Source organism: Aeromonas aquatilis, assembly GCF_054052405.1.
Window position 1 is genome coordinate 1 of the sequence record NZ_JBSTYP010000010.1, and the last position, 57,671, is coordinate 57,671.

General features: G+C 55.1%; 47 protein-coding genes, 1 tRNA gene and 1 riboswitch (1 of these 49 running past the window's edge). Of the genes, 21 read left to right on the top strand and 27 right to left on the bottom strand.

What is annotated here, in order from left to right; translation table 11 throughout:
* Nucleotides 1–321: 321 nt before the first annotated feature.
* The 5 genes from yjeM to ACW5W8_RS05265 all read left to right on the top strand — a co-directional run bounded on the left by yjeM (nucleotide 322) and on the right by ACW5W8_RS05265 (nucleotide 7,244).
* The gene (gene yjeM / locus ACW5W8_RS05245; protein ID WP_498626767.1) at nucleotides 322–1,788 is read left to right on the top strand and encodes a glutamate/gamma-aminobutyrate family transporter YjeM; all 1,467 of its coding nucleotides are present in this window, start codon (nucleotides 322–324) and stop codon (nucleotides 1,786–1,788) included.
* 259 nt (nucleotides 1,789–2,047) lie between these two features.
* On the top strand, nucleotides 2,048–2,959 hold the full coding sequence (locus tag ACW5W8_RS05250) for a serine hydrolase (RefSeq protein ID WP_498626768.1): 912 nt from the start codon (nucleotides 2,048–2,050) through the stop codon (nucleotides 2,957–2,959).
* A gap of 223 nt (nucleotides 2,960–3,182) precedes the next feature.
* Nucleotides 3,183–4,220, top strand: a complete 1,038-nt coding sequence (locus tag ACW5W8_RS05255; protein ID WP_498626770.1) for an acyltransferase — start codon at nucleotides 3,183–3,185, stop codon at nucleotides 4,218–4,220.
* 293 nt (nucleotides 4,221–4,513) lie between these two features.
* Entirely contained in the window at nucleotides 4,514–6,556 is a 2,043-nt protein-coding gene (locus tag ACW5W8_RS05260) for a TonB-dependent receptor (RefSeq protein ID WP_498626771.1), read from the top strand.
* Between the two features lie 64 nt (nucleotides 6,557–6,620).
* Entirely contained in the window at nucleotides 6,621–7,244 is a 624-nt protein-coding gene (locus ACW5W8_RS05265) for a PepSY-associated TM helix domain-containing protein (protein ID WP_498626772.1), read from the top strand.
* Nucleotides 7,245–8,364: 1,120 nt separating this feature from the next.
* Here the strand turns inward: ACW5W8_RS05265 and ACW5W8_RS05270 are convergent.
* From ACW5W8_RS05270 to ACW5W8_RS05300, 7 genes are all read right to left on the bottom strand, one after another.
* A complete protein-coding gene (locus ACW5W8_RS05270; RefSeq protein ID WP_498626774.1) occupies nucleotides 8,365–8,988 on the bottom strand; it encodes a PM0109 family protein in 624 nt (207 codons plus the stop codon).
* 20 nt (nucleotides 8,989–9,008) lie between these two features.
* Nucleotides 9,009–9,791 (bottom strand): hypothetical protein, encoded by a 783-nt coding sequence (locus ACW5W8_RS05275; RefSeq protein WP_498626775.1) that lies wholly within the window; start codon nucleotides 9,789–9,791, stop codon nucleotides 9,009–9,011.
* A 217-nt stretch (nucleotides 9,792–10,008) separates the two neighbouring features.
* Nucleotides 10,009–10,977: an Abi family protein gene (locus tag ACW5W8_RS05280; RefSeq protein ID WP_498626776.1), complete on the bottom strand. Its 969-nt coding sequence runs from the start codon at nucleotides 10,975–10,977 to the stop codon at nucleotides 10,009–10,011.
* Complete coding sequence (locus tag ACW5W8_RS05285) at nucleotides 10,977–12,749, bottom strand: restriction endonuclease subunit S (protein WP_498626777.1); 1,773 nt, start codon at nucleotides 12,747–12,749, stop codon at nucleotides 10,977–10,979. Before ACW5W8_RS05285 ends, ACW5W8_RS05280 begins: the two co-directional genes overlap by 1 nt.
* Nucleotides 12,749–14,236, bottom strand: coding sequence for an N-6 DNA methylase (locus ACW5W8_RS05290; RefSeq protein WP_498626778.1), 1,488 nt, complete (start codon nucleotides 14,234–14,236; stop codon nucleotides 12,749–12,751). Before ACW5W8_RS05290 ends, ACW5W8_RS05285 begins: the two co-directional genes overlap by 1 nt.
* Nucleotides 14,237–14,356: 120 nt before the next feature.
* The gene (gene hsdR / locus ACW5W8_RS05295; protein ID WP_498626780.1) at nucleotides 14,357–16,822 is read right to left on the bottom strand and encodes an EcoAI/FtnUII family type I restriction enzme subunit R; all 2,466 of its coding nucleotides are present in this window, start codon (nucleotides 16,820–16,822) and stop codon (nucleotides 14,357–14,359) included.
* Between the two features lie 140 nt (nucleotides 16,823–16,962).
* A complete protein-coding gene (locus tag ACW5W8_RS05300) occupies nucleotides 16,963–17,235 on the bottom strand; it encodes a recombinase family protein (RefSeq protein WP_498626782.1) in 273 nt (90 codons plus the stop codon).
* Between the two features lie 216 nt (nucleotides 17,236–17,451).
* On the opposite strand from ACW5W8_RS05300, the gene ACW5W8_RS05305 reads away from it, so the two are divergent.
* A complete protein-coding gene (locus ACW5W8_RS05305) occupies nucleotides 17,452–19,278 on the top strand; it encodes a hypothetical protein (protein ID WP_498626783.1) in 1,827 nt (608 codons plus the stop codon).
* A 1,103-nt stretch (nucleotides 19,279–20,381) separates the two neighbouring features.
* Here ACW5W8_RS05305 and ACW5W8_RS05310 read toward each other — a convergent pair.
* The 5 genes from ACW5W8_RS05310 to ACW5W8_RS05330 form a co-directional block, all read right to left on the bottom strand.
* Complete coding sequence (locus ACW5W8_RS05310) at nucleotides 20,382–20,876, bottom strand: hypothetical protein (protein WP_498626785.1); 495 nt, start codon at nucleotides 20,874–20,876, stop codon at nucleotides 20,382–20,384.
* Between the two features lie 339 nt (nucleotides 20,877–21,215).
* A complete protein-coding gene (locus tag ACW5W8_RS05315; protein ID WP_498626786.1) occupies nucleotides 21,216–22,727 on the bottom strand; it encodes a helicase RepA family protein in 1,512 nt (503 codons plus the stop codon).
* Nucleotides 22,728–23,231: 504 nt separating this feature from the next.
* Entirely contained in the window at nucleotides 23,232–23,477 is a 246-nt protein-coding gene (locus ACW5W8_RS05320; protein WP_047438419.1) for a hypothetical protein, read from the bottom strand.
* 119 nt (nucleotides 23,478–23,596) lie between these two features.
* Nucleotides 23,597–24,604: a hypothetical protein gene (locus ACW5W8_RS05325; protein ID WP_498626787.1), complete on the bottom strand. Its 1,008-nt coding sequence runs from the start codon at nucleotides 24,602–24,604 to the stop codon at nucleotides 23,597–23,599.
* Nucleotides 24,605–24,702: 98 nt separating this feature from the next.
* Entirely contained in the window at nucleotides 24,703–25,722 is a 1,020-nt protein-coding gene (locus ACW5W8_RS05330) for a tyrosine-type recombinase/integrase (RefSeq protein WP_042081247.1), read from the bottom strand.
* A 342-nt stretch (nucleotides 25,723–26,064) separates the two neighbouring features.
* Between ACW5W8_RS05330 and ACW5W8_RS05335 the strand changes: the two genes are divergently transcribed.
* The gene (locus tag ACW5W8_RS05335; protein WP_498626789.1) at nucleotides 26,065–27,420 is read left to right on the top strand and encodes a competence protein CoiA family protein; all 1,356 of its coding nucleotides are present in this window, start codon (nucleotides 26,065–26,067) and stop codon (nucleotides 27,418–27,420) included.
* A 213-nt stretch (nucleotides 27,421–27,633) separates the two neighbouring features.
* Here ACW5W8_RS05335 and ACW5W8_RS05340 read toward each other — a convergent pair whose 3' ends face one another.
* The 6 genes from ACW5W8_RS05340 to ACW5W8_RS05365 all read right to left on the bottom strand — a co-directional run bounded on the left by ACW5W8_RS05340 (nucleotide 27,634) and on the right by ACW5W8_RS05365 (nucleotide 31,631).
* Nucleotides 27,634–28,161 (bottom strand): hypothetical protein, encoded by a 528-nt coding sequence (locus tag ACW5W8_RS05340; protein WP_439989201.1) that lies wholly within the window; start codon nucleotides 28,159–28,161, stop codon nucleotides 27,634–27,636.
* 202 nt (nucleotides 28,162–28,363) lie between these two features.
* Nucleotides 28,364–28,564 (bottom strand): helix-turn-helix transcriptional regulator, encoded by a 201-nt coding sequence (locus ACW5W8_RS05345; RefSeq protein ID WP_082182200.1) that lies wholly within the window; start codon nucleotides 28,562–28,564, stop codon nucleotides 28,364–28,366.
* 121 nt (nucleotides 28,565–28,685) lie between these two features.
* Entirely contained in the window at nucleotides 28,686–28,910 is a 225-nt protein-coding gene (locus ACW5W8_RS05350; RefSeq protein ID WP_174531735.1) for a helix-turn-helix transcriptional regulator, read from the bottom strand.
* A gap of 251 nt (nucleotides 28,911–29,161) precedes the next feature.
* Complete coding sequence (locus ACW5W8_RS05355) at nucleotides 29,162–30,046, bottom strand: hypothetical protein (RefSeq protein WP_498626791.1); 885 nt, start codon at nucleotides 30,044–30,046, stop codon at nucleotides 29,162–29,164.
* Nucleotides 30,047–30,066: 20 nt separating this feature from the next.
* On the bottom strand, nucleotides 30,067–31,281 hold the full coding sequence (locus ACW5W8_RS05360) for a tyrosine-type recombinase/integrase (protein WP_439997800.1): 1,215 nt from the start codon (nucleotides 31,279–31,281) through the stop codon (nucleotides 30,067–30,069).
* A 264-nt stretch (nucleotides 31,282–31,545) separates the two neighbouring features.
* A tRNA-Leu gene (locus ACW5W8_RS05365) sits at nucleotides 31,546–31,631 on the bottom strand.
* A 143-nt stretch (nucleotides 31,632–31,774) separates the two neighbouring features.
* Between ACW5W8_RS05365 and ACW5W8_RS05370 the strand changes: the two genes are divergently transcribed.
* Nucleotides 31,775–32,308 carry an RDD family protein gene (locus tag ACW5W8_RS05370; protein WP_498626792.1) on the top strand — a complete coding sequence of 178 codons (534 nt, stop codon included), beginning with the start codon at nucleotides 31,775–31,777 and terminating at the stop codon, nucleotides 32,306–32,308.
* A gap of 74 nt (nucleotides 32,309–32,382) precedes the next feature.
* Here the strand turns inward: ACW5W8_RS05370 and lptG are convergent, their stop codons facing one another.
* Together lptG and lptF are read right to left on the bottom strand one after the other, a co-directional pair.
* Nucleotides 32,383–33,453 (bottom strand): LPS export ABC transporter permease LptG, encoded by a 1,071-nt coding sequence (gene lptG, locus ACW5W8_RS05375; protein ID WP_005355217.1) that lies wholly within the window; start codon nucleotides 33,451–33,453, stop codon nucleotides 32,383–32,385.
* A 25-nt stretch (nucleotides 33,454–33,478) separates the two neighbouring features.
* Nucleotides 33,479–34,591, bottom strand: a complete 1,113-nt coding sequence (lptF, locus tag ACW5W8_RS05380; RefSeq protein WP_043821844.1) for an LPS export ABC transporter permease LptF — start codon at nucleotides 34,589–34,591, stop codon at nucleotides 33,479–33,481.
* A gap of 172 nt (nucleotides 34,592–34,763) precedes the next feature.
* On the opposite strand from lptF, the gene pepA reads away from it, so the two are divergent.
* From pepA to ACW5W8_RS05400, 4 genes are all read left to right on the top strand, one after another.
* Nucleotides 34,764–36,272 (top strand): leucyl aminopeptidase, encoded by a 1,509-nt coding sequence (gene pepA, locus ACW5W8_RS05385; protein WP_498626793.1) that lies wholly within the window; start codon nucleotides 34,764–34,766, stop codon nucleotides 36,270–36,272.
* 174 nt (nucleotides 36,273–36,446) lie between these two features.
* Complete coding sequence (locus ACW5W8_RS05390; protein WP_498626794.1) at nucleotides 36,447–36,902, top strand: DNA polymerase III subunit chi; 456 nt, start codon at nucleotides 36,447–36,449, stop codon at nucleotides 36,900–36,902.
* Between the two features lie 64 nt (nucleotides 36,903–36,966).
* The gene (locus tag ACW5W8_RS05395) at nucleotides 36,967–39,831 is read left to right on the top strand and encodes a valine--tRNA ligase (RefSeq protein WP_498626795.1); all 2,865 of its coding nucleotides are present in this window, start codon (nucleotides 36,967–36,969) and stop codon (nucleotides 39,829–39,831) included.
* Nucleotides 39,832–39,952: 121 nt separating this feature from the next.
* Nucleotides 39,953–40,951 (top strand): LacI family DNA-binding transcriptional regulator, encoded by a 999-nt coding sequence (locus ACW5W8_RS05400; RefSeq protein WP_498626796.1) that lies wholly within the window; start codon nucleotides 39,953–39,955, stop codon nucleotides 40,949–40,951.
* Nucleotides 40,952–40,977: 26 nt separating this feature from the next.
* Here the strand turns inward: ACW5W8_RS05400 and ACW5W8_RS05405 are convergent, their stop codons facing one another.
* On the bottom strand, nucleotides 40,978–42,528 hold the full coding sequence (locus tag ACW5W8_RS05405) for a sodium:solute symporter family transporter (RefSeq protein WP_498626797.1): 1,551 nt from the start codon (nucleotides 42,526–42,528) through the stop codon (nucleotides 40,978–40,980).
* Nucleotides 42,529–42,861: 333 nt separating this feature from the next.
* On the opposite strand from ACW5W8_RS05405, the gene ACW5W8_RS05410 reads away from it, so the two are divergent.
* Complete coding sequence (locus tag ACW5W8_RS05410; protein ID WP_498626798.1) at nucleotides 42,862–44,142, top strand: MFS transporter; 1,281 nt, start codon at nucleotides 42,862–42,864, stop codon at nucleotides 44,140–44,142.
* Between the two features lie 40 nt (nucleotides 44,143–44,182).
* Entirely contained in the window at nucleotides 44,183–45,196 is a 1,014-nt protein-coding gene (locus ACW5W8_RS05415) for a hypothetical protein (RefSeq protein ID WP_498626801.1), read from the top strand.
* Between the two features lie 121 nt (nucleotides 45,197–45,317).
* Here ACW5W8_RS05415 and ACW5W8_RS05420 read toward each other — a convergent pair whose 3' ends face one another.
* Nucleotides 45,318–46,304 carry a sodium:calcium antiporter gene (locus ACW5W8_RS05420; protein ID WP_498626803.1) on the bottom strand — a complete coding sequence of 329 codons (987 nt, stop codon included), beginning with the start codon at nucleotides 46,302–46,304 and terminating at the stop codon, nucleotides 45,318–45,320.
* Between the two features lie 87 nt (nucleotides 46,305–46,391).
* Nucleotides 46,392–46,499: riboswitch (yybP-ykoY riboswitch) on the bottom strand.
* A gap of 172 nt (nucleotides 46,500–46,671) precedes the next feature.
* Between ACW5W8_RS05420 and ACW5W8_RS05425 the strand changes: the two genes are divergently transcribed.
* Nucleotides 46,672–47,259: a superinfection exclusion B family protein gene (locus ACW5W8_RS05425; RefSeq protein WP_005336432.1), complete on the top strand. Its 588-nt coding sequence runs from the start codon at nucleotides 46,672–46,674 to the stop codon at nucleotides 47,257–47,259.
* A gap of 96 nt (nucleotides 47,260–47,355) precedes the next feature.
* On the opposite strand, the gene ACW5W8_RS05430 is transcribed toward ACW5W8_RS05425, so the two are convergent.
* Both ACW5W8_RS05430 and ACW5W8_RS05435 read right to left on the bottom strand, forming a co-directional pair.
* Complete coding sequence (locus tag ACW5W8_RS05430; RefSeq protein WP_498626805.1) at nucleotides 47,356–48,210, bottom strand: AraC family transcriptional regulator; 855 nt, start codon at nucleotides 48,208–48,210, stop codon at nucleotides 47,356–47,358.
* Nucleotides 48,211–48,214: 4 nt separating this feature from the next.
* Nucleotides 48,215–48,712, bottom strand: a complete 498-nt coding sequence (locus ACW5W8_RS05435) for a GNAT family N-acetyltransferase (RefSeq protein WP_498626807.1) — start codon at nucleotides 48,710–48,712, stop codon at nucleotides 48,215–48,217.
* A 161-nt stretch (nucleotides 48,713–48,873) separates the two neighbouring features.
* Here ACW5W8_RS05435 and ACW5W8_RS05440 point away from each other — a divergent pair, with 161 nt between their 5' ends.
* On the top strand, nucleotides 48,874–50,322 hold the full coding sequence (locus tag ACW5W8_RS05440) for a catalase (protein ID WP_498626809.1): 1,449 nt from the start codon (nucleotides 48,874–48,876) through the stop codon (nucleotides 50,320–50,322).
* Between the two features lie 75 nt (nucleotides 50,323–50,397).
* Here ACW5W8_RS05440 and ACW5W8_RS05445 read toward each other — a convergent pair whose 3' ends face one another.
* Nucleotides 50,398–50,922, bottom strand: coding sequence for a GrpB family protein (locus tag ACW5W8_RS05445; protein WP_164535864.1), 525 nt, complete (start codon nucleotides 50,920–50,922; stop codon nucleotides 50,398–50,400).
* A 321-nt stretch (nucleotides 50,923–51,243) separates the two neighbouring features.
* The gene (locus ACW5W8_RS05450; RefSeq protein ID WP_021231798.1) at nucleotides 51,244–51,561 is read right to left on the bottom strand and encodes a YnjH family protein; all 318 of its coding nucleotides are present in this window, start codon (nucleotides 51,559–51,561) and stop codon (nucleotides 51,244–51,246) included.
* Between the two features lie 223 nt (nucleotides 51,562–51,784).
* Between ACW5W8_RS05450 and ACW5W8_RS05455 the strand changes: the two genes are divergently transcribed.
* Together ACW5W8_RS05455 and ACW5W8_RS05460 are read left to right on the top strand one after the other, a co-directional pair.
* The gene (locus ACW5W8_RS05455; protein WP_498626812.1) at nucleotides 51,785–53,017 is read left to right on the top strand and encodes a hypothetical protein; all 1,233 of its coding nucleotides are present in this window, start codon (nucleotides 51,785–51,787) and stop codon (nucleotides 53,015–53,017) included.
* Between the two features lie 109 nt (nucleotides 53,018–53,126).
* Nucleotides 53,127–53,903: a substrate-binding periplasmic protein gene (locus ACW5W8_RS05460; protein ID WP_498626814.1), complete on the top strand. Its 777-nt coding sequence runs from the start codon at nucleotides 53,127–53,129 to the stop codon at nucleotides 53,901–53,903.
* A gap of 12 nt (nucleotides 53,904–53,915) precedes the next feature.
* On the opposite strand, the gene ACW5W8_RS05465 is transcribed toward ACW5W8_RS05460, so the two are convergent.
* Nucleotides 53,916–54,764, bottom strand: coding sequence for a helix-turn-helix transcriptional regulator (locus ACW5W8_RS05465; RefSeq protein ID WP_498626815.1), 849 nt, complete (start codon nucleotides 54,762–54,764; stop codon nucleotides 53,916–53,918).
* A gap of 145 nt (nucleotides 54,765–54,909) precedes the next feature.
* Between ACW5W8_RS05465 and tyrS the strand changes: the two genes are divergently transcribed.
* The 3 genes from tyrS to ACW5W8_RS05480 form a co-directional block, all read left to right on the top strand.
* Nucleotides 54,910–56,175 (top strand): tyrosine--tRNA ligase, encoded by a 1,266-nt coding sequence (gene tyrS / locus ACW5W8_RS05470; RefSeq protein ID WP_498626817.1) that lies wholly within the window; start codon nucleotides 54,910–54,912, stop codon nucleotides 56,173–56,175.
* 168 nt (nucleotides 56,176–56,343) lie between these two features.
* Nucleotides 56,344–57,255 (top strand): lipase family alpha/beta hydrolase, encoded by a 912-nt coding sequence (locus tag ACW5W8_RS05475; RefSeq protein ID WP_323927833.1) that lies wholly within the window; start codon nucleotides 56,344–56,346, stop codon nucleotides 57,253–57,255.
* On the top strand, nucleotides 57,252–57,671 hold the 5' portion of the coding sequence (locus ACW5W8_RS05480; RefSeq protein ID WP_498626819.1) for a lipase secretion chaperone. Its footprint extends 330 nt past the window's final position; 420 of the gene's 750 nt are visible here — the first part of the coding sequence; its start codon is at nucleotides 57,252–57,254; the stop codon falls past the right edge of the window. The genes ACW5W8_RS05475 and ACW5W8_RS05480 overlap by 4 nt, the downstream gene beginning before the upstream one ends.

A 57,671-nucleotide genomic window follows, 5' to 3' on the forward strand; every position in this document is an offset into this window, starting at 1 on the left:
AAATGTCTCGGATTCAGGCAGCCTGTCAAGGTATTCGAAGAGTACCGTCAGGCGGCATAGGCGAGTGTCGCACTTCGAAGTTGAATTCGCGGTTCACAGTTAATTTTCGGCAACGCTGACCAATATCGCGCATGGCACAGACCATGCGGCTCCGCCCATACATTCATTGACCGCCTGACGGGTAAGCCAGCCCGGTCAGAGATGACCCGATCGCGCCCGCCATAGCAGGATGGCATGGCGCTACCGCGTTATTAATGGGTCCGGTTTCGTTTGTTTAATTTTTGATTATTTTAAATCCAGCACCATCAGGGAGTTTTAAATATGTCAGCAAAAAAGCTGAAGTTGGGTGCCTTTATATTGATGATATTAACATCGGTATTTGGCGTCACTAATATCGGGATCGGCTTCTATCGAATGGGATATGCCGCCATTCCGATGTTCGTGATCGGCGGTCTGTTCTTCTTCATTCCGTTCATCCTCATGATGATCGAGTTTGGCACCGGCTTTCGCAAAGAGGCGGGCGGTATCTTTACCTGGATGCGCCACTCGGTCTCGACCCGATTCGCCTTTATCGGTCTGACCATGTGGTTCGCCTCCTACGTCATCTGGATGTTTGGCAAGGCGCTCTCTATGTGGGTGCCCCTCTCCTTCATGCTGTTTGGCCGCGACATCACCGTCATCCCGGTCACCCTGGGCAGCGGTATCGACTTCGGCCCCTTTATTCTGGGTGTGGTCGCCATCACGCTGGTTGCCACCGTCACCAAGCTCATCACCCTGGGTAGCGCCCGCTTCGCCAAGGTGGCGGCCATCGGCGGCCTCTCCGTAGTGGCGCTCAACGTGTTGCTGCTGGTCGGCGGCGTCTTCACCTTCGCGGTGAGTGGCATGACTCTGCAGGAGCCCTTCACCCAGGCATCGCTGACGGCCTCTCCCAATGCCGCTTTCAACGACATCATCCCCTTCCTCGGCTTTATGGTGTTCGCCATCTTCGCCTACGGCGGGGTCGAGGCGATGGCCGGCGTGGCTGACGAGCTGGAAGACCCCGAGCGCGATCTCAAGCGTGGCATCTTCCTCTCCGGCGCCTTCATCGTGCTCTGCTACATCATCGGCTTTCTGGCGGTCGGCTCCATCATGCGCTGGAGCGATTTCCCGGCCGAGGGGATCACTTCCCTCTCAGCCCTCTTCATCATCATGCTGGAGCTGGGGCGCCATCTCGGTGGCGAGTGGCTGGGGCAGGTGTTCATGCGCTTTGCCGGATTGGGCATGTTCCTGAGCTATCTAGGTGCCTTTATCGCCCTATCCTATGCGCCGCTGCGCCAGTTCATCACCGGCACCCCGAGCTACTTCTGGCCGGAGCGTTTCCAGCGCGAGAACGAGAATGGCGTGCGCATTGAAGCCCTCAAGGTGCAAGCCTGGGTGGTCTGTCTGTTCATTGCCGCTAAATCCATCTTTACCCTGATCAACCCGGAAGGGGCCGCTGCCCTCTATGAGCTGATCATCACCATGACCAACGTCGGCATGACCCTGCCCTACATGTTCCTCATCTACGCCTGGTATCGCTATCGCAACAACCCGGCGCTGGGCAAGGACCTGATCTTCTTCAAGAGCGCGGGCTCCGTGCTGCTGGCAACCATCATCAGCATGATCCTGGTCGCCTTCGGCAACGTCTTTACCGTGGTGGCCCCCTTTATCTCCGGGGATATCTCCACCGGCGTCTGGACCATCATTGGCCCGCTGCTGTTCGTGGTGATCGCCATGCGCTTCAAGATCAAGCAGGAAGATGCCCACTAAACGGTAAGCAATGCTCCATGCCAATCGGGACCGTTCTGGTCCCGATTTTTTTAGCGCCGACTTCTGCTCACCATCACGTCCAGCCCATAGTTTCAATGCAGGTGGGGACTCCATGGAGGCCCGTTTTACACTCTCCTCGCCGTCAGAGCGCGCTCAACGCCGTAAATTATCAATATCAAGGTGAGAATGATTGTGAAGCGCCAGTTCACGACATATAACTTAGCGAGATATCCCTGTATTTCGTCCGGTAGAGCTGATCATGATGATGCGTTCCCTCCTTCCCCTGTTACTTGGCGCAGTCATACTGCCGGCCACGATGGACAGTGCCCATGCCAACCCCTTTTCCGCCAGCAGCAAGAACAACAGCGGCTTTCTCGAGCGGCGAGAGATCCCCAATCTGAATTCTGCCGCCTTCGTCGTGGCCAATCACAGGACTGGGGAGGTGATCTCCGAACACAACGGCAACCGGGTAATGCCCATCGCCTCTCTCACCAAGCTGATGACGGCGCTGGTGGTGCTGGATGCCAACCTGCGTCTCAACGAGACCCTGACGGTGACCAATGCCGATATCGACCGAATTAAGGGCACCGGCTCACGACTGGCTATCGGTTCCAGGCTCAGCCGCGCCGAGATGCTCCATATCGCCCTGATGTCATCTGAAAACCGCGCGGCCTCGGCGCTGGGACGCAACTACCCTGGCGGCCAGCGCGCCTTCGTCGAAGCGATGAATGCCAAGGCCCGCATGCTGGGGATGTGGAGCACTCACTATGCTGACAGCACCGGTCTCAACCCGCGTAATGTCTCCACCGCACAGGATCTGGCCAAGCTGGCCGTCGCCGCTGCCGCGTATCCGCTGATCCGTCAATACTCCACCGACGATCAGAGCTATGTGCGCACCAACAAGAACCAGATCCACTATCGCAACTCTAACCGCCTTGTGCGCGAAGGGCAGTGGGAGTTCACCCTCTCCAAGACCGGCTATATCCGCGAGGCGGGCCGCTGTCTGGTGCTGGGCACCAAGGTCAATCACGAACCGGTGATCATGGTGCTGCTCAATGCCGAGACCACCAACGATCGGGTCGCCGACGCCAAGCGGATCAAAACCTGGCTGGAGAGCTCGGGCAGAACCACCCTGGCAGCCAACCAGAGCAGCATGCTGACTCACCAGTAAGCTCGAGATCCCCAACCAAGCGAGGCGCCAGCCTCGCTTTTTTTATCTGCATGAGCGCGCCCAAAAAATGGGAGCCAGCGCCCGCTACAGGTAACACCTTCCGCCATCCAGTTACAAAACGTAACTACTCAACAGCGTGATTCACACTAATAGAATCAATTGGTTGTAACCTAGCAGCAAGAATTTTAGCGTGCCATCACAACCCCTGTAACGACGAGCCACCATGCGTATTTCCAGTATCGAGTGCGGGCGGGTACTGGCCATTCTGGCCGTGATGACCATTCACGTATCCCCCTTCGCCAATCCGTTCAATCCCGCCCTGTGGGGAAGTGGATCCTGGCTCTGGCTGAGCGGCACCATCAACCAGTTATGCCGCTTTGCCGTGCCGCTGTTTTTCCTCTGTGCCGGTTACTTTCTGCAGCCGAGACTGAGCCGCGAAGCGCCGCTGACCGTGGCCTGGCGCTACTGCCGCCCCTTGCTGCTGCTCTGGCTGGTGTGGAGTCTGATCTACCTGCTGGTGCCCTTCAATCCGCTGGATGCAGTGCAACAGAGTTATCTGGCCTCCCTGCACGGGCAGTGGCAATTCCAGCTCGGCGACCCCCTCAACGGCTGGCTGGTGGGCGGTATGATCCACCTCTGGTTTCTGCCAGCCCTGGTCATGGCGGTGGCCCTGCTGGCACTCTGCTACCGGCTTGGCAGACCATCGCTCGCCCTCTGGCTGGGTCTTGGCCTCTACCTGCTGGCGCTGCTGGGGGGCTCCTATGCCAAGCCGCTGCTGGGCGCCGAGTGGCCACTGCTCACCCGTAACGGCCCCTTCTTCTCCCTGCTGTTTGTGGCGCTTGGCGCCCTGCTGCGCCAGCGTCAGTGGCAACCGGATACCCGCACCGGCTGGCAACTGCTGCTGGTGGGCGTGGCGATCTATGGCTGTGAAGCCTGGGCGCTGCTGCACTTCGCCGGGGTGCCACTCACCCGCCATGACTTCCTGCTCGGCTCCCTTCCCTGGGCTATCGGCCTGTTTGGCCTGCTGCTGGCCAACCCCGAGTGGGGCAAGGGCAGCTGGCTTGAGCGCCAGGCCCCCAAAGTGCTCGGGATCTACTGCCTGCACATGATGCTGGTGGTCTGGCTCTTCGTGTTTGGCCCGCAGGGCGCATCCATCCTGTGGGAGATTGCCAAGGTGCCGCTGCTGCTGGGATCGTCTCTGCTGGCCTATCGCCTGCTGGCGGCCCTGCCCCTCACCCGCCGACTGCTGCGCACCCACTGAGTCCGATATCCGGCCCGACACATCGGGCCGGATATCGCTTCACATTTCGTCCCTTTCTCTTCCGCTACGCCCTTTTTGCTCTCGCTTCGTTCTCGCCGCTTGCTGCAATGGCTTTGCTTTTCAGCCGAGCGCCCCCGACCGCAGACCCCGTCCCCAATCCCCCCTCCATTTTCACCTTGCCAGACAAATGAAAATCAATATCATTGGCATCCCGCTTTGGCGGGTCAGGCTAATTATAATTAAATCAATATGTTCGAGCCGTCAGGTCGACATCCAAAGAGTCAATATTGAATATGCAGCACCCTCACTTTCGCAGAACGCTGGTCTCGCTGACCCTGCTGGGCACCGGCTTCACTGCCCAGGCCGCCGATGAAACCATGACTGTGGTTGGCAAACGATCCCAGCATCAGGAAGTTGCCACCGCTACCCGGACCAATACGCCAGCCAAGCTGGTGCCCCAGACCATCGACAGCGTCAAGGTCAGCGAGCTGACCGCCTTCGGCCAACCGACGCTGAGTGAAGCCCTGAGCGGCATCCCCGGGGTCAACGCCAGCGGTGATACCCGCTTCGACGGGGTCAATATCCGCGGCTTCAGCGCCAGCAACGACTTCTATCTCGACGGGTTCCGCGACGACATGCAGTACACCCGGGATCTCGGCAACATCGAGCGGGTGGAAGTGCTCAAGGGCCCGGCAGCCGTGCTCTACGGCCGCGGCAGCACGGGGGGCATCGTCAACCGGGTCAGCAAGAAGCCGCAAAAAGGGCAGGAGTCCAGCGTCACCGCCCGGGTCGGCAGCTTTGACAGCCAGCGACTGGCCGCCGACCTCAATGGCGAGGCGAGTGAGCAGGTGCAACTGCGCCTCAACATGGCGCAGGAGGACAAAGATAGCTTCCGCAACGGCGTGAAGAGCAAGCGCACTCTGCTGGCCCCTTCCGCCAACTGGGAGATCAGCGACAACCTAAACTGGCTGGTACAGTACGAGCGCAACGAACATGATCGCACCCCGGATCGCGGCATTCCCGGGGTCAATGGCCGTCCGGCCGATGTGCCGCGAGAGTATGTCTACAGCGATACCAGCCGCGACTTCATCGATGACGTGGCACAATCCACCCGTTCACGCCTCTCCTGGGATATCAACGATCAGTGGCAGTTGCGCCAGCAGCTCGGTTACTCCACCCTCGACAGCCAGTTTGACAACACCTATGTCACCAGCGTCAAAGGGGATCAGGTGACCCGCGCCCGCTGGCAGCAGGATCTCAAAGCGAAGAACCTGATCAGCAACACCGAGGCCGAAGGTCTGTTCCAGACCGGCCCGGTGGAACATCGCCTGCTGGCCGGCTTCGAGCAGAACTGGCAGGAGCGCACACCCAAGCTCTACCAGAACGCCACCGCCATCCCGTCTGGCAACCTCTACGACCCGGGCTCACTGCCTACCTACAATGGCGCCATGAAGCTCTCCAGCGACGCCAAACACAAGGTGCGCGGCAATGGCCTCTATCTGCAGGATCAGCTCAGCCTGGGTGACTGGCATCTGGTGGGCGGACTGCGCCGTGACGACTTCACCGTCACCAGTCGCCGCTACGACCTCAACAAGGAGGAGAGCGTCTCGGTCAACAGCCTGAGCCCGCGCCTCGGCCTGGTGTGGAATCCCCTCGAGGATCACGCCTTCTACACCTCCTACAGCAAGACCTTCACTCCGGTGGGCGGCGAGCTGATCGGCATCACCCCGGGTGACAAGAATAACGGGCTGGAACCCCAGCACACCCGCCTCTACGAAGGAGGTGTGAAGAGTGACTGGCTGAACGGCAAGCTGGCGACCACCCTCTCCCTCTATCGACTGGAGATGTACAACAAGCGCACCAAGGATCCGCTGGATCCCACCAAGGTTATCCGCACCGGCCTGCAACGTACCGAGGGAGTCGAGCTGAGCGCCCGCGCCGAGCTGACCGACGAGATCTACCTGCGTGGCGGCTTCGCCATTCAGGATGCGGAGCAGGTCAAGGCGGATGCGGATCTGCAGGGCAAGCGCCCGATGAACGTCTCCCGTCAGAATGGCCAGTTCTATCTCGGCTACAAGAGTGGCGAGCAGGGCTGGTTCGGTGAAACCGGCGTGACGGCGGTGGGCGATCGCTTCGCCGACAACGCCAACACAACCACACTGCCCGGTTACGCCCGCTTCGATGCGCGCGCCGGTTATCGTTGGCAGCAGTGGCAAGCCGAGCTGAGCGCCGAAAACCTGACCGACCACGAGTACTTTGTCAGCGCCACCAGTGCCAACCAGATCATGCCGGGTACGCCCCGTCAGCTGAGCCTGACCGGAACCTACCGCTTCTGATCTCTGTGACAACCACCCCGACTGGCCAGCCCTTGCTGGCCAGTTTTTTTATGAAGCAACCACGATGAAACGCAGAAGAGTTCCCCTTCACAACAACAAATGGGTACGCCGCCTCCATGCCTGGGCAGGCTTTTTTACCCTCGCCCTGATGCTGATGTACGGCATCACCGGCCTCTGGCTGCAACACCGTGCCGTGTTGCCCATTCCCGGCCCCCACACCGACAAATCGAGTGAAGAGATAGTGCTCAAGGCGCCGCTCGCCAGCCCGGAGCAGTTGAAAAGCCTGTTGCAACAGCGCTATCCCGAAACTTTTGCCGATGGGCGAACCATGCTCACCCCGGCCCAGACCTTGCCCACCCCGAACGGTTCGCTCACCCTGCCCGCCAAGTGGGAGATGCGTGGCGTCACCCTCAGCCAGAGCGTGGCCGCCAGCTATGTTGAGGGTACCCTGCTGGTACGTACCGACCTGCAACTGGCCAACTTTGCCGCCAGCCTCAACCGGCTACACCGCGGCATGGGCACTGGCCTCGGCTGGCAGCTGTTTGGCGATATCGCCGCCCTGGCCCTGCTGCTGCTGGCCCTCACCAGCCTGTTTATGTGGACCAAGCTGCACGGTACACCCAGAGCCATCATCGTGCTGACGCTCGCTGGCACCCTCGGTACCCTGCTGTTTGCCCTGCTGGGATAGCGCAGCAACCTCGCACCTGCATACTCCAGCATTGCCAATGCATGAAAAAAACGTAATAGAAACAGGCCGCTGGCGGTGATGCCGTCAGCGGCCACATCAAAAAACTGAAATAACGGAGAGCGGGAAAAGAGAAGGGATGCCAAGTGGTAACGGGAAGTACTGCCAGCTCAACAGTAACGCCCCAACGCGCAGAAACGCCAAAGAAACAAAAGGCCATCATTGCTGATGGCCTTTTGTCATGAATTTGATGGTCGGGGTCTCTATCGAATCGTGAATTTATTAATATGATTTTAAAGGAAAATTCTAGATGTGAATTTTTCTTATACCCCCCAAAATACCCCCACAATGCTCTCGCTGGGAGTGTATTCGATAGATGATCAGCAAGCCTACTTCCGCTGGAACTACGGAGTAAACGTCGAAATATCTCGGGAACTTACTTGCTGCCTCGAGCATAAGCATCAAGTTGTTGTCCGTTTTACAAAGCCTTGCCGCTCGGAGTTGTTGTCTGTTTTTCACTGCCAGGCACCAGCTCCGCAGTTTTCCCAATGCCAAATCCCCCTGCAGCACTTTGTATCTCAGATGCGGCCAATATTGGACCATCCTTTGTTTTTCGTTTCTGCGCAGTCAGCCCGTGCGCAGTTTTGAGGGAAGTGCGCAGAAAAGTACGCAGTTATCGGGGTAAATTGCGCAGTTTCCCAAAGGTACAATTCCTCTCCATACCTTGCGGTATAAGGCTCTAACGCAAATTGCGCACTCCATTCTTGCTCACACCGTTGTATTTCGTTTTTGCGAACTCAGCAACTGCGCAGTTTGGGGAGAAGTGCGCAGTTCCATCTCGACTCTTCCTACCAGGCAGAATCCCCTCTAGCCCTTGTCACACAGGACTTGAGCCCAATATCACGCTGACGCCTCGGACATTTCTGCGTAGTCCCCTATGCGCAAATAAGTGCGCAGTTTGCGGCCAGTGGTGACGGGGGTATCGACAAGTTTGCGAGGGGTTATTGTCATGGTTACTCGGACACTATCGGGGAAGCCATAACACAAGGGGCGTCAATAATAACTTCGGGCAGTGGATCGTTGACCAGCCTACCCCGTCGAAATGACGGGGTAGCGCCTTATGTCATTCTTGGTGTATTGGTTTTTGGGAGGTAAACATTTGTTTGATCCACTCGCTGGTCTTATCTGGATCAGCAAGCAGTAGAGCGAGCGGCACGTGGTTAGAGCAAAACGCGATCTGGCTGCTCTCCTTGCTCTGCTGCCATTCTGGTTGAGGGAGGGGCCAGGGCACAAAGCGCCATAGCTCATCGAAATGCTTGTCACTATTTTCCAGACAACGGAACAGAGTCACTTCCACAATGGCCTGGCCATTAAGTTGCAAAGGATCTGGCTGGCCTTTTACTCCGGCACGCAACGAGGAGGTGCGGCGAAAATCGTGATCGAGATAGAGCCGGAAGACCAGCGTCTTATCACCTTGCTGTGCGGTATCGCCGTCCCAGTCACGGTAGGCGTGATTCGATGCAAACAGTGGCAGATAGTCCCATGCCCAACTGCTGGAAGGGCGGGTTCCCGAGCGGCAGGGGCGGCTCGTTTCGCTGGGATCCCAGTACCAGAACTCGGCGTCCAGCGCCTGACTGGCGATCTGATCGAATAGCGGGAGGATACGCTGGTAGAAACCGGCTGCGAGTCGGTGGGCTTGTTGAAGTTGGGTAACCAGCTGGGTGGTCTGTTCAAGATCGTGTTGCATGGCGGCATCCTTAGCCAAAGTCAGTTATTCAAAAAAGAGAAATCGGGGCGAGAGAGGTGCAATGTCCCGGCATAGTCGAGCAGAGCAGCCCAACCAGTAGGTTCAACCGGTGGGGGAGTTTCCCGCTCAGACATCACCTTGTAATCCAGGTCCAGCGGCCCTGCGTAGGCAAACAACGGCGCCCATTCAGGCACCACCGGGGCCATGCCAAACAGCTCAAACGCCTGCAGCCACTCATCGCGAATGGCGCGATCCTGACGGCAGGATTCAAACTCGGAGGCAGTTTGCAGATAGCGGCGCAGTGGCTCCCATTCACGCAAGGTCATCTGGACAAAGCGTTCGGGCAGCTCTGGGCGAATCAGCGGGGCGACAGGGATATTGCCGAGCGCAACGTAATAGAGCCGGTCTTCATAGTCATCAAACTCGGCTTCGCTGACCACAGCATTGACCTGTGCCAGCCACTGCTCCCGATACTGGTCACCACCGAACGGGGGCTTCACCTCGATAACCACCAGAGCGTCGTCAAAGTGGAGCAGCACATCGGGCTCGACATAACGGCGATCCTGCAGCGATGCCAGTTTTGGCCACAGCTCCAGCCGTTGAAAGGTGGCCGGGTCTAGCGGATTGTCACCGAGTAGAAAGTGCAGCACGGCACGCAGAGCACCGTCAGAGAGGTGGGGCAGACGGCCGAAGAAGGTGGCGGTCAGCAGATCTTCGCTGCCTTTAAACAGGTCGCGCCAGCGCAGGGATTCCCCTTCCCGCTCGATACGCCCAGCCTTGCCATGCAGGATTGCATGTAGCATCGCAACTCCTTGTAATATTGATATTTCAAGCAGGCTCTCACGTAGCTGAAGAGCCTTTGAGATTCTGCTTTAATACCCATTCAACTACCACTCTATCCGTCACAAAATGGGGTAAAAAAGTTTGACTGAATGGAGGTTCCCCCCTATTCTTCTTCGCAACACGACCCCGGCCTCTTGGTTGCTTCGCAACTTACGCTGGGGTTCTTATTTGGTGGATTTACCACCACTCCTGCCAGTTCTCTATGTACCCCATGTTTGCCAACCCCAGCTTACGCACCGACTTTTGTGTGGGGAACGTCAGCAGATGATCCCGCAGGCGCAGATGCCACTGGGTATTCGGGCAAATAACCTTGAGTAGATGCCGTGTGATGGCCAGCAGCACGAATGGCTTGGCCAGCCGCTCATCATCTTTTGCCAGGAAATCGCACCATTGCACCTCTCTTGGCTTTGGCAACCTCACCTGCGTCGTCACGTTGCGGTTCCAGAGGCGGCTATGATGGGCGCAGATATTGCGCAGGTAACTGAGGCCGTAGATCCAGCTGGCAAACACCTGCCAGTCCAGACCGTATTTGCTGGCGATATGCTGCTGATCCGACACCTTCATCATGCCGATCAACTGCGAGATAGCGCCAAAATCAAATACCTCTACTGCTACCCAGATCGGCAGTTCCTCACCATGGCGCTGATGGTAGTGGCGCACAAAGTCCTCTTTGGAACGCTTTACCAACCCCCGGTATTTCTCCATCCACGCCTCAAAGCGGGTCTGGTGACTCCCCCTGAATGCGGGCTGCCGGATAAAACTGGGGTGGAAGTAGCTGCGATCGAGGTGAGCAAAGGTATTTCGCTTGCCAAGGAGATAGGCAAGATCGACCCGCAAGGCCACCTCGATCCGCTCCAGCGCATCCACTACCAACAGGCGCAGCTTCTTGTCGAATAGATAGAGCTCCACCGCATCCAGCAGATGGGTATCGGGGCAAAACTGGTCCGTCGCCCGGGTCTCCCGCTTGCTTTCACCCTCAGCCGCGGGTTCAAAGCGGCGAAATGGGTACCAGTAGCCGCTTAAACGGTAATAGCCAATCCGCTCCAGATAGCTCAGTGCGGCATCCCGGTCGGTAACAGTGATGCCGCGCTCAATCAGCTGATCCAGTTGCTGTTGATAGCTAAGCCAGGGGCGAGCGTAGGGCATCAGGCAAGGGCTCCTTCCACCAGCGACTCGGCCAAGGCAAGTTGGGTCTGCTGGTTGGTTTGCAAGCGGACTTTCAATTGATCACAGAGGGCTATTAATTGCTCTATTCTGGAAATAATACGTTTCATTTCCTCTATAGGAGGTAAAGCTATAGGAAATTCATTCATAGCTTTCAAACCTAAATTTTTAATAGTACTACCAGTAGCTTTCGAAAATGCATAATCAGTAAAGTACGACGACTCAATCACCCTTTTGAAGTAAACCTTAGATAATAACCCACATAGATTGAAATAACATGCGCTTTTACCTAGAACTATTTTTTCACCAGCGTAAAATCCCACTTTACCCAAGGAGCCATTTATAGACACCAATATCGTTCTATCGGTCAGATTTTTTTTGTATTTTTCAAACTCAAGTTTGTTAACACGCTTTGTATCCGGCTTTATTGTTATTCTACCATTATCCAAATTATTGCCATTTACAAAGAAATAGTCACCATTTTCATCATAACTAGGAGTGCCATGAAGCCCATCTCCTAAAAGTGTTACTAGTTGCTGTAACCTTACCCATTTCCATCCATTCGGTAGTTCAAACGCCTTTTCTTCCTCAGTGAGGACGGACTGCGGCTTCTGCTTTTTGATTTTTCCCTCTTTGACCAGCTGGGCCTTTTCGGCAGCTATGCGCTCCAGTAGGACGGAGGCGGGTTCATCACTCGGGTCTTGCGGCACCAGCTTGCCCATCACCGCCAGTTGCAGGATGGTCTGTTTCAGGGCGTCGATGCTGGCCTCAGTGGTAAAGAGGGTATCGAAATGAGTGCTTAGCCGCGCCCAGCTTTGCACCAACTCGTCGGCATCGGCACAGTCTGTCAGCGTAGCGAGCAAGGTCTCCACCAGCGTCTGATGGGCAGCCAACTGTGAGTCGCTGCGCTGCTCCAACTTGTCGCAGAGAGCCATAAGCTCATCCACTTTGGCAACGATGTGGTGTTGCTCTGACAATGGAGGTATAGGAATAACAAGTGTAGATACAGCACTTGTACTTAATTCAACTTGCTTAGTTGAGCCGGAGACAAGGGATTTCTCATGGCCTGGTTCAATTCGATTTTGGACGCCCGGCGCTGCGATATAGCACCATAAGAAATTGCAATCAATTTCGAGCGTTCTAATCACGGTCACATGAGAATCTGCAACTATTTTTTCATCAGGAAGATTATCTAAAATATTTACACGACCCACGGTACCTGTACCGGTGGAATTCCAAAGCAAGTCGTTTAGTTGTAAGAAACGCTCATTTTGGTAACCATTAACTGATGAGTCAGAAATGAACCGCGCTTGAGAGGCATCAAAGCCAGACCACTGAATACACTTCTGGGAAATGACTTTAACAGTACCAACGTCAGCATAATCAGGCCCTTTTCCTCGCTGGATATATGATGTCAGATCTTGTAGCCGAGACCACTCCCACCCTTCGGGAAGTTCGAATGGCTTCTCTTCCTCACCAATTTCCGACAAGGCTTTGGGCTTTTTAATTTTGCCCTCTTTCACCAACCGCGCCTTTTCGGCGGCAATGCGCTCAAGCAGCACGGAGGCCGGTTCATCGCTGGGGTCTTGCGGAACCAGTTTGCCGCGCACGGCCAGCTCCAGGATCAGCTCACGCAGCTTTTTGATACCAGTAAGTTCCAGCTTGCTGTTGCTGCCGCGCCCTGCACTGCTTTTGGAGCGTACAGCCGCAGTCCAGAGATCCAGATGGTCGGTAATCAGATTCTCGATCGCCACTATGCCTGCCCCCCTTGCTTGGCCGCACCTTTGCCCAAAGCATCGCCCAGAATGGCTTTTAGCTGGTCACGCAGGGTCTGGATCTCGGCATGTTCTGTGGCATAGCGCGCCAGCAGCTCGTCGGGGTCATGGCTTATCTGCTCGCCGACATGGGGGTTTTTAATATCGAGGTTGAAGTTGCGCTCGATAATGGTGTCGATACCGACCTTCCAGGCTTGCTCGTTCTCAACCCGGGCAGCAAAGCCGTCCGCCTCATCGCCCCACCAGGCAATCTCGGCTTCAAACTCCTCAAACTTCATCGGCTTGGTTTTGCTGTAGCTCTTCACCCCAGCCGGATAGGGGTGCTCGTAGAACCAGACATCCTGGGTGGGCTGACCCTTGGTGAAGAAGAGGATATTGGTCTTGATGCCGGTATAGGGGGCAAACACGCCGTTGGGCAGCCGCACTATGGTGTGCAGGTTGCACTCGCTGGTGAGCAGTTGCTTGATCTTGGTTTTGACCCCTTCGCCAAACAGGGTGCCATCGGGCAGCACCACGGCGGCACGACCGCCCTTTTTCAGAACTTCGATGATCAGTTGCAGGAACAGGTCGGCAGTTTCGCGGGTACGGAGATCGGCAGGGAAGTTCTGCTCGATGCCATCCTCTTCGGTACCGCCAAAGGGCGGGTTGGTGAGGATCACATCGATATCGCTATCCCAGCTCGACAGCGGTTTGTCGAGGGTGTTGCCGTGGCGGATCTGCACCGGCACCTCGATACCGTGGAGCAGCATATTGGTAGTGCAAAGGAGGTGCGGCAGCTGCTTCTTCTCGACCCCCAGGATCTGCTGCTGCAGGGTCTGATGGTCGGCTGAGGTCTCGACATAGTGTTCTTTGACATGATCGAAGGCGCAGGCGAGAAAACCGCCGGTGCCGCAGGCCGGGTCCATGATCCGCTCGCCGAGTTTGGGGTCGATACGGTTGACCATAAAACGGGTGACGGCACGGGGGGTGTAGAACTCGCCAGAATTACCGGCACTTTGCAGGTCGCGCAGGATCTGTTCGTAGATATCACCAAACAGGTGGCGCTCGCTGCTGTCGGTAAAGTCGATCTCGTTGAGCTTGTTGATCACCTGCTTGAGCAGGGTGCCATTTTTCATGTAGTTGAAGGCATCGCTGAACGCCTCTTTCACCACATAACCACGGGGGTTGAGATCGATATTGGCTGGCTGGTTTTTCAGGCTATCGAACAGATCGTTGTTGACGAAATCGAGCAAGGCATCGCCGGTCAGCCCTTCGCTATCGGCCGCCCAGTTGCGCCACAGGAAGCGCTCGGGGATGGGGTAGCGGTAGTTATCCTGCTCAAACTCCAGTTCCTCTTCCTGGGCGTCGAACACTTTCAAAAACAGCAGCCAGGAGAGCTGGCCGAGGCGTTGGGCATCACCGTCAATACCGGCGTCCTTGCGCATGATGTCCTGAATGGATTTGATAACTGAGCTGATGGATGACATGGGGTTCTCTGCTTTTTACAAAAATGGTGACGAATACAGGGGCGAATGCGTCAGGAGTATCGATAAAACAAGCGGCCATCATTGGAATGGCCGCATGGTAGTTCAGAAGCAGTCAGGTCGTCAGGCGCTCTGCTGCTCACGGTAAATTTCTTGTTCCAGTTCGGTGATGGCTTGCTCGAACTGTTTGGGGCCACCAAAACCCTTCTTGGCCAACTCCAGCGGGCGCCCCAACTCGGTAAAGGGGGCGACTTTTAGCGCATCCTTGGTCTCAATCTCGGTCACCCCCTGATCGGCATACTTGTCGAGCAGGCTGATAAGCACCTGCTGGGCGGTATCGTTGTACTTGGTGAAGTAGTTGCGCTTTTTGACGTTGTTGGCCCGCTCGCGGCGGGTCAATGGCGGCTGATCGTATACCACATGGCAGATAAGGTCGAACGGGTCGAGCTCCTTGCCCACTTCCTGCTCCAACACCTCCCACAGCACGCCCGCCTGAGCCAATTCATCCATGATGGCTTGCTTGCGTTCTGCTGCTTGCCAGCGTTTGGTGAAGGCATTGAGGGTGGCAAACTCTTTGAGCAGGGTCTTTTTGGTGTAGTCCTTAAAGGATTCGGTCACCAACTTGCCATCGGCATCGTAATACTGCACCCGCTCGGCGATGACGCTGACCGCCACGCCGTTGACATAATACTTGCTGACCCCGGGCTCGGGGCCACCCAGCGGGCCTGCGCCCTGGCCCCCAGCGCCACTCTGGCCACCATCACTACCGGTTGTGTAACTGCCGGGTTGCTCATCAACCCCGGGAGCAAGTGGATCGCCATTATCGCCGGGTTCATCGGTTGGCAGCGGATCGGCATCGCCGATGATATCGCCCAAGCCATCATCTGGATTGTTGATGTCTGCCGGCTTGACCACCATGACGCGCTCCGGCTCGCCGTCGAAACGGGGATCGGCAAACAGCTCGGTGGCCTTCTTGAAGTCGAGAATGGTAAACCAGAGCTTGCCGTACTTGTCATCGATGCGGGTACCACGGCCGATGATCTGCTTGAACTTGGTCATGGACTGGATGTTTTGATCCAGCACCACCAGCTTGCAGGTTTTGGCATCGACGCCGGTGGTCATCAACTCGGAAGTAGTGGCAATGACCGGATAGGGCTTTTTCGGGTTGATGAAGTTGTCGAGCTGGGCCTTGCCAAGGTCATCATCGCCGGTGATTTTCATCACATAGCGCTCATCCTTGGCCATCTGTTCCGGGTTGAGATTGACCAGCGCCCGTCGCATCCGATCGGCATGATCGATGTCGTTGCAGAACACAATGGTCTTGGCCATCGGGTCGGTTTTCTTGAGGTAGTTGGTGATGGTCTCAGCCACCAGCTGGGTACGCTCGTCAATCACCAGAGTGCGGTCAAAATCCTTCTGGTTATAGATACGGTCTTCAATCAGGTTGCCCTGTTTGTCCAGTTGCCCTTTGGTGGGACGCCACCCCTGCAGATCCACATCGATATCGACCCGTACCACCTTGTAGGGGGCGAGGAAGCCATCTTCAATGCCTTCTTTGAGCGAGTAGCTGTAGACGGGATCGCCGAAGTAGTCTGTGTTGGAGACGGTCTCGGTCTCTTTGGGCGTTGCGGTGAGGCCAATCTGGGTGGCCGATGAGAAGTATTCGAGGATCTCGCGCCAGGCACTGTCTTCGGCGGCGCTGCCCCGATGGCACTCATCCACCACGATCAGGTCGAAGAAGTTGGGAGAAACCTGCTTGAAGGCTTTCTGCGACTCTTCCGGCCCAGTGAGCGCCTGATAGAGGGCAAGGTGGATCTCATAGGCAGGATCGATAGTGCGCCCGGTGACCTTGGTCATGGCCGGGCCAAATGGCTGAAAGTCATTGCTCTTGGTCTGATCCACCAGAATGTTGCGATCGGCAAGAAACAGGATGCGCTTCTTGGCGCCCGCTTTCCACAAACGCCAGATGATTTGAAACGCTGTGTATGTCTTGCCAGTACCGGTAGCCATCACGAGTAATACTTTTGGTTTACCTGCAGCGATGGCTTCGACAGTCTTGTTGATGGCTTGCAGCTGGTAGTAGCGGGGGGATTTGCCACTGCCATCCGAGTAATAGTCCTGACTGATGACAGGCAACTGAGCCTGGGAGTAGCTCTTCCAGGTGCAGAGTTTGTCCCAAAGCTGGCCGGGGCTGGGGAAGTCCTCCAGCGCGATCTCGGATTCCAGCTTGGCAGGATTGGTCTTGTCATGAAAAACGAAGCCATCGCCGTTACTTGCAAATACGAACGGCACATCCAGCAGACGGGCATAATCGAGCCCCTGCTGCATCCCCTTGCCAATCTCATACTTGTTGGCTTTGGCTTCGATCACCGCCAGTGGCAAGCCCATCTTGTAATAAAGCACGATATCGGCCGATTTGACCGTTTTGCGCATAGCTACCGGGCCACGCACAATCACCTTCCCATCCTGTAGTCTTACTTCTTGGCGGATCTGGGTCAGATCATCCCACCCCGCCGCCTTGATAGCAGGCAGCAGGTATTTCGAGATGATGTCAGCTTCGGTGAGGGTTGCTTTGTTGATGGGCGACACAGCGCACTCCGGTTTGAAAGAGGACTGGTGCTGATGTTCTCATGAATACGGGGATGTATGGGAGAGTTATGAGTCCAAAACTTGAGCAGGAACATACCTGAAGCGTTATCAAAGGAATAAACACCTGCCCAGATGGCTAATTACGCAGACCGACATGCTCGTTTCACACTGGCGGGCGAGATCCCGAAGTGTTCAGCCGTCAGCTTGATGCTAGCTGAATTCTCTTTGCGCCAGATGGCAACGGCAGCATCGTTAATTGTCTTCTCGCGCCCCAGCGCCTTACCTTCTGCCTTCGCCTTGGCGATCCCTGCCATCTGCCGGAGCTTGATGTTTGAACGTTCCAATTCTGCAACAGCGGCCAACATGGTCAGCATGGCTTTGCCAATCGGTGTGGAGAGGTCGACCCAGATCAACTTCGCCTCGTTGACTCTCGTTAGTCTATTAGTTTAACCTTCATCTCAAGGGCTCGGAGACGCCCTGCCGGGTCGTCGGCGCCGCCAACGCCGAAAGCAAGTTCTCCTCGTCTAGAAAATCAGAACGACAAGTTATCAACACACTAACAACTCAACTTAATCACGATCCCATACTGGCGGCCTTGGGGTAGGGGATGATTTTGTTAGGAGAATATAGTGTCTGATAACCACAAATTTGCTGAGCGTCGCCTCGGCTACCTCCCTTTGCGCGATGGCCACGCCATTCCTCTGCGCGGAATATCACCAGCGGACATTAAAGAAGGCGCGAAATCACGCGTGCTTCATCCCGATGCTGACCCCTTGAAACATAGACAGACGCTCAACGCTATTGTCGATCGCTTGGGCTTCGCCGGAGACTTCGGGACTTATCAAAATAAAGGCTGGCCCGAGTTTCAAGCCTTCCTCAAAAAGCACCGTTGTACCAAGCAGGTTGGCACCTTTCCGGTAGATCATGGCGGCTGCATAGATCTTTATTTTTCAGAACATGGCGGCCCCACCCCTCGTGAGTTGGCTGACCGCATCTTCTTCGGCCCCCAAGAGCAGCGGCCTCGTCGGGTATTTCTTGGATACGGCGTGGACTGGTCCGCTTGGGATAACGGGAATGGCCATCAAGTCCCAGCCGCTGCAATCAAGTCCATCAATGCGTTGCCGGAAGTGGCAGCCCAGCTTGGCAAAGACCTGTTTGCACGACGGATCGACCTGGTGGGCCAGTGGGGCTTTCTGGATAACAAGTTGGTTGATGGCCCGCTTAGCACCATAGTCGACAAACACTACTGGGAACTAGAGTGCGGCCCCGAGGAGCGGACGGCACAACATGCAAAGACTTTTGCCGCAGTCCGTGCGTTCCGCGCCGTTTTTGACGCTCAGCCCGAAGGATGGGTTGACGTACTTCCTTACAACAACCGACTCACCGTCCTACGCGCTCATGACGGTTGCTGGGACCTGTTGTGGCGTGATTACAGGGAACATGAACCGCCCAAGCCGGACAATTTGGCCGATTCATACAAATTGGCGATTGCAGATTTGCCATCAAAGTTGATGAGTGAAAGCGACTTGCGTCGAGCCATTCATTTCCGCCAAGAGTTCTGGGACGAAGACGAAGCCCACAAAGCGGAACAAGCCTTCTATGACCGAGGCGGAAGCATGATGGAGCGGCGACTCACAACGTCCGTCGATGTGCGCCGCACATGGCTGACAGAGCAAGGCATTTGGCCATCACCAGAGCGAGCAAAATGGGCTGGGCCGCTACCAAACGGCTTCCATCTCGTCGAGATTGGAGGCCGCAAGCTGGCTATCAGCGATCTGATAGACCTCGCTTCATTCCGGCAGATGCTGGAGGAAACAGGCTTCCATGAACGACAGGGCGAGCGTCGCGAGCCTTGGGATCGCGCCAATGAAGGCGCCTCTGATGATGCTCCTGTCGGCGCATCGTGGGTTGATGCTCAAGCCTATTGCGCATGGCGTGAGCGGCAACTTGGTGTCAGCCTCAGGCTACTCACCCAGAAAGAGCTTCGCGCTATTCGACCGGCTTACTCCAAGCACTACGAGTCGATGGCGTTTGGTGATTTTCCGTGGGAAAACTGGCCACCTCGTCCACTGGTAGAAGCAAGCGAACAGGCTATCCGCCAAGCTGTGCCTTCGGCCGTCAAGTGGTCTGAGCCAAGGTTTCTGGAGCCCAATCCTGACGTCGCTGAATTCCCGCGTCCCACCGGGATTGATGTCAGCAGCTCTAAAGCCATCAATGGTGGAGTTCGCAAAATCTGGATCAAGGACTTTCCTCCACATGCGGCATGGAAAGAACAGATCCCATGGACAGAACATCAGGGCCTCGAGTTCATTGATGCGTGGGACGCCTACGAATGGTGCCAAGAAAAGGGCCACATTAGCGGCCGTTTTTGGGAGGGCGACATAGGATCAACGTCCTGGGGTGCCTACAAAAATATCAAGGTCTCTTTTCGAGTAGTCATGGACATCGAGGGCTGAAGCGATGTTCAAAAACTCAATCTGTCTCAGCGCCAAAGGAAAACCTCGTCGCGCCTACCCAAATCAGCAATGTGCCGAAGAAGGCGCGCGATATGCTCTCGTATCATATGGCAACCGCATGATGCCCTACCATTGCGGCCGATGCTGCTCCTGGCACTTGTGTCCGGCAGATCGGCACACGCCAGGGCATCACTGCTGTGACTGTTTGAAGCAGGCGTATGCCTCAGAAAGTGCAGCGGTGCGACGTGCACTCATTCTGGAACGAGAACAGGGGGTATTACTTCGAGTGTATGAATGTCCCCATGGCGAGGGATGGCACCTGACGAGTAAACTTTAAACAGCGTGTAGCGGGGCGGGGCTTACGAGCCCCCCCCCAAACTTTGCTTAGCGCGAACCTTCACCCTCGCTTTTCCATCGCAGGTAGACCGCATCACCTCACTCTTCTTGCAGCCCTGTGGCGGCCGCGCACCTTCCAGAGTAGGCCAAGGCAAAATGTGACTTTAATGGCCCCCTTTTGCAACCACTTCACAGACCGCTAGTAATTCGCAGGCGATTGCGGGGCTCAGATCATCACCACCTCCTCAGTTAGCTCGATTTACCTAAACGCGGCCCGATAACAACCCGGAGGCCATCCACTACCACGTCTCGATACAGCGAAGTTCAAGGGCACTCTGCAAATGATCACTCGTAACAGGACAAAGGGTTTTTCATTTTTCGGGGGCGGTCAAAGAGGCGTGTGCGCTAGCCCCTACCAGTAATCCCTTGTCAGGACTGGGCTTGCGGTGAATCAGGGGACTGGTGACCACAAAAACGATCCTGGCTAGCCAGAAAAGGGATCGCCGATAGTAGCGAAAATGGATCGTTATGCAAAACGATCGCTTTTAATAAAAAGCCTTATTTTACTGTGAGTTACTGCGATATTTACCGACAGTAATCGATCCTGTTTTTGCACTTGAGCCGTACAGTCAAAAGCGATCGTTTTACCACATTTGGGAATGTAAGCAGGGCTGTAGCCCGCATTCTTATTGAGTTATGCCAACCCGATGCCCACACAGGGCAATAATGATCGCCTGTAACACAAAAAGTGAGCATTTTAGGGGTGATCACCTAAGGATTTTCTCCAACTCCCAACCCCATGGTTCATTTGGTGCGCCTCTGGGGTATGAGGCGAAACGCCAACCCAACTGCTTCAACACTGTGTTCAAGCGACGAAACACCATCCTGTGATTTGAATGACTCAGGTTGTAGAAGTCGGTCAACTCCTCACAAGTCACACCGGGGTCTGTTGCGACGACCAGAATGTAGGCATGGTGCGGGTGCCACGCCATTGCAACGACAAGAGCAGCCAAGTGATTAATCGGCCCCAGCTTGGATATGGCATGGTCTCGCTCTGCTCGTTCCATCAATCGACGGTTAGACTGCCCGACATTTCGAGCCCAGGCATTACGATACCGAAAAATGTCTTCGACTCCTGGTGCTGGCTTGCACAATCGTTCTAGCTGCTTGCGCTGGCGCTCTGCTCGTTTTTGCTCCTTTAGCCGCTGCTTTTCCTCTTCCGCTATCTCTTTGGCGAACATTTTGTTTATCTCCGCGAACACTCGCCTTTCCTCCAAGTTGTGACGTGCAGGGCGAGAACATGCGTCCTCGTCACTCAGATGACTCGCCTAATCACAATGCTGAAATGCCTCATGGTCGGCTGCGGCATTCGGTACCATTTTGCTTTGGTTTCACCTCATCCCCCTCAATCAATCCTCACTTACTGGCACACCTCACCAGTAGGTGTTAACGTTACCCAATGAGGATGCAGCAAAGCCTGTATTGACGCGGACATGCAGGCGAACATGGACGTATATCGTCACTTGTTCTGTCTATAGAAAAAAAGTGAGGACAAAGAGCCCCCGCCTCACGCTCCTCACCCAGTCTTCACTTTTTACTGGTTAGTCACCTGATTTTACTAGCCAGATAACATCGCCATCCCGTTCAATTAGGCGTTCTGAAATCAACTTGTTTCGATGGCGAGTACGGTTCTTGCTGTCATCCATCTTTGCTGCCTTCATGTGGTCGATCACCTGCTGCCAAGTTGTCTTACCACCATTGGCATTACAAAGCTGACGAATAGCTCCAAACATTGCTTTGTGGTTCGCAGTCACGTTGGATATGTTACCCAGTTCATCAGATTCTATGGGCTCTCGGCTTGTATCCACCAGCACCATACTGGTGACATCATCACCGTCTGCATCTGAGCCAATAACCCGTTGTTTAAGATCATGAGCCCGTAGATCGGGTTCTTCATCATCCTTCATCTTGGTACATGTCAGAATGATGGATGCGTCCTCCTTGTTTTCACGTTTCAGCAGATACTCGGCATCTAATGCCGCTCTGAATGCGCTACTCCCCCTGGCACCATTTTCTTCGTTCTTGCCGGTGTGGTGTATCAGCAAAATAGTGGCCCCAGTTTCAGCCTTAATACGATCACAACCGGCAATAAACGCCCCCATATCAGCAGCACGATTTTCATCGCCACCACCAAAGCAGCGAGCCACTGTATCGACCACAATCAGCCTGACAGGCAACCCTGTATCCGCTTTGATCTGGATGGCTGCTAACCGCAACTCATTGACTTGAGCATCATCTGCCATAAACACGGGCTGGTTAACACGATATAAATTGGGAACGTCTTGCTGCTCGTGATACTCATCAGCCCACGCCTTAATACGACGCGGTACACCGACCCCACCTTCACCCACAATGTAAAGCACTGCACCTTGTTGGACTGGCCTACCATCCCAAGCCAGACCGGTACTTATATGGCAAGCAATTGAAACAGCAGTAAAGCTCTTAAAGCTACCGCTGGGACCATAGATGCTGCACATGCTAGACGCGGGCAACAACCCTTTGATTAGGTAGCTTTGTTGGTGGTCATAGCCGCTGAAGCCAATCGAAAGAGAAAGATTGGTTTGCAATCTCTTCTGGTACTCGAATTGCTGGTGGATATTCACAAGCGCCCATGGTTCAGCATTCCGATCAGGATGACCAAGATAGAGCTCTGCACTAGGAGCTTGTTTCAATAGCTCATCTATTAGCCGGTGCTGTTTGTTTACATGAAGCTGACCGCAGATATGCACAATCACCTTTTCCGTCGCATCTCGGTCAACCATCCGATATAGCTTCCCACCCTCATCAAGCTGGGTGGGTGATACATAAAGACTCACCACCGGTTGTTCATCAGGATCTACGGGATTATCAGCGGCAATCGCATGATTGAGGGCTCGCTGTAAAACCTCCCTCTGCCCCCCATCAGACGGCGCATGAGATCCCGTATAAATCACAATCGTCCTTTGATCTGGGAGATCTCTAAATTTCACCAAACCATGTACTGGTGAGCTGGCAGCCTGAACGTTCGCAGCCATATGGGGAATTCGCGCTATTTGGTGGGGCTGTGCGTTCATCGCTCCCCCCTAACCAGAGCGGTTACCAACTCATTGAATGCCCGTTCATCTAAGCCTGCCTTCATTTGGCGAGCATAAGGACGAGTTACAACCGCAGCGGCTCCTTTGCATTGCGCTATAAAGGCGGCTCTCGCTTTTCGGCTGGTGAAGGCACCCAATACTCCGACACGGGAGCGTTTACCGGTTCTGGGATTGGGTGGTCCATAGAAGGTTTCAGCCTGGCTATCAGCGGCCCATGCAAAATAGATCATCGCTTGCCCTCCGAATCAGAAGACGAAGCATGGATCTCGGCCAGCAAGCCTTGATGGCCTTTATGGATTAATAAGTGAACTTTCATGCTAAAATTACCTCACACTCACTGGCTCCTTGGTCTGCAAACTGTCAGAGCCAGCGAGTAATCCGAAATGCCCTTACTGTCGCAGGTAAGGGCTTTTTTTCATGTTTTCCCCATGGGTTTGCACACCATGTTTGCCTATATCCGATAACAGATGGATTCCCTGCGGTTTAATCATCCGTCGGGTGTTGTTCAGGCAGTCCACCAGCCATCCACAAGCCGAAGAGTTTGGTGTTCACAAACATCCGCTTGCCGACAATTCGGCAGCAACGTTCCAAGCCGGGCTTCTCGGCTCGCTTCCAGAACATGGCCTTCAGTGTGGGATAGTTAAATTGGGGGTAGTGCTTGGGGATTTCGGTCACAGGCAGCCAGTTGTTTAGATCTTGGCTGATTGCGATGAGATTGAGGTCTTGCATACTGCTTATACTCCCTTTCCTGTTGCTCATAACGTTCTGCGGTTTGGTCGGGGAGTATTTAACGCGATGTGATAGGTTTTTTTTTAGAACAGAAGTCCGCGAACTTCTGTGTTTGACTTTTATTCGTCTATTTGCTTAGCAGCACTGACGACGTTTGAGGGAGTAACTCCCCAGGCTTTGGCAATAAATTGAGTCCATTCCTGCTCAATAGTCTTTGTCTCACATTCTATTCCTAAGGCTATTAACTTAGTCTTCGCTGCGTTTACTGCATCAGGCTGTGACATTCGATTAATTGCTTCAATCTGGATATCACGCCGAATTGACGCTATTGAAACCTCTAAGCTCGAGATCTCATCTCCATACCATTCATCATTGAAGTCATTACATTCTTTCTGGCAAAACAAGTCTGTTAGCCTGTCTTCCAGGGACTCCAACGTCATTTCCAGAGCAGTCTTCGGACGCTCGCTAGAACGTTGCCCCTGCCGGGTGTACTGCCTACCCCAAGGCCTACCCAGACACGGATTGATCAGCGCTATATAGATGGCCAATCTCATCACTGTATCTGCAAGCTCCCCCGCATTTATCTTTTTAAGCGATACTTTAAAGCCCTTTCTTGGACCGAAACCTTGGTAATGCTCATAGGCTTCCATTGCTAGCAAGGGGATATCATCTTGCTGAGGAGAAATTCTATTTCGAGTACAGATCGCAGCCACCGACTGACCGGCGCTACAATCGTCAATCACACTTTGAGCAAGGCAGCTCAATTCCAACTTAAGGCGCTCATCAGTCCATCCGATTTGCCTTAGCTTTGCGCTATACCAAATCGCCTTCTTTACCGCCTTCCGGGTGACAACCAGACGAGGAGTTTTATTTTCCCACCACCCAATATGACACTGGTCATTTTGGTGCTCGACCTCATCATCGGACGTTACTTTTTTGGCTGTGATGTCGATTGATACGCAGCCTATTAATTGACCATCTTTTGTAATCGCCAACCTCGGGCGGCCATTTAGGGAGAAGTACGGAATTCCTTCCTCTCCATCAAAAATGATGGGGTTATCATCTGGTGATTTTTGCCATACGACTAAACCCTCCAGAAAATCGCTGTTTATATATTGATCACTCATCTACTACATCCCCAGACAAACAAAAGCCCCCCGCATCCATAGATGCGAGGGGCTCAGGCTAACATGTTCAATACATCTAAGCTGCACAGCCTAATTGATTAACCTCCCATGAGATTACCAAATACCCGATCAGTGAGTTTGGCTTTGTGGGCATTGCACAAATGAGAATATCGTTGGGTCATGGTGATCGACTTATGGCCTAACACCTCTGCGATCTCCAGAATGCTGGCACCGTTCATCGCCAACAAGCTGGCACAGCTGTGCCGAAGGTCATGAAAATGGAAATCAGAGAGCAACGCGGCTTTCTTCGCGGCCTGCCAATGGTAATCAAACTCGGTAAACGGTCGATTGAGGCCAGAGGGATGAGGGAACACAAAGCTGGCACCAATCTCGCGAAACTTGGAGAGCTCAGTAAGCAAGTCAGCAGTCAGAGACAGAACCCTCTGACTACCATTCTTGGTCACCGCCAAGTGAGCTGTGCGCGTGTTGAAATTAATGTCTGACCATTTGAGGCCAATCAACTCGCCCCTCCGTGCACCAGTGGTCAACGCCATATGAACCAGCATATGAAGTCGCTCCCACTTGCTCGACTTGGTGGCCTTCATCAATCGAGCAAGTTCATCTGTCGACAAAAAGCGTGTGCGAGCATTGTCTTCCCTCTTCTGTTTCACTTCCAGGCAAGGGTTCACTTTGAGGTCATAGCGATCACACATGTAGGCAAAGACTGCTGACAACGCTGCTTTGTAGCGGTTCAGGGTCGCAGGAGCTTTCCCCTCTGCCTCCAAAATCGAGATGGCGTTTTTGATCCGCTGGCGATTTACCTTGTTCAACGTCTTGTCGCCGAGATGTTCAGCCCACCAGCCCAGACGCTGTGGTACAGATTTGTCCCGTCCCTTGTGCTGTTCAAGGTACTCATGGATAGCTTGTTGAATGGTGGTACTGGTGAGGGTGACGTTGGTTAAGGCATCCGCCAGCTCGTCAGATACAGTAATCTGAGCCAGGAACTGCTCTGCGTCTTTTTTGCGGGTAAAAACTTTGGATACACGGTTGCCGTTACGCATGAACTGAACGCGATAGGACTTGCCGGTTTTTCGAGTGAGAACTTGGATGCTTGCCATTGGTTGAAGCCTCTTGCACATATTTGCACATGAATGAGAGTTATCAACCGCAGAAACTTTGAGCAGGAGCGCTCTTGAGCGCTGTAACCTGTTGACCAAACAGGGAAAAGAATGGTGCCGGGGTCTCTCTCGAATTTGATGCATAAGATTATGATTTTAATCACTTTAATGTTTATGTAATAGTGTTTGAGCCCCCATAAAGGCCCCCAAATCACTTGTACTGGGATGAAACGTTATGACACAAACCACGTATCCAACACCCGAATACATTGCAGTTGGATCTGGCCCTGCAATAAGACTCACGGGATAATTGAGACATCTTTCACAAGAAGGTCAGTGCCAATGCCAGTCAAAATGAGCCGCGCTTTTGATGCTTCAAAAGGAATTGTGTCGATTGAGGATGTACCTAGCGGTAAGGCGTGTGGGTGTACTTGCATAGACTGCAATGAACCGCTTGTTGCAAAGAAAGGTGAAGTCAATCGGCATCATTTTGCTCACGAACCCACCCCCCTGTCGGATGTACCGTATGCCAATGTCCGGGAATGCCATTGGATGCCTGAGACGGATCTCCACATTATGGCGAAGGAAGTTTTGGCCGAGGATATGCAGTTGAGTTTGCCAATCGGCTTCACCAGCCCAAGGCAGGAGCTTTTGGCGTTCGATACTGTGAAGTTGGAGTTCCCGGAAGGCAGCCGGATCCCCGATGTGATCGGCTATGTGAAAGGTGAAAAAATCCTGATTGAAATCGCGGTCACCCACTTCTGTGACGAAGCGAAAGTGAAGTATCTGCGACGCATCAATGCGACCTGTATTGAGCTTGATTTCAGTAAGTTTTCGTTAGATGTCGAGGTGCTTTCAAAGGACTCCGTGCGTGCCTACCTTGCCCATTGCCCGAAGAAGTTGCTTACAGCTGCGCCAGTAGGGCCAATCGCTGAGGCCTTCCAACAGCAAGAACGTCGGACTATCCGCAGTTTGATTGAACAAAGCAGGAAACTGAAAGATCAAGTACAGGAGCTAGTACAACAAGTTAAGCGCTACGAAGCTCAGGTCGCTGGTTATCAGCCAGAGCTCACGCAGATGGATGCTGTGATTGCTAACAAAAGAACGCTGATGGCTGGCCTAGAGCGACGTATCGAAGAGGCGGAAGATCGCCTGTTTGAGGTAGAGAAGGAAACGCAATCGCAAAAGGAACTGCTTGCGCTCAATGCCTCCCGTCTTCAACTGCTAGATCAGCTATCCATTCGGGAAGCGGCTTTGAAAAAAGCGGAGAGGGCCGTAGAGAAGCGAATGGCAGAGTTGGATAAGGAAGTACAGTTGCGGTTAAAAGGTTTAAGTGCTGATCTGGATAATCGTGAGCATGAACTTAAAATGCGTGACGTGAAGTTAAATGGCTCACACTCCTTACTGCTCTTGAAGACTGCTGACCTCCGAGCTAAGGAAGAGAAATTAAAACAAGACGAAACTGACTTTATGAAACGGGTCAACAGTGAAGCGGCACGTCTAGGTAGAGCTCAGTGTGAAATGTACAAGAAGCAAAATATTGCTGTGATTCGGGCTTGGGAAAACTATTACGATTCAATGATCAAGAAGATAGAGAAAGTCCGTCGGGAGTTCTGTTCACGTGTGACATTCCCAGAGACGCCGCCCGCACTGGAAAAATTCGACGTAAATCAGAGTACACTTCATTTTAGTGACTGAAGGGTGCTTGACGTAATCATGATTGGTTCACACACGATAACCTCTATATCTAATATTTTGCAAGTTAACCAAACCAGTGAGGTAAGAGGAAGCACTACTTTCGCCCCCCCCCCCTTACCTCTCACCCTTCACTGTAGTGTTATTACCTTAACTCAGTAGACAGTAGTGCATACACATAATATACATGCTTAAACCACATCAGATAGCCATTCCTTACTTTCCCCTTCTGACACCATGCTCAACTAGCAAGGTCTCAATACGCAATGAATCAAGGTAAGTTAATGCTGCACAATAGACTTCAAGCGTCCCCCTTCGCTTATCCCCGCTTATGGGTGGAGTTGATTGCCACATGAACTTGTACACATAACTTACCTGCCTGATAGCATCTCGGATGGGGTCTTCTTTCACGGGCCTAGGTGTCTTACCATTCCATAAATCAATATTATGCCGACGTTTAAGCTTTGCCTTCAGCGACTTCATCTTGTCCTCATCTGCTTCAACAAGAAGATGAAAGTGTGGTAGCCATACTTGTTCTCCTTCATTAAAGTCGACTTCCAATGCTCCATATACTGGACTTGTGATTCCTACTTTCTTGAGATCCCGATAGAGTTGCTCTTTCAACTTCTGCGGTTTTAGCGCATGTAACTCACTCTTCGCCAATACATCATGATAAAGGATCACAGTGACAAACCGATAGTTATTACCAATAACCTTAGGTAATACTGACTCGATGACTTTCATTCTCTTAGTTCTAGTGCACTGCTTGCATGCTAGAGAGTTACAATCATGATCGTCCTCTTCTAAGCAAGACCATAACTTCCAAGCTATTTGTTGATGCTTTTCATTACCAGTTTTAAGAAGAAGTGTAATCCGTTTCTCAGTCTCAATTATTGTATCATCAGGCGATTCCATGAGATTACAAAGATCTCTGCGGATAGATAGTCTATTCATATCTAGCCTCAGCTTCAGAACCAACTGTTGATACCAAATGGTCGACATCTGATCTTCGCCATCCAACAGAGCTTCTTCCAGTCAACTTGATTGACTTCGGGAACAGCCCATTGTTCATTAGTCGATATATGGTTATTTTGGATAACACACATCCTTCTACAACATCGTTGATTCGATAGACCTTCATTGCCATGATATTTCTCCTTTTCTAATGCCATGGCTTCTTTACAGTTTCAACTTATAGCCTTGCTTTCAGCACCTCATTAAAAAGAGACCATGCAGCCCGGCAGATTGAACACTCAAAGTCTCTGCCCCTATGTTGCTTGTCCATTATTACGAGTATTCATCCAGTTGCGCACATCTTCCATCCACCATGCGGTCACTCGCTCACTTAGCTTCACAGGCTTAGGGATCTTGCCAGAGGCAGACCAGCGCCACAGGGTCACAACGGAGATCCCCAGCAGAGGAGCTAATGCTTTAGCTCTGATATAACCTCCCATTGGTAATATATGCTGGTTAGTTGCATGGGCTTCGTTCATCGACATATCTTGAATACTCCCTTATTGTTTTAACGTGTTAAGGGTATTCAAACACAAGTTGAGGTCGTATCGATGATAGGTTGGCCATACCTTACATCAGGTAAGCATTAATCGGCCTACCTGATGTAAGGTAAGTGTCAATAAATCGACCTAACATTAGGTAAACATCATTCAACTTACCTAACATCAGGTAAACATCACCCCCCTTACATTAAACAACGTATAATCGAGCCAACATGAAATTCGTATAATCATTTGCTCTTGTGAGGGCGACCAGAATTCATAGCAGCGCCTAATATCCGCTCTATCTGCTGGTCTGCCAATATGGCTTTACCACTATTTGTTTCACTGAACAATACATGCTCATGATTTAATATTGTGGCCGCCCACTCTTTCGCTGTGGTACCACATTCGTCAGGCCAAGTTCTCTTTGCATAGATCGCAGCAGCTAATATAATCTCACGATTTACTGCATGGCGTTCTGCAACACCATTAGGTTTAATTTCTTTCGGAGGTCTAGATTGTGCCTCTTGCTCGTTAGCTGACTTACTAATCCTTAGCAAAGGTTTAGTGTTACCGTTATTGGTAAAGCATTCATCTATCCGAATTAGATCGACATTCTTAAGATAACAGTCATGAACTGTGGGGCGGAACCCCCACTCTTTCAAGTCAGCATATGCAAAATCACCATCACTGGTTACAGCCGACACTCGTATAAGAAGGTTTTCCATATCCGGAAGCATGTCATTTTCAATGTCAGTCACTATATAAGGTGGTAACTGCCAAAGTCCATAAAGCTCGGCTTTGAACTCAGATTCAGATTCAAAACCAATAATATTCCCATCATCATCACTTTCTATTATTCCAAAGCCAAAAGGGCGCATGGATGTATTAAGGTCAAATGTAAATATTCCTTTCTCACATAAGTCTTGATGCTGAGGAAAAGAATCTGTTATTTTTGGAAAATAAACCAAAGCTGTAGGGTTGTCTTTTAAATATAAATATATTGCTACTCTCTCAGTAGCCCCAAAGTGGATGAGATCTGAAACATCGCAACCTAGCAACTCTGCAGCCCTATCTAATCTACAGTATTCAAGTTGTTTCAGAATGTTCCGCTTATTCTGAGTTGTTGTCATCGAGCCACCTTTCAATGTTGTTAGTCCACTGATGTAAGATTCACTGGGCGCACGTTGCCACCCTGCTGGGATTCATAAAAATCTGCCAGCCACTGCAGCAACTTGCGGCGGTCGTCCAGGTACTCGGCACGATGGTAGGCCGCCCGCACCTTATTGCGTTCTGCATGTGCGAGCTGACGCTCTATCACATCAGGATCAAACCCTTCCTCGTTCAAGGTGGTGGAGGCCAGCGCCCTGAACCCGTGCGGCGTAGCAATGCCTGCATAGCCCATACGCCCCATGGCATAGCTCAGGGTGTTCTCGCTAATAGGCTTGGTCAGGCTGCGCTCGCTCGGGAATAGCAGTTCACAATGTCCTGTAAGTTGGCGCAGCTCATCAAGCACGGCTAGCGCTTGGCGAGAGAGAGGAACGATATGGGGGGCTCGCATCTTCATCCGCTCAGCAGGGATCCGCCACTCCGCCCGATCCAGGTCAAACTCTGCCCAGCGGGCAAAGCGCACCTCACCGGGGCGGGTCATGGTCAGCATCAGCAAATGGAAGGCAAGGCGGGTCGCAGGGTTCAGTGGTTCAACTGCTAGGCGGCGGTAAAACTCAGGCAGCTCCACTCGGGGTAAGGCCGGTCTGTGCTCCTGCTTGGTGGCTTTTAGGGCCCCTTTAAGATCTTGGGCCGGATTGTACTTGGCTCGCCCAGTCTGGATGGCATAACGCATGATGGCACTAAACCGCTGTAATATCCTTCCTGCTGTCTCCGTTGCCCCCCTCTTTTCCACCTTACGCAAGGTATCCAGCATCATAGGGGCCGTCAGTTCTGTGACAGGGACTAATCCCAGCTCAGGAAAAGCATCCGCCTCCAACGACTCTATTACTCGGGTGGCGTGGCCAGAGCTCCAAATGGCAAGTTGGCTATGGTGCCATTCCCGAGCCAGAGCCTCAAAGCTGTTCTCACTGGCAAGCCTATTGGCGATCTTCTCTTGCTTACGGACAAGACTGGGGTCATACCCTTCGGCGATCAGGCGGCGGGCATCATCCCGCTTAGCTCGCGCTTCTTTCAGGGACACATCGGGATAGACACCTAGGGCGAGCTTCTTCTCTTTTCCCGCATGACGATACTTGAGTTTCCAATACTTGCCGGACTTGTTAACCAGCAGGAACATGCCCTTTTCATCCGTTAGCTTGTCGCCGCTCGGCTTGCCACTCCATATAGCCTGCTTGACTGTTATGTTATCTAAAGGCATCTGGGGGCCTCCATATCAAATGATGGGGGCCTAAGTTACTGCAGATTGTGGCGGAAGCATCGAGCTAGCAGCCTTGCAGGTTAACAGTTGGCCCACAGTTGGGGGCCTAAATTTTGGTGGCTTAACATTGAGCCCCCAGAAAGGCCCCCAGTATTTGGGGTATGCTATGAGACCAAATGATACGACAAGACATAACAAAAAACCCGCAGAGCCTTAAGCTATGCGGGTTTCAGGTCTGCCGTGATACGGCATGAAATTGTAATATGGTGCCCGGGGTCGGACTCGAACCGACACGGTTATTCACCGGCGGATTTTGAATCCGCTGCGTCTACCGATTTCGCCACCCGGGCAACTGCGAGGGATTATACGAATGGCGCGATGCCATGCAAGGTGTTTTTCGATTGAACACTCCCGTTTGTTCATTTATTCAACGCCTTGCCGATGCGGGGCCAGTTACATAGAATGCCGCCATCATCTTAATGGAATAAAAACGATGGCCAAGCCTAAAAAAGTCCAACAAAAATCCACTTCTACCGCCACTCAGCCATACCCGTCAGCGGGTCTGATGCGTCGCCTCGGCGCCCTCATCTATGATGCGCTGGTGGTGACTTCGCTGCTGATCATCGCCGGCTTTATCGGCATGGGTGTCGCCAAGCTGTTGCTGGTCACCGGCATGGCCAGCGTACCGGCGGGTGAAGATACCGTCTGGTTGCTGACCCGCCACCACCTGAGCCTGATCTACACCCTGTGGCTCGCCTTCGTCATCTGTGGTTTCTACACCTGGTTCTGGACCCGTGCTGGCCAGACCGTCGGCATGCGCGCCTGGCGGCTGCGCATTCAGAACGAAGATGGTAGCCATATCCGTATTACCCAGGCGCTGATCCGTCTCGCCACCGCCGCCTTTGGTCTGGGCAACCTGATGTGCCTGTTCAACCGCAAGCGCCCACGGGCGTTTCAGGATATCTGGGCCGAGTGCGAAGTGATCGTGCTGAGCAAGCAGGAAAATCTGGAATTGCTTAACAAGTAATACCGAAGCAATGCAGCAACGAAAGAGGGCACCAACAGGTGCCCTCTTTGCATTTCCTCATAACCTCGTGCGGGTTACTGCTTGCGGCTGAGGATGTAGAAGGAGATGCCACCAAACAGCAAGCTGGGGGCGATAGCCGCCAGAATCGGCGGTACCGCATAGACCAGACTGATGGGGCCAAACACCCGATCACTCACATAGACGGCAAAGCCGGTCATGATCCCCATCAGCATCCGTGCCCCCATGCTCACCGAGCGTAGCGGGCCAAAGATGAAGGAGGAGGCCAGCAGGATCATCGCCACCACCGAGAGCGGTGACAGCAATTTGCGCCACATCTCCAACTTGTAGCGACCGGCATCCTGCTTGTTGGCATCGAGATAGCCGATGTAGTCGAGCAGACCGGAGACCGAGAGGTTCTCGGGGTCGATACTCACCACCCCCAGCTGCTTGGGCGTCAACTCCGAGCTCCACTCCATCTTGTCATGCTGTTCGCTGCGGATCTGCGCCGGGTCGTCGAAGCGGGTAACCTGAGTCTGCTTGAGCAGCCAGTGGTGGCGCTCGAACACCCCCTCCTGCGCCTGCACCACGTCGATCAGCTTGCGCTCGGGGGTGAAGCGATAGAGGGTGATGCCGGTGAGGGCGCCATCATTACGCACCCCGTTGATATTGACGAAGTTGTTGCCATCGCGAGCCCACACCCCGTAGGCGGAAACCGTCAGACGACCTTCGGACAGCGCGCCCGCCTTGATGTCATCTGCCATCCGCTTGGCGATGGGGGCCACATATTCCCCCATCAACCCCACCATGATCATCAGCGGGATCGCCGTCTTGAGCGCCGCCATCACGATACTGATCTTGGAGCGACCCGCCGCCTGCATCACCACCAGCTCGGAGCTGGTCGCCAGCTGACCCAGACCAATCAGGCCACCCAGCAGCGCCGCCAGCGGGAAGAACAGCACCGCCTCCTTGGGCATGGAGAGCAGCACATAGTAGAGGGCGTTGATCATGTCGTAGTTGCCGTCACCGACCGACTTGAGCTGCTCCACATACTTGATGAGCCCCGCCAGACCAACGAGCGTGATTTCACACAGCAGGATCGACATGAAAATGACCCGACCGATATACCTATCGAGAATGCCAAACATCAGCAGAAGTTCCTATGTTGCAGCATCATGCTGATTTTCTGTTGAAATAGCGCCCTTTCACCCCGTTCCACCAGCTGGTGCCCTGCAGATTGAGGGGCAGGCCGATAAACAGCAGGTAACCGAGCGGTACCAGGAACATCCCCGGCCAGTAGGGCAGCCGACCGCTGTCAATGGCCGAACGGGCGGCGCTGAGCAGCAGGAAGTAGGAGAGATAGAGCATGATGGCCGGCAGCAGCTTGGCGTAGCGCCCCTGACGGGGGTTGACCCGCGCCAGCGGTACCACCAGCAGGGTGAGCACCGGAATGGAGAGGGGCAGCGAGATACGCCACTGCAATTCCGCCATCATGGCGTTGTCCTGGGTACCGAACAGTTCCATGGTCGGCTTGGCCGCCGCCTTGCGGTTGGAACGCTCCATCTCCTGCTGACGGATCACCAGACCATATTCGCGAAAATCGGAGATCTGGAACTGCTTGCCGGAGAAGTTCCCCTCGTAGCGGGAGCCATCCATCAGGGTCAGCCACTGCAGGCCGTTCTCATCGACCGTCACCACCCCTTCGGTCGCCACCACCACCGAGGGAGGATTGTTCCCCTCCGCCCGCTGCAGCACGAAGATCTTTTGCAGTTTTGAGCCGTTGTCGTTCAAATCCTGGATATAGGCAACCAGGCGCCCTTTGTCGAGCTCCATAAAGCGGCCCGCCTGCAGGAAGGAGATACCCGGGTCCGCCTTGAACTCGTCGATCACCTGATACTCGCGCTCCTTGGCCTGCGGGGCGATCCAGCCAGTGTTGAACGCCGCGACCACCGCCGTCAGCAAGGCCAGCAACATAGCGCTGCGCATCACAAAACGGTGGCTGAAGCCGACCGCATGCATCACCGTCATCTCGCTTTCGGCGTAGAGGCGACCATGGGCAAACAAAATGGCTAAAAAGAGACTGATAGGCAGCATCAACAGCGCCATATTGGGCAAGTTGAGCAGCAGCAGGGTGGAGACCAGACGTGTCGGCACCTCGCCATCGGCGGCGTCACCGATGATCTTGATAAATTGTTGGCTGACAAAGATAAGCAGCAATACGAATAACACTGCCAGCTGGGTTTTCAGGGTTTCCCTGAACAAATATCGGAAAACGATCACAGTCATTCCCAAGTAAACTTGTGTTTTTAGTCGAATGCCTGAAAAATAGGGCCGTATATTGGATTTTTACCAGTTTGAACTGCGGAGCCTGTGGCTGTTCGCTCCGCCTCTGATACCCCAACAAGCACCGCATTATTCAATAAAAGGTGCCTTTTGTCTTTAGGATGTAGGAGATTCCATGGAGTTCAGTGTAAAGAGTGGCAGTCCAGAGAAGCAACGGAGCGCCTGCGTCGTAGTCGGCGTATTTGAGCCTCGTCGCCTCTCTCCGGTTGCCGAACAACTGGACAAGATCAGCGATGGCTATATCAGTTCGCTGCTGCGCCGTGGCGACCTGGAAGGGAAACCAGGCCAGATGCTGCTGCTGCATCAAGTACCGGGCGTGCTCAGCGAGCGCGTACTGCTGGTCGGATGCGGCAAGGAGCGGGAACTCGACGAACGCCAGTACAAGCAGATCATCAACAAGACCATCACCACCCTGAACGAAACCGGCTCCATGGAAGCGGTCTGCTTCCTCACCGAGCTGCACGTCAAGGGTCGGGATACCTATTGGAAGGTGCGCCAGGCGGTAGAAACCACCAAAGCGGGCCTCTACAGCTTCGATCAGTTCAAGACCAACAAGGCCGAGCCACGTCGCCCGCTGCGCAAGCTGGTATTCAACGTGCCGACGCGTCGGGAACTGACCATTGGTGAAAAAGCCATCGCTCACGGTCTGGCCGTGGCCAAGGGTGTGCGGGTCTGCCGCGACGTGGCGAACATGCCGCCCAACGTCTGCAACCCTGCCTATCTCGCCTCCCAGGCCCGTCGTCTGGCTGATGCCTTCGACAACATCACCACCAAGGTGGTGGGCGAGCAGGAGATGGCCGAACTCGGCATGAACTCCTATCTGGCGGTGGCTCGCGGCTCCGACAACGAAGCCATGATGGCCATCATCGAATACAAGGGTCATCCGGATGCCAAGCCCATCGTGCTGGTCGGCAAGGGTCTGACCTTCGACTCCGGCGGCATCTCCATCAAACCGGCCGACGGCATGGACGAGATGAAGTACGACATGGGTGGCGCTGCCTCCGTGCTCGGTACCATGCATGCGCTGGCCCAGCTGCAACTGCCGATCAACGTCATCGGCGTGCTGGCAGGCTGCGAGAACATGCCAGGTGGCAACGCCTATCGTCCGGGTGACATCCTCACCTCCATGTCCGGCCAGACCATCGAAGTGCTCAACACCGATGCGGAAGGTCGTCTGGTGCTGTGTGATGCGCTGACCTATGTGGACCGCTTCGATCCGGAAACCGTGATTGACGTGGCGACCCTGACTGGTGCCTGCGTCATCGCGCTGGGCCACCACACCTCGGGTCTGCTGGCCAACCACAACCCGCTGGCCCACGAGCTGCTCAACGCCTCCGAGCAGGCAGGTGATCGCGCCTGGCGTCTGCCGCTGTTTGACGAGTATCAGGAGCAGATCGACAGCCCGTTCGCCGACATGGCCAACATCGGCGGTCGTCCGGCCGGCCCCATCACCGCCGCCGCCTTCCTGTCACGCTTCACCAAGAAGTACAACTGGGCCCACCTGGATATCGCCGGGACCGCCTGGAAGAGTGGCAAGGATAAAGGCTCTACCGGTCGTCCGGTGCCCCTGCTGACCCAGTTCCTGCTGAACCGGGCTGGTGTGGATATCGAAGAGAAAGAGTAACTCTCCGGCCCCTGCCGATGGCTGCATCGGAAGGGTTGGCGTTACCCTGAACCACAAGGAAGAGGCCCGCCTCTTCCTTGTTTCATTCTTGAATCAGTGAGCTGCGGACGGGAAACGCCCCGTCAGCCTCATGAGGCGGTCAACAATCCGTCACCGCAAAACGGGATCAACCTGATGAGCCAAGTGACCTTTTACCTGATGAGCGAACAGGATGACGCGCAGGCCTCTGCGGTCGAGCGACTGGCCTGCACTCTCGCGGCCGAGTCGTGGGGCGCGGGCCATATCTACCTGTTCTGCAACGACGAGGCCCAGGCCCTGCGTCTGGACGAGCTGTTGTGGCAGCTGCCACCGGAGCGCTTTGTGCCGCACCAGCTGCAGGGCGAAAGCGGCATGGCTCCGGTGGAGATCGGCTATCAACCACCGAAACGACGCAACGCCCGCCTCATCAATCTGGCCACTGCGACACCTTTGTTTGCAGGACACTTCGCTCAAGTGGTAGATTTTGTCCCCACTGATGAAACACAAAAGCAGCAAGCCCGCGAGCGCTACAAGCACTATCGCCAGGCAGGCCATACCCTCGAAATGAGGGATCAGCCCGTCCTTGCCGCACCGGATCCGGCGCAGCCCTGACTGCAACCAATTGATCCATAAAGAATCAACACCAGACTCCATCCATCCAGATTACGGCGAGACCATGGAAAAGACTTTTAATCACAACGCCATCGAACAGGCGCTCTATCAGCACTGGGAAGCCCAGGGTTACTTCAAGCCCCACGGCGACACCAGCAAAGACTCCTTCTGCATCATGATCCCGCCGCCGAACGTCACCGGTAGCCTGCACATGGGTCACGCCTTCCAGCAAACCCTGATGGATACTCTGATCCGCTACAACCGCATGCAGGGCAAAAACACCCTGTGGCAGGCAGGTACCGACCACGCCGGTATCGCCACCCAGATGGTGGTTGAGCGCAAGATCGCCGCAGAAGAGGGCAAGACTCGCCACGATTACGGCCGTGATGCCTTCATCGACAAGATTTGGCAGTGGAAGGAAGAGTCCGGCGGCACCATCACCCGCCAGATGCGCCGTCTGGGCGACTCCGTGGATTGGGAGCGCGAGCGCTTCACCATGGATGAGGGTCTCTCCGCCGCCGTGCAGGAAGTGTTTGTTCGTCTTTACGAAGATGGCCTGATGTACCGCGGCAAGCGTCTGGTGAACTGGGATCCGAAACTCAACACCGCCATCTCCGATCTGGAAGTGGAAAACCGCGAGATCAAGGGCCACATGTGGCACCTGCGCTATCCGCTGGCCAACGGCGCCAAGACCGCCGAAGGCAAGGATTACCTGATCGTCGCCACCACCCGTCCGGAGACCATGCTGGGCGATACCGCCGTGGCCGTGAACCCGGAAGATCCGCGCTACAAGGCACTGATCGGCCAGCATATCCTGCTGCCGCTGGTGAACCGTCTGATCCCCATCGTCGCCGACGAACACGCCGACATGGAGAAGGGCACCGGTTGCGTGAAGATCACCCCGGCCCACGACTTCAACGATAACGAAGTGGGCAAGCGCCACAGCCTGCCGATGATCAACATCTTCACCTTGGACGCCCACGTGCGTGCCGAGGCAGAAGTGGTCGATACCAACGGCAACCCCTGCACCGCCTATGATGCGGCCCTGCCGGTCGAGTTCGCCGGTCTGGAGCGCTTCGCCGCCCGTAAGGCGATTCTGGCCAAGCTGGAAGAGCTGGGTCTGCTGGACGAGATCAAGGATCACGTGCTGCAACAGCCTTACGGCGATCGCGGTGGCGTGCCCATCGAGCCGATGCTGACCGATCAGTGGTACGTGCGCGTGGCACCGATGGCCAAGACCGCCATCGAAGCGGTGGAAGATGGCCGCATCCAGTTCGTGCCCAAGCAGTACGAAAACATGTACTTCTCCTGGATGCGCGACATTCAGGACTGGTGCGTCTCCCGTCAACTGTGGTGGGGTCACCGCATCCCGGCATGGTATGACGATGCTGGCAACGTCTACGTGGGCCGTGACGAGGCGGAAGTGCGTGCCAAGCACAGCATCCCGTCCGTGACCACCCTGCGTCAGGACGAAGACGTGCTCGACACCTGGTTCAGCTCCGCCCTGTGGACCTTCTCCACCCTGGGCTGGCCGAACAACACCGAGGCACTCAAAACCTTCCACCCGACCGACGTGCTGATGAGCGGCTTCGATATCATCTTCTTCTGGATTGCCCGGATGATCATGATGACCATGCACTTCATCAAGGACGAAAACGGCCAGCCGCAAGTCCCGTTCAAGACCGTTTACATCACAGGCCTCATTCGTGACGAAGAAGGCCAGAAGATGTCCAAGTCCAAGGGCAACGTGCTGGATCCGCTCGACATGATCGACGGCATCTCCTTGGAAGACCTGCTGGAGAAACGCACCGGCAACATGATGCAGCCGCAGATGGCCGAGAAGATCGGTAAGCGTACCGCCAAGCAGTTCCCGGAAGGGATCGATGCCCACGGTACCGACGCCCTGCGCTTCACTCTGGCAGCGCTGGCCTCTACCGGTCGTGACATCAACTGGGACATGAAGCGCCTGGACGGCTACAACAACTTCTGCAACAAGTTGTGGAACGCCTCCCGCTATGTGCTGATGAACACCGAAGATCAGGATTGCGGTTTCTCTTCGCAAGGCAAGGGCGGCGAGATGCAGTTCAGTCTGGCGGACCGCTGGATCCAGTCCCAGCTGCAAGTGGCCATCCGTGACTTCCGCACCGCCCTCGATACCTATCGCTTCGATATCGCCGCGGGCGTGCTGTACGAATTTATCTGGAACCAGTTCTGTGACTGGTATCTGGAGCTGACCAAGCCGGTGCTGACCAAGGGCTCCGAGGCCGAGCAGCGCGCTGCACGCCACACCCTCGTCAGCGTCCTCGAGACCCTGCTGCGTCTGGCGCATCCGATCATCCCGTTCATCACCGAGACCATCTGGAAATCGGTCGCCCCGCTGGCTGGCGTACACGCCGACACCATCATGATTCAGGCCTTCCCGGAGTTCAACGCCGCCAAGGTGGACGAAGCCGCGATGGCGGATCAGGAGTGGGTGAAGGAGTTCATCGTCAGCATCCGCAACATCCGCGCCGAGATGAACGTGGCACCGAGCGTGCCCCTCAACGTGCTGCTCCAGTGCGATGCCAAAGATGCCCAGCGCGCCGCTGACAACGAGGCCTTCCTCAAGTCGCTGGCCCGTCTGGAGTCCATCCGCGTACTGGCGGATGGTGAAACCGCCCCGCTGTCAGTGAAGAAGCTGATCGGCGCCACCGAGCTGATGATCCCGATGGCCGGTCTCATCGACAAGGATGCCGAACTGGCCCGTCTGGCCAAAGAGGTTGCCCGTCTGGTGGGTGAGTGCGGCCGCATCGAAGGCAAACTCGGCAACGAAGCCTTTGTCGCCAAGGCGCCGGAAGCGGTCATCGCCAAAGAGCGCGAGAAGCTGGAAGATTACCGTCTCCAGCTGACCAAGCTGGAAGCCCAGCAGGCCGAAATCGCCGCGCTGTAATCCTCGTTGCCAGTATCACCGCATACTGGCAACGATTTTTTATACCGCGATGAAATTCCGTCGCGGTATAAAAATTCGGTATACTACCGCCACCCTGCCAAGATATATCAGCTATTCCGTTATGAAATCACCAACCAGACCCGTTACTTCAATCGATGTTGCTCTGCATGCAGGGGTATCGCAATCAACGGTATCCAGAGTCTTTATCGAGGGCAGCTCGGTTGCAGAGAAAACCAAACAAAAAGTATTTGCGGCGGCCCGCGAACTGAATTACAGACCCAATGCGTTTGCCCGTAGCTTGACCAAAAATGAATCAAAGCTGATTGGTCTAGTCTTTCCTGATACCGATTACCCCATTCACATGCAAACCCTGCAGTATATCAGTCATGAGCTACAACGCTTTGGTTATGCAGCCGTATTGATGCCATGGTGTGTCGACGAGAGCAATCATCACTCTATTCCAAATATTTTCCAGTACCGCGTTGATGGCGTTATTGCTGCATCCGCAACACTCAATAACCAGCTGTACCAAGAATGTGAAGAGTTCAACATTCCAATTGTGCAGTATGCCAGAGTCGCCGATCACACCAACAGCAGCTATGTGGTCAGTGATAACTATGCTGCTGGCAAACAAGCAGCCATGCTATTCAAGAAATCTGGTGTTCAAAAAGCGGTATATCTTACTGGTGATATTCCTACCCAAACCAACACGGCTCGCCAACTTGGTTTTAGCCAAGGGTGGGAAAAGCTGTTTGGTGCCATACCAAAAGTGATTGAGACCAGCTATGACTATCATCAATCGCAAACTGATATTCGTACAATGCTGCGAACAGATAGGCCTGATGCTGTTTTTTGTGCCACCGACAGCCTTGCCATGTCCCTCATGGATGTAGCCAAGAACGAATTTTCAATAATTATTCCACAAGAATTGAAGGTTGTTGGTTTTGATGATATTCCTCAAGCAAGCTGGTTAAATTATCAACTCACTACATTCAAACAAGACTTTCAACGCTTGGCTAATGAAGCTGTTGCTATTTTGATGGAGTTGATTAAAGATGGCAATGCAAAAAAAATAGAGTTGATTATCCCTGCCGAACTAATTGAACGCGCTAGCACCTAAGCATATCAACATACTGTAACGGTTGATCACTGGGTTGCTATGGCACGATAAATAACCGGTATGAAATAAGATAGCGCTTGGGTGAACACAAAGAACACCAATAACCCATAGTGCTTTTTTTGCGGTTTTTTCAACAAGCCTTTCTGTTTATGAAAAAATGTCAACTGAGCATCACTATTGCTCCCCCAAAAATAACTCACCAATAAACCAGTTAAGATAAATGAACATGTACCAACTGGTGCATACCATGGCCATGATATAGCTGTCGACTGGCAATAAAACACTGCAAAAATACTTGATATGCTGCCAACTATTATCCCTTTTTCATTGGCCTTCTCAGAAAATATCCCCAGTAGAAAAGACCCCAATCTAATACCGACAAATATAGATGCCATGCTCGCAATAGACTTCAAGACTGATTCATTGGAAATAGAGAGTATTGCAGGTATGACGATCAACAGAGCAGAAATAGGGCTAAGAGCACGAGCCACTCTCTCATAATGCCCACTATCTTCATTCGGCCTTATAAATCTTTTATATATATCAAAAGTTGATACTGTGGCAATGGAGTTGTATGTTGAATCCAGAGTTGACATGGATGCTGAGGTTAATGCTAATAATATCATACTAAAAACGACAGGGTTGGTATGCTTGAATACATAATCTAGAATCACCTCATTGCTATTTTCAAAGTATTTCCCACCATAGAAATAAAAAAGTAATAGACCCAAAAATGCAAACATTAGATATACAAAAAAGGCACCATAACCACATACCATCATGGCCTTCTGCGCATTATCCACATTTTTTGCCGCCAATGTTCGCTGAATCATCAGCTGGTTAGTACCAAAGACACTGAGATGCAAAAAACTAACCGCTAAAATTCCAGACACCAACGTTGTGTCGTCAGACAAATTCATCTTTAAATTAGTTACTGTTAAATGCGACACTGCCGATGTGAGAGAGAATGAATCGATATCAAATAACAATGTAATAATTAATGCAACTGTACCGGTCAACAGAACAATCGACTGGAGTATATCAGTAAAAATAACTGTAGCCATACCACCAAAACATGTATATAACGCAGTAAACATACTAATATATATAATGGCTTCAGTAATACTGACTGGAAGTATTCTAATGGCAATCAATGAGGTGGCATATAACATTATGCCAGATGATATACATTGGATAATGATAAATGTCACAGAATTAATTGTTCTGGCATATATTCCAAAGCGATCTTCAAGGTATTCATAAATTGATTTTACTTTCAAATTGTAAAATATTGGCACAAAAATAGTTGCCGCAAAAAAAATTACTATGGGGTAGTTCATGTGCATACTCATTACCTGCATTCCTGACTGATAAACCCAACCAGGCATGCCAATGAAGGTCATTGCACTAATGTAACTAACCAGAATTGAAGTTCCAATTGCTAACCAACCAAATTGCTGCCCCCCAGTGGAAAAATCATGCCCAGCACTAAGACCGCGCTTCTTAATAATCAAGCTGAGTATAAGGATGGCAAGAAGATATGAACATACAACCAAGATACTTAACATCTCAGACATAATAACGTTCCAATGCGGAATTGGCTGTACTCAGCCTAACGTAACGAGACTGCAATCCAGCCCCAGCGGTTTCATCTACTGGATTTGATTATCCTCGCTAACCTCGGTTCTACTGAGTGATCCATGTCACATAGACATCAAAAATGGGTACGAACCCAATGCGATTGGGACGCGCGTCACAGTTATGACAGGCATGTGCATTCTAGAATAGCCACAAAATGAATACGTAGTCATTTTGGGTAAATGTGATGCTAGTCACACAGTAAGCCCATGGCCATCGTGAAATACCACCCAGATTGACAGAGGCTATCGTCTATGAGCACCAGACGGCACATGAGTGAAGTACCCCTACTCCAACGAATTGCAGCTTACCTTGCAATTCTTGTTGGTTATTTTTTCTACTGCTACAATTTTGTCATCATTGACTACGTTCGCCCATATATTGTTGAACAATATCAAGGGATAACCTTGGCTGATACAGCCGAGTTTTATACTTGGCAGTCTGTTGGGGCACTTATTGGGGCGCTTACTTGCGCTTGGGTTGCGACCCAACTAGGTAAAAAATCAACCTTAATCGCAATCACCGCTCTGAATGGTGGTGCAACCATTATTAATATGATGTTCACCGATTACACCAGTTGGGCCCTAATGCGCTTCATTATAGGTATCTCATTGGGAGGATATTTTACGGTTGCAGTCAGCCTGATGATCGGCCTGTTTCCACCCAGCGTACGTGGCAAGCTGACCGCATTCGCATCGTCCATGTTTTCTGTTGCATTAATGGCGATGGGGGTTTATGCCGCATTTATATCAAGCATCAATGCTCCATGGGAAAGCCTGATGTGGGTTGGTGGCATCCCACCCCTTGCCGCAGCTCTCGTTATGATTTTTATACTACCCAGCGACAAGAGTGTGATCGCTTACGGTGAAGAGCGCGAAAAAAATAATGACGGTCATGCTGACGAACCACAACGCAAAGGTACATGGGGGGAAATGTTTAGTAAACCCTATCGCATGATCACCGTGACTTGCTTGATGCTGGCAGGCCTTAACTTCTATGGCTACCAATTCTTTAGTGGTTTTGTTACTACCTACCTAAAAGAAGTCCGCCAGTTTGATGGTGCAACGATTGGTATTATTTTCTCAATTTCTGCTTTTGGATCACTATTTGGAGCTTGGGTCTGGGGTTATGTCGCTGACCGATTTGGTCGAAAGGTCAATGCGTTTGGATTCATTTTGGCAGGTCTGATGGCATCGGCATTTTTCGTTGCCCCGAGTGATATGTCCATCGGTGGACTGAATATGTTGGCACTGCTTGGCCTTATCTACAACTTTGGTTTATCTGCTTCTGCGGTATGGGGTGGCTACTTTTCTGAATTGTTTCCCGCACACTTGCGCAGTTTTGGCGCAGCGCTGTTTCATGGCGGCAGAATTATCGGGATGTGGGCACCAGTGGTACTTATTTTCATCAAAGAACGCACCGATCTTGCCACCGCCATGTGGGGGTCTCCTATTATCTGGCTCATCGCTGCCCTGCTATGGCTTTCACTGCCAGAAACCCTCAAGGGAGGCCTGCTCTACAAGAACAAGCCCTCACAACGGGCAGCTGCTTAATTACAAATTGGCTTAATCATCAAATACGAGAAAAATTATCATGTCTAAATATCAAGCAACAAAACGCATCGTTCTGGAATATTTCTCCGCTATGGAATCCGCCACCCCGGAAACGGTGGCATCGGTACTGCGCAGCTTCACTTCAGAAGACTATCTGTGGCGAGGTGTGTACCCGTTCAGAGAGCAACAAGGGGCGGAAGCCGTTGCCAGTAATTTTTGGGCCCCTCTCATGAGTACCATGACCCGCATGCAACGCCGTCAAGACATTTTTATTGGCGGTACCAACGAAATCAGTGGTGAGCAATGGGTCATGAGCATGGGGCACTTTATGGGGCTATTCGATGCAGATTGGCTTGGGATTCGTGCCACTGGCAAAATGATAAATATCCGCTATGCCGAATTCACCTGCGTGGAGCATGGAAAAATCACTAAAACAGGATTGTTCCTGGACCTACTGGGAGTGATGGAGCAAGCGGGTTGCTACCCGCTTCCCCCCTCGACCGGCAAGTACTTTACCTATCCGGGCCCGCGCAATCATGATGGCCTGCTGTTTGCCGATGCCCCCGAAGAGGAAGGCGCTGCAACCTTGGCACTGGTCAACAAGATGGTCAACGATCTCTCTGCACTCAATGACAGTGGCGCGATGGGATGCCCCCCAGAAGTGCTGGAAAAGAGCTGGTCAAAAGACATGATTTGGTACGGTCCTTGTGGTATCGGCGCTTCCTATACCATTCCCCGCTACCAGCAACAGCATCAATTGCCGTTTCGTAACAATCTCAAAGACAAAAAGTTCAATGGCCATGTCTGCCGCTTTGCCGAAGGCAATTTTGCTTGCTTCTTTGGCTGGCCGAATTTGTCAAATACCCCAACAGGTGGCTTCCTTGGTATGCCTGGTGGCGAGATCCGTGCAGATATGCAGGTAGTTGATGTTTATTGCCGGGACGGTGACAAACTCAGCGAAAACTGGGTACTGATCGATATCCCGTTCTGGTTAAAACAACAGGGGCTCGATGTTTTTGAACGCACCCGTCAAATCATGAATCCATCCCTGTAATTGAGCTCTTTGCCAACCAACCCCCTTCATAATGAAGGGGGTTTATATTGCCGAGAAAATCAAAGGCCATCGTGGTTACGTATTTATTTGGTTTTTTAATTCCCTGATTTTCCTTCCCGCTTCAGCTCACCAGCAGCCAGCCGCAAAAACCGAGATAGAGCAGGCCGACCAGTGCCAACCGTTCGGCGGTCATCACCCCCTTTCTGAACCCCCACCAGAGCAACCCCACCGCCAGCAGCGTCACCAGCGAGGAGGCCATCATGGCGCCATCCAGCAACCAGGGGGTAAAGAGCAGACAGAACGCCTTGGGGATAGTGCCCTGGATCATCATGGCCCCGGAGATATTGGCCAGCGCCAGCCGGTTCTTGCCCTGTCGCACCCAGATCAGCACGTTCATCAGCTCCGGCATCTCGGTCGCCACCGGACTCAGCAGCAGGGCCGCCAGTACCGGCGAGAGGCCAAACAGCTCGCCCATGCTCTCCAGCTGATGAACAAACAGCTGGGCCGCCAGCGCCACCACCACCAACGCAGCCAGCGTCTGCAGCAACACCTTGCCAACGGGCGGGAGCTCCGCGTCGGGAGCCAGCTTGAGGGGCTCCGGCAGCTCGACCTCGTGGCAGTCAGTCTGTTTCAACTCGCGCCTTACATAGACGAGGTAGACCAACACAAAAAGCGGGGCCAGCCAGCTCTTGCCGGTAAAGGCGACCAGACCCAGTACAGTGGCAACCAGAAAGATACCCATAAACCAGCGCTGATCCCGGCCAATCTCGCGCTGCACCTCGCCGTCGATGGCTCGTTCGGTACGCCCCATGCAAAGCAGCAGGGTGAGGCCGACCGCTGCATAGCCGATGGTGGCCAACACAAGCGGCCCGCCAAGGGCGGCGCCAATGCCGATCTCCTGCTGGGCGGTTGTGTTGCCCATCAGCAGAGCGGTGAGGGTCACGATACACTCGGGCAGCGCCGTACCCAGTGCCGCCAGCAGGGAACCGGTGGCGCTTTGGGAGAGTTTGAAGTGGTGGCCGGTCCACTCGATGCCGTTGACGAAGTATTCGCAGGCAAAGTAGATGGTGGCCGCAGAGACGAAAAATAACAGCAGGGTAATCAACATAATAGATACCGCCAGGCGAGCAGAATAACCGATGGACCCGATATGGCTCGCCCGGCTGGCGTGCATATCGAGGCCAAAGGTCTTGCAGAGCGATAGTGCCTATCGCCGCCCATGCCATGGATACGAGGATCCAAGAGTGTTGACATGGGCCCGGCCCGGAATGCGGGCGGGTTGCTACTCCCCAATGACTGAGGGGACTTTTTACCAACTCGACCGCCGCCTCACAAGGCAAATTAATGACAACTCATTCAATAAGTTGTAAGGGAATGTAACCTCGCCAGCCTCCCCTCCCCGCTGCCATTGCGCTGTTGGCACACCGATTGCTGTAGGTAGTTCACTATCCACAACAGTTTGGGAAGGATAAACAATGAAACGGTGGATCCAACATTTCTATCAACTGAACCGCCTCAACTGGCTGATGGTCTGGTTGTTGCTCTGCTGCAGCATCATTCTGCTGTTTCCGGCCGGGCTGATGAAAGGGGCCGTCAGCCAGTGGGCTGCGGATCATGCGGCCTGGCTGGGAGTCGGCATGCTGATCGCCATCTCCTACTTCTGCAGTCAGGGCTTCCTGATCGCCTGGGAGTGGGCATGCGAAGAGTGGCAGGCGCGCCGTCAGCAGGACCAGCTGGCCCAGATGATCGGCTTCCTCGACTTCAACGAGAAAGCGGTGCTGCGCGAGTTCGTGCTGCAGCGTAAAAGCGTCATAAACTTGCCGATCACCGAACCCGCCGTCAAAAACCTGATGGATGCCGGCGTCCTCACCTACGCCTACGGCAAGCCGACCCGGGAGAAGGATGACGAGAACCAGATCCGAGCCCTGATGATCGCCCTGCCCGCCCGACCACTGCTCACCTACAAGGTGCTGGGGCTGTCGCGCGGCAAGATGAGCGACGAGCAGGTGGAGCAGATCATGAACGCCCGTCCCAAGTTCGCCCAGAAGGGGTTCCAGCGCTAACCGCCGCCCAACCGCCAGATGCAAAAGAGCCGGACACTGTCCGGCTCTCTCGTTTCTGCGCTACATGATGTACCGCTCAGTTTTCCCTTCTGCGCCCTACCCCTTGAGGCTGGAGCAGAAGCTCACATCCGCAACCTTGGTCACCGGATCATAGCTGTGATAGAGCTCGAAACAGGGCCTGTCATCAAGCTCATGACCGGCAGCCACTATGTCACCAATGTGCTGCTGCCAGAGCAGAGGATATTGGGCCTGATCGGTGACGGTTGTCCGTGTCAGGGCATAACGCCCCCCTGCCAATGACTGGATCTCCACACAGCCACTGCCTTTGGTCCCCGCCGGCACGGTGACGCAGATATCGGTGCGGCACTGCTGGGGGGCGGTGATCTCGGGGTTGTCGTGATAGATAAATATCCACTCCGCCTCTGCCAACCCCTGTTCCGCCGACCACTGGTAGAGCTGGTCACACACCGGCTCATAGCCTGTGCCGTAAGGGCCGGTAACCCGGATATAGGCAAGGGTGCGCGGGGCCATCTGTTCGGTTTTCATCGGTTGCCTCCTTTCATGGGAACGGCTTTCAGCATAACCAGCCCCGCGGGCGGCGGCGTGTCCATTCTTGCTCAGTTGCAGCAGTGAAGGTTGGCGGCGCAGTGCCCCCGGCGTCATGGCAAACTGCTTGCGAAACGCCTTGGCAAAGGCCTGCGAGCTGGCAAAACCGGCCGATAGGGCTATCTCGGTCACCGGATCCCGGCTGTAGCAAAGAGAGCGAGCTGCCCGCTCCATCCGCAAGCGGCGCTGCATCTCGGCCGGGGTTTCGCCAGTGACGGCGGTAAAGACCCGATGAAAGTGATAGCTGGAGAGCGCCGCAAGGCTGGCCGCCTCACTGAGGCAGAGCTCGGGATTCTGCTCAAGCGCCCGGATCACCGGGCGCAATCTGGCCTGATAATCGACCATAACGTTAGCGACTGGCGCCCCCCGCGACTCTGGCCATATAGAACACATCCACATAGCGCCCCTGGCGGAAGGCATAGTCACGAGCCAGCCCCTCCTGAGTGAAACCGAACTTGCGATAGAGCGCCTGCGCGGCCTCATTGTCGGTATAGACGGTCAGCTCAATCCGGTGCAGGTTGAGCCAGTTATCGGCCAGATCCAGCGCCGCGGCCATCAGGGCAGAGCCCACCCCTTTGCCTGCCCAGTCATCCCGTACCCCCATACCGATACAGGCCACATGCTTGCGTCTCGGATTGGACTCAACCAGCAGCGAGAGCTGGCCTACCAGCAGGCCGTCGACCTCGGCGACCAGCGCCACCACACCACTCTGTTCCAACCGCTGTTGCCACAGCCCCAAGGTCGGAAAAGGCAGTTGCAAGGTGCCCGCCTGGGCATTGGGCATGGCATAGAGATCCCGCAAGGCAGGGGCATCGGTGGGTTCGGCATGACGGATAGTAATCTGCATATGAGGCTCCTTCTCGAAGCCTCCATCATGCAATATCCGGCGCAGTTACACACCCCCTACCCGCACCCATTTGTCTTGCCTATCAAAGAGCGAGGAAAGGCCCATTGGCCGAGCACGGCGCAGATCCGTAGGCTGACCCCATATCAACAAGGAGAGAAGCCATGACTGACAAGACCCTGCACAGCGCCAACGGCGCCCCCGTCGTCGACAACAACAACAGCCTCACCGCCGGTCCCCGCGGCCCCGTATTGATGCAAGACATCTGGTTGATGGAGAAACTCGCCCACTTCGACCGCGAGCGCATTCCCGAGCGGGTGGTTCACGCTAAGGGCTCGGGCGCCTACGGCACCTTTACCGTGACCCACGACATCAGCCAGTTCAGCAAGGCCGATCTGTTCAGCGACATCGGCAAGCAGACTCCTGTATTCCTGCGCTTCTCCACCGTGGCCGGTGAGAAGGGCGCCGCCGATGCCGAGCGCGACGTGCGCGGCTTCGCCCTCAAGTTCTATACCGAGCAGGGCAACTGGGATCTGGTTGGCAACAACACCCCGGTCTTTTTCATCCGCGACCCGCTGAAATTCCCTGACTTCATCCACACCCAGAAGCGGGATCCGCGCACCAACCTGCGCAGCGCCACCGCCGCCTGGGACTTCTGGTCACGCCATCCGGAATCCCTGCATCAGGTCACCATACTGTTCAGCGATCGCGGCATCCCCAAGAGCCTGCGGGAGATGAACGGCTACGGCAGCCACACCTTCAGCTTTATCAACGATGCCAATGAGCGCTTCTGGGTCAAGTTCCACTTCAAGACCGAGCAGGGCCACAGCTTCTACACCGATGAAGAGGCTGCCAATGTCGTTGGACAGGATCGGGAGAGCAGCCAGGCGGATCTGTTCAACGCTATCGAGCGGGGCGACTTCCCGCGCTGGAAGGTCTATGTGCAGGTGATGCCGGAGGCCGAAGCCCAGACTTACAATATCCACCCGTTCGACCTCACCAAGGTGTGGCCGCACAGCGACTACCCGCTGATCCCGGTGGGCGTGCTGGAGCTTAACCAGAACCCGGACAACTACTTCGCCCATGTGGAGCAGGCCGCCTTTACCCCGGCCAACGTGGTGCCCGGAATCGGCTTCTCGCCGGATCGCATGTTGCAAGGGCGGCTCTTCTCCTACGGTGACACCCAGCGCTATCGCCTCGGCGTCAACCACGGTCTGCTGCCGGTCAACGCCCCGCGTTGCCCGTTTCATCACGGCGCCCATCGTGACGGTGCCATGCGGGCGGACAGCAACGGCGGCGCCAGCCCCAACTATCAGCCGAACCGTTTCGGTACCCAGCAGCCGAGCGAGCAGCACGAACCGGCGCTGAGTCTGGAAGGGGCCGCCCTGCACTACGACTTCCGTGACTACGACAGCGACTACTACAGCCAGCCGGGCAACCTGTTCCGCATCATGGACGAGGGGCAGCGTTCGCGGCTCGCCGCCAACCTGGCGCGCTCCCTTATCAATGTGGAGGATGACGCCATCGTCGCGGCCCAGCTCAAGCACTTCGAGCAAGCCGACCCCGAGTACGCCAAACGGGTCGAACTGGCACTGGCCGCCTTGCAGCGCTAAGCCGCAAGCAGGCAACATCTGCAAAAACAAAACGGGGGCCTGATAGCCCCCGTTTTCTATTGCGAGCAAGCTCACTCAGAGAGCAGGATCCTGCCCGGCCTGCCACCGCAACGCGTTCGCCTCGTGCTCTTTCACAAAGGCATTCTTGCCCGCACAGTAGCGCTCGATATCGTGCTGACAGCTCGCGGCTACCGCCTGCTTTAACTCGGCGTATTCCCGGCATACCGCAGGGTGGGCCCTTAGATAGTCACGAAAGGCCAGATGGCGATGCACATGGTCATCCCCTTGCAAGAAGGCGTGGATCTGGTGGGTTCTCTCATCACCCCCCTTGCGAAAATAGCGGCGGCGCGCAATCCCGCACTCCCCCATCGCCTCATAGCCCAGCGCCTCCAGCTGACCATTCTGCTCATCGAGCCGCTCCAGCGATGATACCTCCAGCATGATGTCGATGATGGGCTTGGCGGCCAAACCGACGACAGAGGTACTGCCGATATGGTGGACAGCTAGCAAGCAGTTATCCAGCGCACTGCGTAATTGAACCTCTTCAGCTACAAAGCAGGCTGGCCATTGGGGGTTGTAGGAGACAACGTCGACTCTCACAGTTTCAGCTCTCTGGATAGTTGCCGATGGCATCGGGCAACAGGGTATGCGATGGGTGGACAAGATAACCAGACGGCAAATTGCCAACAACAAAAACGGAACCAGAGGCTCCGTTTTTCAATGCTGTATCAATCCCGGACGGAACGCGCTTCGCGCTCTTCCCGCTCTCTTGCCAACAAGCGTTTGTACCACCAGCTACTGCGACGACGTTGTGCATTGGAAGAGCGACGAGCCATTTCTTAGGTTCCAGCCAAGAGAAGAAAGGAGCTGCATTATGCGACAGGGATCACGTCCATGTCTTTAGCTGGATCAAGAAAAGCCTCACTGACCCACGGAAATCGTCTTCTGATCTTTCGCCCCCCGGGTGGCAGGCAACACCACCGCAGGAGAGCGCCAGGCCAACGGGCCATTGCTCTCGAGGTCGTTCTGCGGGCCGCACTCCAGCCAGATATCTCCCTGCAGAATGCGGGCCCCTTCGGAATATTTCTGATCCGCAAACCAGCAGACCCGCTCGGGCAATGAGCCCAGCGGTAACACCAGCTCGGGACTGGCAGACTCGCCCACCACAGTGGTTTTGGACGCGGCCAGAGCAGGGGCGAGCCAGAGGGAGGCCAGCAGGCAGAGCAGTACATTTTTCATGGGAGGGATCCTGTTTCGATGGGAGGCACTCTCGAAGAGTCGACCAGCCCCGGGGTTTACTTGACTGACAATCATACTGCCTGCTGGCATTGTGGAACCAATATGGTAGCCTGCCAGCGCCTGCGGGCAGTCTCTCGCTGCCACGCGCAAACTTCCGGTGAATTTGTCACGTCCTGACAAAATATAACCTTATTTATCAAATCGTTATTTGGATATTATCCCAATGCGTATCATGCCGTTGCTTCAGGCGGCCTGCCTGAGCCTGATGTTGTCCGCCTGCGTTGCCCCATTGCTGATGATGAGCCCCACCAGCCAGCTGATGTGGGCCCTGCTCAAGCCGCTGGTCGGCTTTGACCCGAACGAGGTCAATCTGTTCGAACAACCCCTGATCAAGGATCGGATGACCGCCATCCTTGGCCCCAATTACGACAGCACCATGCAGTTGCTCAAGACTGCCGACAAGTTACAGCAGGAGGGGCCGCTTTTCTATGTGGTCTCCGAGTATGCGCCGGTGCCGGATATCGCCAAGCAGGCGGGGATGGTGTGGAACTCGCAAACCAACCAGATGTCTGTATTGCTGCAAAAAGGGGATGGCACCACCCTGACCTTCGGCGAAAATCTGGCGGGCACGGCACCGACATGGCCAACCGCCATGCAGAGCTGGCAGACCCCCACCAGCCAGCTCACCCCGGCGGCCAATGCCCTGACCGGTGCGGCAACTAGCCAGAGTGGCACCTCCCCCTTCTCCCTTGGCAGCGCGCTGGGCACAGTGACCCGCGGCGTCACCGGCTCGCTGACCAACAGCGCAAGTCAGGCTATCAGCGGCGCAGCCGCCAACGCCACAGGGCAGGCCACCCAAGCGGTGAGCCAGAGCGCGACCGACCTGACTCACAGTGCGACCACCGCAGTCACCGCGCCTGCCAAACAGGCAGCCAGCAGCGCAGCTGCCACCGTGACGCAAGAAGCGACCAAGGCCGTTGCCGCTCCTGCCAAGCAAGCCGTCAGCAGCGCTGCTGCGACCGCGACGCAAGAAGCCACCAAGGCCGTTGCAGCTCCTGCCAAACAAGCCGTCAGCAGTGCCGCTGCGACCGCAACGCAAGAGGCCACCAAGGCCGTTGCAGCTCCTGCCAAACAAGCCGTCAGCAGCGCCGCGGCGGCCGTGACACAGGAAGCCACCAAGGCCGTTGCCGTTCCTGCCAAGCAAGCCGTCAGCAGTGCCGCCGCTACCGCGACGCAAGAGGCAACCAAGACTGTTGCCGTTCCTGCCAAACAGGCCGTCAGTAGTGCCACCTCTACCGTGACGCAAGAGGCAACCAAGGCCGTTGCCGAACCAGCCCGGCAGGCCGTCAGTGCCGCCTCTCATACGGCCGGAGAGAGCGTTGCCGATGCCGCCAGAGCGGTGGAAGCCAAGGCTCGCGCCAAGGCAGAAGCAGAGATGGAAGCCCTGCTGAAATAAACCGACAGGCCACCGCAAGGTGGCCTGTTTTTTATCCCGCTACCGGATCATGACGTTATGGAAAAGGCCACATAGACTGTTAGGTAACTACCCGCTCAAGGAGTGCATCATGCGTCGTCTGCTCCCTGCTCTCGCGTCTCTCGCTCTGTTTATCGCGCTCCCGGCTCCCGCGCTTATCTACTATTCGGAGCAGAATATGCCGCTCAATGGCCAGGATAAAAATGGCCAGCCTGTGGGGTTGGCAGTCGAGTTGCTGCGCCTGATGTGGCGCGAAATGGGGGAGCCGGAGCAACCTATTCACTTCATGCCTTGGGCCCGCGGCTGGTATCTGCTGACCCAGCAGCAAGAGGCCGTGCTCTTTACCACGGCTCACACCAAGGAGCGGGATCCCCACTTCCTCTGGGTCTGCCCCATCAGCCACTCGCGGGTGTCACTGGTCGGCCGCAAGACAGATGCCCCCAAAGTGGCTAGCAAAGCGGATCTCGCCAAGCTGCAGATCGGCGTGATGCAGGCGGATGTGGGGGAGCAGTTGCTGCTCAACCGCGGGATCAGCCCGGGCAATATGATGGCGGTGGAACGGATGGAACAAGTGGTACGCCAGCTCATCATGGCCCGCACCGATCTGGTGGCGGGCAACGAGGTGATGTTGCGCCATCAGGTCAAGGCGCTGGGCTTTCCCAGCGAGGATTTTGTCACCGTCGCGATTCTTGAAGAGCAGGACAACTGCTTCGCCTTCAATCTGAGGGCAGACAAGCAGCAGGTTGCCCGCCTGCAACAGGCGCTGGACAAGGTCAGGCAGGGGGATGAATACAAGCAGCTGATGAAGCGCTACCAGTTGCTCAGTATCCTGCCCGAGACCAATTCCCCCATCCCGCGCCTAGAATAGCTCCGGCCCGCCCTATGGCGGGCTCTCTCTATCTCCCGCCGATGACGCCTGCGATGCCTCCACCGGCGCTGTAATGAGGTGGTTCAGAAATAGATTGAACAGCTCGGCACGCGAGCCGAGCCGCAGCTTGCCATAGAGATGCTTGCGGTGATTCTTCACCGTACCTCTGCCAATCCCGAGCTCCGCGGCAATCGCCTCGGTATCCAGCCCCTGCAGCAGCAACTCCGCCACCTGCCGCTCGCGCCGGGTAAGCCTATCGCCCCCGACACTCGCCATCGCCAGCTCCACCGCGCTCTTGAGGCTGGCGCTGTCTGGCAGCGCCGTACTCTGTGCCAACAGGGGCTGACTCTGCCGCCACTGCTGACGACAGAGCGAATGTACCAGCGGGAACAGCTGCCCCAGCCTCGCCAGCTCGTCACGACTGAGGGTACTGCGCTTGTCGAGTCGCCCCAGAAACAACATCAGCGTCAGCCCGTCCCGCACCGGCAGGATCAGTCCCACCTCCTCCTGCCAGCCGGTAGCCTGATAGAAGTGGTGGCGATATTCGGGATCGAGCCGCCCTTGAGAGACCTGCGCCAGCGTCCAGACGCCGGCAGGCAAGCCCTGTTCCAGCGCCTGCATAAAGGGATCCTGACTGAAGTGGCTGGTGAGGTAGCGATCAAACAGCAGAGCCCGCTGATGGTTGAGGTTGTCGTAGAGGTAGACGGGGCGCTGCCCCACCCCGAGCAGCAGGGCGCAATCAAACGCCACCTGTTGCTGGATCAGCCGCACCAGCGCCGCCGCAAAGGCGCTGCTGTGCAGGGCATCGACCACCTCGGTCATGCTGCGAGTCAAGGCATCTGTGGTGAATGGCTGGGTCATGGTGGCACGTTTCCGGTGACGGGGAGCGATTCCCCGCTATGGCTGAATGCTAGCACGAGAGTGGCAAAACTGTCCCTCAGGGGACATATCCGCCACCAACCAGAACGGCGAGGATGACGGCTTTTCCCCAGCTGTAGGAGAACCCATGATCAACCCCCACCTGCTCGATGAGCTGACAGAGCGCGGCCTTGTGGCCCTGAATTCCGACCCGGCGGCCCTGGCCGATCATCTTGCCACCCCGCGCACCGTCTATTGCGGGTTCGATCCCACCGCCGGCAGCCTGCATATCGGTCATCTGGTGCCGCTCTTGATGCTGCGCCGCTTCCAGCTGGCTGGGCACACCCCGGTGGCGCTGGTGGGCGGGGCAACCGGCCTTATCGGCGACCCCAGCTTCAAGGCGACCGAGCGCAGCCTCAACAGTGCCGATACCGTGCAGGGTTGGGTCGCCAGCCTGTCTGCCCAAATCAGGGCGCTGCTGCCCGCCGATGAGGGCCTGTCGGCCCCGCAACTGGTCAACAATGGCGACTGGATGGGGCAGATGTCCGCCCTCGATTTTCTGCGGGATATCGGCAAGCACTTCTCGGTCAATGCCATGCTGGCGCGGGAATCGGTGCGCCAGCGGCTGGCCCGTCCGGATCAGGGCATCTCGTTCACCGAGTTCTCCTACGCTCTGCTGCAATCCTACGACTTTGCGGTGCTGCACCAGCGGCTCGGCTGCACCCTGCAGATTGGCGGCAACGACCAGTGGGGCAATATCACCAGCGGCATGGATCTCACCCGTCGCCTCCATCAGGCGCAGGTACACGGCATGACCCTGCCCCTTATCACCAAGGCAGACGGCACCAAGTTCGGCAAAACCGAAGGGGGCACGGTCTGGCTCGATCCGGCGCTCACCTCCCCTTACGCCTTCTACCAGTTCTGGCTCGGCACCGCGGATGAGGATGTCTACCGCTTCCTGCGCTACTACAGCTTTATGTCGCTGAGCGAGATTGATGCACTGGAGGCGGAAGACGCGAAGCGGCAGGGGCGCAAGCAGGCCCAGCAGGTGCTGGCGAACGAGCTGACCGAGCTGGTACACGGCAAGGCGGCGTTGGCGGCAGTGCAGCGCATCAGCGAGTTGCTGTTTAGCGGCGACGTGACCCGCCTCGGCGAGAGCGATCTGGCCCAGCTGGCGCAGGATGGCATGCCGAGCAGCACCGTCAGCGGCGAGACGGATCTGGTCAGCCTGCTGGTCAGCTGCGGTCTGGCGAACTCCAGGCGCATCGCCCGCGAACTGCTGGCAGCGGGCGCCATCAGCCTCAATGGCGCCGTCAGGCAGGATGAGCAGCTGAATGCCGATGATCGGCTGTTTGGCCGCTACCTGCTGCTGCGCCGGGGCAAGAAGCAGTATCACCTGGTGGCGTGGCAATAAGCCGCAGGGCGGGGAGCACAGCCTCCCCGCCCGCACCCAGAACCCCTTTTGAATCCCGAGTTGCGATCCCCCTCACAGCCTCTCCCGTCAGCAGCTACCATACTGGCACCGGCGAACATGGAGTACGCCACACAATCTGTTCCTCACGAATCAACAAGGATGCTGATGATGAAGAGATGGCTTCTGGTGCTGCTCTGCACCCTGCCCATGCTGGCACACGCCAGCGGATACACCCAGACCCGCTACCCCATAGTGCTGGTGCACGGCCTGTTCGGCTTCGACAAGCTGCTCGGGGTCGATTACTTCTACGGCATTCCCCAGGCCCTGAGCCGGGATGGTGCCAAAGTCTACGTGGCCCAGGTGTCAGCCACCGCCAGTTCGGAGCAACGGGGGGAGCAACTGCTCGCCCAAATTGAGCTGCTGCTGGCGGCCACCGGCGCCGAGAAGGTCAACCTGATCGGCCACTCCCACGGCGGCCCTACCATCCGCTATGTTGCCTCGGTCGCCCCAGAGCTGGTCGCCTCCGCCACCAGCGTCGGCGGGGTCAACTACGGCTCAGAGATTGCCGATCTGGTGCGGGCTAATGCCGCCCCCGGCAGCGCCGCCGAGAAGCTGGCTGCCGCCGCGGCCCACGCCCTCTCCGGCATGATTTCACTGCTCTCGGGCGGGAGCCAGCTGCCGCAAGATCCGGTCGCCGCCCTCGATGCCCTCACCAGCAAGGGTGCCAGCCAGTTCAACCAGCGCTACCCGGAGGGGCTGCCCAGCCGCTATTGCGGCGAGGGGCCGATGCAGGCGACCAACGGCGTCTACTACTTCTCCTGGAGCGGGCGCGGCAACCTGACCAATCTGCTGGATCCGGTGGATCCTGCGCTGGCGCTGACCGGCGCCTTCTTCAAGGAGCCCAATGACGGACTGGTCGGGGTCTGCAGCAGCCACCTCGGCAAGGTGATCGGCACCGACTACCGGATGAACCATCTGGACGAAGTGAACCAGTCCTTCGGCATCCACCATTTGTTCGAGACCGATCCGGTCACCCTCTATCGCCAGCATGCCAACCGCCTCAAGGAACTGGGACTATGAAGATACCCACCCTGCTCGTCGTGCCCTGCGCCATCACCCTGCTGCTTGGCGGGGTGTTGCTCTGGCCCACTGCACCGACGGCAGACTCATCCCCCGCTCAAGCCAGCCAGCATGCACAGAGCCACCCGCACGATCCCGAGCAGGAGGCCGCCGATGCCCTGCAGGCGCGCTATCGCACCTTTGTCTCCGCCCAGAGCAGCCTGACAGTGCCCACCGAGACCTCCCTCGCCAGCCTGCAGATCCTGTTTGACGAGCGAGAGCAGCTGCGCCAGCAGAGCTTTACCCCGACCGAGCAAGCCCAGCTGTTTGCCGAAGATCGGCTGATGGAGCAGCTGACCCTGCGCCGCAGGGCGCTGGCGGAAGCGAGAGACAGCGACAAGTCGCAGCTGGCCAGCGAGCTGGATCTCTGGCTGGCG

Excerpts from the sequence above, each read along its gene's own strand:
- yjeM (WP_498626767.1), top strand. The coding sequence starts at position 322 with ATGTCAGCAAAAAAGCTGAAGTTGGGTGCCTTTATATTGATGATATTA.
- ACW5W8_RS05250 (WP_498626768.1), top strand. The coding sequence starts at position 2,048 with ATGATGATGCGTTCCCTCCTTCCCCTGTTACTTGGCGCAGTCATACTG.
- ACW5W8_RS05255 (WP_498626770.1), top strand. The coding sequence starts at position 3,183 with ATGCGTATTTCCAGTATCGAGTGCGGGCGGGTACTGGCCATTCTGGCC.
- ACW5W8_RS05260 (WP_498626771.1), top strand. The coding sequence starts at position 4,514 with ATGCAGCACCCTCACTTTCGCAGAACGCTGGTCTCGCTGACCCTGCTG.
- ACW5W8_RS05265 (WP_498626772.1), top strand. The coding sequence starts at position 6,621 with ATGAAACGCAGAAGAGTTCCCCTTCACAACAACAAATGGGTACGCCGC.
- ACW5W8_RS05270 (WP_498626774.1), bottom strand. The coding sequence starts at position 8,988 with ATGCAACACGATCTTGAACAGACCACCCAGCTGGTTACCCAACTTCAA.
- ACW5W8_RS05275 (WP_498626775.1), bottom strand. The coding sequence starts at position 9,791 with ATGCTACATGCAATCCTGCATGGCAAGGCTGGGCGTATCGAGCGGGAA.
- ACW5W8_RS05280 (WP_498626776.1), bottom strand. The coding sequence starts at position 10,977 with ATGCCCTACGCTCGCCCCTGGCTTAGCTATCAACAGCAACTGGATCAG.
- ACW5W8_RS05290 (WP_498626778.1), bottom strand. The coding sequence starts at position 14,236 with ATGTCATCCATCAGCTCAGTTATCAAATCCATTCAGGACATCATGCGC.
- ACW5W8_RS05315 (WP_498626786.1), bottom strand. The coding sequence starts at position 22,727 with ATGAACGCACAGCCCCACCAAATAGCGCGAATTCCCCATATGGCTGCG.
- ACW5W8_RS05320 (WP_047438419.1), bottom strand. The coding sequence starts at position 23,477 with ATGCAAGACCTCAATCTCATCGCAATCAGCCAAGATCTAAACAACTGG.
- ACW5W8_RS05325 (WP_498626787.1), bottom strand. The coding sequence starts at position 24,604 with ATGAGTGATCAATATATAAACAGCGATTTTCTGGAGGGTTTAGTCGTA.
- ACW5W8_RS05330 (WP_042081247.1), bottom strand. The coding sequence starts at position 25,722 with ATGGCAAGCATCCAAGTTCTCACTCGAAAAACCGGCAAGTCCTATCGC.
- ACW5W8_RS05335 (WP_498626789.1), top strand. The coding sequence starts at position 26,065 with ATGCCAGTCAAAATGAGCCGCGCTTTTGATGCTTCAAAAGGAATTGTG.
- ACW5W8_RS05340 (WP_439989201.1), bottom strand. The coding sequence starts at position 28,161 with ATGAAAGTCATCGAGTCAGTATTACCTAAGGTTATTGGTAATAACTAT.
- ACW5W8_RS05345 (WP_082182200.1), bottom strand. The coding sequence starts at position 28,564 with ATGGCAATGAAGGTCTATCGAATCAACGATGTTGTAGAAGGATGTGTG.
- ACW5W8_RS05350 (WP_174531735.1), bottom strand. The coding sequence starts at position 28,910 with ATGAACGAAGCCCATGCAACTAACCAGCATATATTACCAATGGGAGGT.
- ACW5W8_RS05355 (WP_498626791.1), bottom strand. The coding sequence starts at position 30,046 with ATGACAACAACTCAGAATAAGCGGAACATTCTGAAACAACTTGAATAC.
- ACW5W8_RS05360 (WP_439997800.1), bottom strand. The coding sequence starts at position 31,281 with ATGCCTTTAGATAACATAACAGTCAAGCAGGCTATATGGAGTGGCAAG.
- ACW5W8_RS05370 (WP_498626792.1), top strand. The coding sequence starts at position 31,775 with ATGGCCAAGCCTAAAAAAGTCCAACAAAAATCCACTTCTACCGCCACT.
- lptG (WP_005355217.1), bottom strand. The coding sequence starts at position 33,453 with ATGTTTGGCATTCTCGATAGGTATATCGGTCGGGTCATTTTCATGTCG.
- lptF (WP_043821844.1), bottom strand. The coding sequence starts at position 34,591 with ATGACTGTGATCGTTTTCCGATATTTGTTCAGGGAAACCCTGAAAACC.
- pepA (WP_498626793.1), top strand. The coding sequence starts at position 34,764 with ATGGAGTTCAGTGTAAAGAGTGGCAGTCCAGAGAAGCAACGGAGCGCC.
- ACW5W8_RS05390 (WP_498626794.1), top strand. The coding sequence starts at position 36,447 with ATGAGCCAAGTGACCTTTTACCTGATGAGCGAACAGGATGACGCGCAG.
- ACW5W8_RS05395 (WP_498626795.1), top strand. The coding sequence starts at position 36,967 with ATGGAAAAGACTTTTAATCACAACGCCATCGAACAGGCGCTCTATCAG.
- ACW5W8_RS05400 (WP_498626796.1), top strand. The coding sequence starts at position 39,953 with ATGAAATCACCAACCAGACCCGTTACTTCAATCGATGTTGCTCTGCAT.
- ACW5W8_RS05405 (WP_498626797.1), bottom strand. The coding sequence starts at position 42,528 with ATGTCTGAGATGTTAAGTATCTTGGTTGTATGTTCATATCTTCTTGCC.
- ACW5W8_RS05410 (WP_498626798.1), top strand. The coding sequence starts at position 42,862 with ATGAGTGAAGTACCCCTACTCCAACGAATTGCAGCTTACCTTGCAATT.
- ACW5W8_RS05415 (WP_498626801.1), top strand. The coding sequence starts at position 44,183 with ATGTCTAAATATCAAGCAACAAAACGCATCGTTCTGGAATATTTCTCC.
- ACW5W8_RS05420 (WP_498626803.1), bottom strand. The coding sequence starts at position 46,304 with ATGTTGATTACCCTGCTGTTATTTTTCGTCTCTGCGGCCACCATCTAC.
- ACW5W8_RS05425 (WP_005336432.1), top strand. The coding sequence starts at position 46,672 with ATGAAACGGTGGATCCAACATTTCTATCAACTGAACCGCCTCAACTGG.
- ACW5W8_RS05430 (WP_498626805.1), bottom strand. The coding sequence starts at position 48,210 with ATGGTCGATTATCAGGCCAGATTGCGCCCGGTGATCCGGGCGCTTGAG.
- ACW5W8_RS05435 (WP_498626807.1), bottom strand. The coding sequence starts at position 48,712 with ATGCAGATTACTATCCGTCATGCCGAACCCACCGATGCCCCTGCCTTG.
- ACW5W8_RS05440 (WP_498626809.1), top strand. The coding sequence starts at position 48,874 with ATGACTGACAAGACCCTGCACAGCGCCAACGGCGCCCCCGTCGTCGAC.
- ACW5W8_RS05450 (WP_021231798.1), bottom strand. The coding sequence starts at position 51,561 with ATGAAAAATGTACTGCTCTGCCTGCTGGCCTCCCTCTGGCTCGCCCCT.
- ACW5W8_RS05455 (WP_498626812.1), top strand. The coding sequence starts at position 51,785 with ATGCGTATCATGCCGTTGCTTCAGGCGGCCTGCCTGAGCCTGATGTTG.
- ACW5W8_RS05460 (WP_498626814.1), top strand. The coding sequence starts at position 53,127 with ATGCGTCGTCTGCTCCCTGCTCTCGCGTCTCTCGCTCTGTTTATCGCG.
- ACW5W8_RS05465 (WP_498626815.1), bottom strand. The coding sequence starts at position 54,764 with ATGACCCAGCCATTCACCACAGATGCCTTGACTCGCAGCATGACCGAG.
- tyrS (WP_498626817.1), top strand. The coding sequence starts at position 54,910 with ATGATCAACCCCCACCTGCTCGATGAGCTGACAGAGCGCGGCCTTGTG.
- ACW5W8_RS05475 (WP_323927833.1), top strand. The coding sequence starts at position 56,344 with ATGAAGAGATGGCTTCTGGTGCTGCTCTGCACCCTGCCCATGCTGGCA.